Source organism: Streptomyces sp. NPDC127106 (assembly GCF_042677605.1).
Lineage (GTDB): Bacteria > Actinomycetota > Actinomycetes > Streptomycetales > Streptomycetaceae > Streptomyces.
In genome coordinates this window covers 1-55,807 of sequence record NZ_JBHXTC010000023.1, presented here as the reverse complement: position 1 = coordinate 55,807, position 55,807 = coordinate 1, and the positions used below count along the sequence as shown (strand labels likewise).

Sequence of the window (55,807 nt, the reverse complement as noted above, 5' to 3'; positions counted from 1 at the left end):
AGCAGCAGCCGGGTGAGCTCGGCGGGCGCGACCAGGTTCACGTTCAGCTGCTGGTGCCAGGTCTTGGTGCTCAGCTCCCCCACCGGCCCGAGGTCGACGATCCCGGCGACGTGCAGCAGGGAGTCGATCCGGTCGGGGACGGCCTGGTGGGAGAAGGCCCAGGACAGCCGGTCGGGGTCGGCGAGGTCCCCGACGAGCGTGCGGGCGCCGGGGTAGCGCTCGACGAGCTGCCGGGCGCGGGCGGCGTCGCGGGCGAGCAGGATCAGGTCGTCGCCGCGGGCGTGCAGCCGGTTCGCGACCGCGGCGCCGATGCCGGCACCGGCCCCGGTGATCAGATGAGTAGCCATACCGCCCATGCTCGCACTCCGGCGGGCCGCCCCCGCTCCCCGGGCCGCCCCGCCGGGGCCGGGTCGGCCCGTGTGCCGGCCGACGCGCCCGGGGGCGGCAGCAGTGTCACAGGCCTGCTTGTTCGCGGAGCCTCGCGGCGGTGCGGGCGGCGTCGTAGGCGGGCGGGACGCCGTCGGCGAGGAAGACGTCGGCCTGGATGTGGCGGGTGCGCAGGGGGAGGATCTCCTGGTAGGCGTCGGAGGCGTACCAGGCGCGGCGCGTTCCATGTCCGGGAAGGCGATGATCACGAGGTCGCTGGTGAAGGAGCCCTCCAGCACCTCGACCGGGCCGCCGCCATGGACGAGGAAGCGACCTCCGAAGGGGGCCGTCGTGGCCTGGATGGTCTCGATGTAGCGCAGGACGTCCTCGTCCATCGTCTCCGGGCGGCGGATGTGGCCGATGGCGTAGGCGGTCATGTGGTCCCCCAGTTTCCGTCGGTCGCACGGGCTGTTGGGTTCATCGTGGCAAGGGTGGGCGGGCGGGTCGATGACGTCTCGGGTCATGCCGCCGCGGCCGGCCGGGCGTCCGGGCTGAAGGTGCGGCGGTAGGCGATCGGTGAGATACCGAGCGAGCTGCGCATGTGCTGGCGCAGGGAGTTGGCCGAACCGAAGCCGGAGCGGTGCGCTACGAGGTCCACGGGCAGGTCGCTGGATTCCAGCAAGTGGCGTGCGAGATCGAGGCGTTGGGCGGTCAGCCACTGTACGGGCGTCATGCCGACCTCGTCGCGGAAGCGCCGGGTGAAGGTGCGCAGGCTCATCCGGGCCCGGGCGGCCAGTTGACCCAGGGTGAGCGGTTCGTCGAGGTGTTCCAGGGCCCAGGCGCGGGCTTCGGTGGTGGTGGCGACGGTGGGCTCGGGCACGGGCCGGTCGATGTACTGGGCCTGCCCGCCGTCGCGCCACGGCGGTACGACGCAGAGCCGGGCGGCGCGGTTGGCGACGGCGGTGCCGTGGTCGGCGCGCACCAGGTAGAGGCAGAGGTCGATGCCGGCGGCGACGCCGGCGGAGGTCAGGATGTCGCCGTCGTCGACGAAGAGGACGTCCTCGTCGACCTTGATACGCGGGAAGGCCCGCCGGAATTCCGGTGCGTGTACCCAGTGCGTGGTGGCGGTGCGCCCGTCGAGCAGCCCGGCGGCGGCGAGGACCTCGGAGCCGGTGCAGATGGAGACGGTGCGGGTGCCGGGGCGGATCCCGGCGAGGGCCTCGGCGAGCGGCTGCGGCAGGGGCTCGCCGCGCAGCAGGCCGGGCATGCCGTGGGTGGGCGGGACGATCACCGTGTCGGCGGCGGCGAGCGCCTCGGGGCCGGCGGTGACGCCGATGGTGAAGCCCGCGTCACTGACCACGGGCCGGCCGTCCGCGGTGCAGACGGTGACCTCGTACAGGGGGCTGCCGTCCTCGGCGAGGGCGTTCCCGAAGACCCGCGACGGCATGCCGAGCTCGAAGGGGGCGACGCCCTCGACGGCGAGTACGGCTACTCGGTGCATGGCCAGATTCTGTCACATGGTGGCCATCTGGCCACCACCGTGCGGGGCCGCGGGGGTCCAAGCTGGTGACACAGCCGGGAGAACCGGCACAGATCATCAGCAAGGAGACATTCATGCGTGCCGTCGTCGTCAGCCAGTGGGGTGGTCCCGAGGTCCTCACCGAGGTCGAGGCGGTCCGGCCGGAGCCGGGCCTGAACGAGATCCTGGTACGGGTGCACGCGGCCGGCGTGAACCCGGTGGACTGGAAGACCCGGGCCAGCGGCGCCCTGATCGGCTGGGGCGAGGTCCCGATGGTCGGCTGGGACGTCTCGGGCACCGTCGAGGCGGTCGGCCCGGGCGTGACCCTGTACCGTCCGGGCGACGAGGTGTACGGCATGCCGCACTTCCCGCGGCAGGCGGGCGGGTACGCCGAGTACGTGGCCGCCCCGGCCCGGCACTTCGCCCGCAAGCCGGCCTCGCTGGACCACGTGCAGGCGGCCGCGCTGCCGCTGGCGGCGCTGACCGCCTGGCAGGCCCTGGTGGACGGCGCGGACGTGCGACCGGGCGAGCGCGTGCTGGTGCACGCGGCGGCCGGCGGCGTCGGGCACCTGGCCGTGCAGATCGCCAAGGCGCGCGGCGCGTACGTGATCGGCACCGCCAGCGCGGCCAAGCACGGACTGCTGCGCGAGCTCGGCGCCGACGAGGTCGTCGACTACCGGACGCAGGACTTCACCGAGGTCGTCGCGGGCGTGGACGTGGTGCTGGACGCCCTGGGCGGCGAGGTCGCGCGACGGTCGTTGGAGGTGCTGAAGCCGGGCGGACGCCTGGTGTCGCTGCCCGGGCCGGACGACGTCCCGGCCGAGGCCGCGGAGCGCGGGGTGCACGCGGCCTGGACGCTGGTCGAGCCGGACCGCAAGGGGCTGGAGGAGATCGCCGCCCTGGCCGACCGGGGGCTGCTCAAGCCGCTGGTCGAGACGGTGCTGCCGCTGGAGCAGGCGGCGAAGGCCCACGAGATCGGCGAGCAGGGCCGCACCACCGGCAAGATCGTCCTGACGGTGGCCTGATGGCAGGAGCTCCTCCCCCGGGCCCGGGGCTCGGGGGTTGGGGGTTGGGGGTCGGGGCCCGGTCCTCACCGGGCCCCGGCCGGGGTCAGACGGACGCGGCGGTGGCGCGGGTGGTCGTGGCGATCGTGGCGGAGCCGACGACGCGGGTGCCGTCGTACAGCACGATCGCCTGGCCGGGGGCCACGCCGCGGACCGGTTCGGTGAAGCGCACCCGCAGCTCGCCGTCCACGACCTCGGCGAAGACCTCCGTCTCGCCGCCGTGGGCGCGCAGCTGCGCCGTGTACGTGCCCGGTGCGGCGGGCGTGGATCCGCACCAGCGGGGGCGGATCGCGGTGAGGGCGCTGACGTCGAGGGCCTCGGCGGGGCCGACGGTCACCGTGTTGTTCACCGGGGAGATGTCGAGGACGTAGCGCGGCTTGCCGTCGGGCGCGGGATGGCCGATGCGCAGGCCCTTGCGCTGGCCGATGGTGAAGCCGTAGGCGCCGTCGTGGCTGCCGACCTTGGTGCCGGACTCGTCGACGATGTCGCCCTCGGCCTTGCCGAGGCGCTTCGCGAGGAAGCCCTGGGTGTCACCGTCGGCGATGAAGCAGATGTCGTGGCTGTCGGGCTTCTTGGCGACGGCGAGGCCGCGACGCTCCGCCTCGGCGCGGATCTCCTCCTTGGTGGTGATCGTGTCGCCGAGCGGGAAGAGCGCGTGGGCGAGCTGCTTCTCGTCGAGGACTCCGAGGACGTACGACTGGTCCTTGGCCATGTCGGAGGCGCGGTGCAGCTCGCGGGTGCCGTCCTCGTTGACCACGACCGTCGCGTAGTGGCCGGTGCAGACGGCGTCGAAGCCGAGGGCGAGGGCCTTGTCCAGCAGCGCCGCGAACTTGATCTTCTCGTTGCAGCGCAGGCAGGGGTTCGGGGTGCGCCCGGCCTCGTACTCGGAGATGAAGTCCTCGACGACGTCCTCGCGGAATCGCTCGGCGAGGTCCCAGCAGTAGAAGGGGATGCCGATGACGTCGGCGGCGCGGCGGGCGTCGCGGGAGTCCTCGATGGTGCAGCAGCCGCGCGCGCCGGTCCGGAAGGACTGGGGGTTCGCGGAGAGCGCCAGGTGGACCCCGGTCACATCGTGCCCGGCTTCGACCGCGCGGGCTGCTGCGACGGCGGAGTCCACGCCACCGGACATGGCGGCCAGGACGCGGAGGGGACGGGCGGTGCGCTGCGGGTTCTCAGTCATAGCGCCTTCCAGAGTACGGGGGAACCGTCCGGGGTCACAGCGCGTTGTCGGGTACGGGGGGTGGATCACATGGCGGACAAGGGCACGTCGACGGGAGAGACGGCCGGGGCGGGCAAGGGCAGGACGCGCCGGGCGGTGCTGTTCGGGGGCCTCGGGGTCCTCGCGGTGGCGGGGGTGGCCGGGGCGGACGAGGCGCGGCGGCTGTGGTGGCTGCTGCCCGGGGTGTCCAAGCCGCGCAAGGAGGGCGAGCTGGACTACGCGGGCGCGGGCTGGACGGCGGCCTCGCCGGCGAACTGGCGGCTGGCGGACCGGCCGGACGACTACCGGGTGGACCGCATCGTGGTGCACGTGACCCAGGGCGGCTTCGCGTCCTCGGTGGACGCCTTCAGGAACCCGTGGCACAGGGCGTCCGCGCACTACATAGTCCGCCAGGACGGCCACGTCGAGCAGATGGTGCGGGAGCTGGACGTCGCCTTCCACTCCGGGAACCGCTCGATGAACGAGCGGAGCATCGGCATCGAGCACGTCGGCTTCGTGGAACGGCCGCGGGACTTCACGGACGCGATGTACGCGTCCTCGGCCCGGCTGGCCGCCGACATCTGCCGGAGGTACGACATACCCGTGGACCGGAAGCACTTCCTGGCGCACTCCGAGGTGCCGGGCACCGACCACACGGACCCGGGACCGCACTGGGACTGGGACCGGTACCTGCGCCTGGTGCGGGCCGAGCTGGAGGGGCCCCGCACCGGCTGAGGCACGCCGGCCCGGGCGCCGGGCCGGGGCTGCGGGGCCCGCCCGCCCGGCCTACGCTGATCTTGCGGCCTGCCCCGCGTCGGAGGTGAGGCGATGTCCAGGCTCGCAGTGGCCGTGGCGGCGGCCGGCACCCTGCTGGTGGGCACGGCGGCGCCGGGCGGGAACGGCATCGAGGAGGAGCCCGCCCACGTGATCGCGGAGAAGGGGTGGCAGTCGCTGCTCGCTGCCCGGTCCCTGCGCTGGGAGGGGCAGGCCAAGGACGCGACGGGGACCTACGTCGTGGACATCCACCTCGACAAGGAAGGCAACTGTGCCGGCGCCATGGCGATCGCCCCGGGCAAGGGCCGCCTGGAGATCGTCAAGCGCGGGCGGGACGTCTGGATGAAACCGGATGCGGCGTTCTTGAGGATGCGGGCCCCGGGGCAGGTCGGCGAGGCGATGGCCGAGCGGTTGAACGGGCGGTGGATGCACGGCCGGGCCGACGACGCCGCGCTCCACGAGCTGTCCGCGGCCTGTGACGTGTCCTACCTCCAGCGCGCGTACCTGCTGGAGCCGTTCACCAAGGACGACGACGTGGAGAAGGGCGCGAAGGCCCTCGTCAAGGGCATGCCCGCGATCACGGTCACCGGGCGTTCCGGGGCCGACTGGGCCACGCTCTACGTCGCCACCGAGGGCAAGCCCCACCTGCTCCGGATCCAGGGGCGGATCGGCGGCACGCAGGGGGAGGCCGACTTCTCCGCGTACGACCGGCCCGTCCCGACGAAGACGCCGCCGCCGGCCGACAGCGTCGACGTGTCCGACCTGCGGAAGCCGGAAGGGTCTGCCTAGTGCTGTGGCCGGAAGGGTCTGCGCGAGGCGGTGAGCCCTTCCGGCCGCAGCACTAGCTCAGGCCGGCCGTGCGTGCGCGCTCCACCGCCGGGCCGATGGCCGCGGCCAGGGCGGCGACGTCCTCCGGGCCGGAGGTGTGGCCGAGGGAGAAGCGCAGGGTGCCGCGGGCGAGCTGCGGGTCGGTGCCGGTGGCCAGCAGGACGTGGCTGGGCTGGGCGACGCCCGCGGTGCAGGCGGAGCCGGTCGAGCACTCGATGCCCTGGGCGTCCAGCAGGAGCAGCAGCGAGTCGCCCTCACAGCCGGGGAAGCTGAAGTGGGCGTTGGCCGGGAGCCGGTTGTCGGGATCCCCGCCGAGGACGGCGTCCGGCACGGCCGCGAGCACGGCGCGGATCAGCTCGTCCCGCAGGTGCCCGATCTCGGCGGCGAACCGCTCGCGCCGTTCGGCGGCGAGGACGGCAGCCACCGCGAAGGCGGCGATCGCCGGTACGTCGAGGGTGCCGGAGCGCACGTGGCGCTCCTGGCCGCCGCCGTGCAGGACGGGTACGGGGGTCTGGTCGCGGCCGAGGAGCAGCGCACCGATGCCGTACGGGCCGCCGATCTTGTGGCCGCTGACGGTCATCGCGGCGAGGCCGCTGTCGCCGAAGCGGACGTCGAGCTGACCCACCGCCTGGACCGCGTCGGAGTGCAGCGGTACGCCGAACTCGCGTGCTACGGCGGCCAGTTCGTGGACCGGCATGACGGTGCCGATCTCGTTGTTGGCCCACATCACGGTGGCCAGGGCGACGTCGTCGGGGTTGCGGGCGATGGCCTCGCGCAGGTCCTCGGGGCTGACCCGGCCGTAGCGGTCGACGGGCAGGTACTCGACCTGGGCGCCCTCCTGTTCGGCGAGCCAGTGGACGGCGTCGAGGACGGCGTGGTGCTCGACGGGGCTGGCGAGCACCCGGGTGCGGGCGGGGTCCTGGCCGCGGCGGGCCCAGTACAGGCCCTTGACGGCGAGGTTGTCGGCCTCGGTGCCGCCGGCGGTGAAGACCACCTCGCTGGGGCGGGCGCCGAGTGCCTCGGCGAGTGCCTCGCGGGCCTCCTCGACGGTGCGGCGGGCGCGGCGGCCGGCGGCGTGCAGGGAGGACGCGTTACCCGTGACGGCGAACTGCGCGGTCATCGCCGCAGCGGCCTCCGGGAGCATCGGGGTGGTGGCGGCGTGGTCGAGGTAGGCCATGATCCCCTGATTCTACGAGCCCCCGCCGGGCACAGCCCACGGCTCCCCTGCCCCGCGCCCACCACCCCCCGAGAACGCCCCGACCCCACACCGCGGGAACGGCCCGACCCCACACCCCGGGAACAGCCGCCCCGGCCGCGCGGGCGGCGGGGAGGCTGCGCGGGCGACGGGGCCGGGGAGTCGCGCGGGCGACGGGGCCGGGGAGTCGCGCGGGTGGGGCTGCCGGACTCCGCGTGCCGTGGCGTCGGGTCAGGAGCGCGGGGCGCGGGCCAGTTGGCGGGACTGCGCCACCAGGCGGTCCTCGCAGTCCCAGACCTCGGCGTCCTCCTCCAGGAAGCCGCCGGCCAGGTTCCGCGTGGTGATCGCGATCCGCAGCGGGCCGGGCGCCGGGCGGCAGCGGATGTGCGTGGTCAGCTCCACCGTCGGGCTCCAGCCCATCAGGCCCAGGTCGAAGCAGGTCGGCGGGAGCGCGTCGACCGCGAGCAGCAGGGAGAGCGGGTCCGCGTCCCGGCCGTCGGCGAGTTCGAACCAGGCCCGCATCTCGCCCTTGCCGGAGGGCGCGCCGAGCGCCCAGCCCGCCGTCGCCGGGTCCAGGCGCAGCCGGAGCCGGTCGACGATCGCGGTGCTGCCGGGGATGGGGGCGGGGCCGGCCTCCGGGCCGAGGCAGGCCTCGTACGGCGGGATCGCCGGCGGGAGGGCCGTGGTGCGGACGTCGTCCGGCAGGGAGGCGAGGTCACCGTAGGAGGCGACGACCCGGATCCGCTCGACCTCGGCACCGTTCTCGTCGAACTGGAACAGGGAGGCCTGGCCGGTGGACAGGGTCCGGCCGACCCGGACGACCTCGGTGCGGATCACCGCGGGGCCGGGCTCGGAGGAAGTGAGGTAGTGGGCGGAGACGGTGAAGGGGTCCGGGTGCGGCAGGGCCGCCGACAGGGCCCGGCCGACCAGGGCCAGCAGATAGCCGCCGTTGACGGCGGTGATGATCGTCCATCCGGCGGAGAGCTCCGCGTCGTACACCCCGGGCTCGCCCGCACGCTCGGTGATGGTGGTGTCGCGGTCGAACTCGCTGTCGCCGATGGAGGCCTGGGCCGCTGCGTATGCCATGGAATCGAGCCTACAACGCAAGGCTACTAAGCGGTAGCTTTTCAGGTGACGTGCAGATCACGGCTCTTCGGAGACCGCGGACCGGCGGTTCCAGGCCAGCGGCGCCCGCCAGTGGAACCGCATCGCGAGCAGCCGCAGCACGAAGGTGGTGACGATCGCGATGGCCGTCGTCAGCGCGTTGAGGGCGCCGAGGCCGATGGCGACGGCCACCATCGCGGCGCCGACCGTGGCGGGCACGGCGTACATCTCGCGGTCACGCAGCAGTGAGGGCACCTCGTTGGCGAGGACGTCGCGCAGGACGCCGCCGCCGACGGCCGTGGCCAGGCCCAGCGCGGCGGAGGCGGTCAGACCGAGACCGTACTCGTACGCCTTCGTCGTGCCGGTGACGCAGAAGAGGGCGAGGCCGGCGGCGTCGAAGACGTTGATGGCGCGGTTGATCCGCTGCACCTCGGGGTGCAGGAAGAAGACGAGGGCCGCGGCGATCAGCGGGGTGACGAAGAAGCTGAGCTCGCCGAAGGCGGCCGGCGGCACGGCGCCGATGACCAGGTCGCGGAAGAGGCCGCCGCCCAGGGCGGTGACCTCGGCGAGGACGGCGATGCCGAAGACGTCGAAGTTCTTTCGTACGGCGAGCAGGGCGCCCGCGGTGGCGAAGACGAAGATGCCCGCGAGGTCCAGGGCGTGCTGGACGTCGGGCGGGAAGAGATCGTGGAGCACCGCCCCATTGTCACTGGGAATGACCGGTGGCCCGGTCACCGACCGCTACACGGGGTCCCGACCACCGGACCGATCGTGCCCGGGCGGGCCCGGGCCTATTCCGAGACCTTGGCCAGCGCCTCGGCGGCACCCGGCAGGGCGGGGTCGCCCGGCACCTGGTCGGGCGCGTTCTCCGGGTGGTGGCAGGCCACCTGGTGGCCGGTCGCCAGTGTGGCCATCGGCGGCTCCTGCACGGCGCAGACCTGCGTGGCCTTCCAGCAGCGCGTGTGGAAGCGGCAGCCGCTCGGCGGGGAGATCGGCGAGGGCACGTCGCCCTTGAGCAGGATGCGGCCGCTCGCCGCGCCGCGCCGGCGCGGGTCCGGCACCGGAACGGCCGACAACAGCGCCCTGGTGTACGGGTGCATGGGGTTCTCGTAGAGCGAGGTCCGGTCCGCCAGCTCCACGACCTTGCCGAGGTACATCACCGCGATGCGGTCCGAGACGTGCCGGATGACCGACAGGTCGTGGGCGATGATCACGTACGTGAGGCCGAGCTCCTCCTGGAGGTCGTCCAGCAGGTTGACCACCTGGGCCTGGATCGACACGTCCAGCGCCGAGACCGGCTCGTCGGCGACGACCAGCTTGGGCTTCAGGGCCAGGGCCCGGGCGATGCCGATGCGCTGGCGCTGGCCGCCGGAGAACTCGTGCGGGTAGCGGTTGTAGTGCTCGGGGTTGAGGCCCACCAGCGACAGCAGCCGCTGCACCTCCGCCTTGAGCCCGCCCTCCGGCTCCACACCCTGGAGCTTGAAGGGGGCGCTGACGATCGTGCCGACCGTGTGCCGCGGGTTCAGGGAGCCGTACGGGTCCTGGAAGATCATCTGCACGTCGCGGCGCAGCGGGCGCATCCCGGCGACCCCGAGGTGCGTGATGTCCCGCCCCTCGAACTCGACCGTGCCGCCCGTCGGCTCCAGCAGCCGGGTGATCAGCCGGCCCATCGTCGACTTGCCGCAGCCCGACTCGCCGACCACGCCGAGCGTCTCACCGCGCCGGACCTCGAAGTCGATCCCGTCGACGGCCTTGACCGCCCCGACCTGGCGGCGCAGCAACCCCTTGTTGATGGGGAAGTGCTTGACCAGGCCGGTCACCTTCAGCAGCGGCTCGCCGGCCGGCGCCTGCGCGTCCGCGGCGGGCTCGTCGGCCTTCTTCTTCATGTCGGTCACAGCTTCGGCGCAATCTCTTCGGTCCAGATCCGGGTCCGCTCCTCCTGCGGCATGTGGCAGGCCGACCAGTGCCCGCTGCCGTCCTCGGTCAGCTCGGGCCGCCGGGAGCGGGTGATGCCGCCCTTGGGGACGTCGGCGTACGGGCAGCGCGGGTTGAAGGCACAGCCGCTCGGGATGTTGATGAGGCTGGGCGGCGAGCCCTTGACCGGGATGAGGCGCTCGGTCTGCTCGCGGTCGATGCGCGGCATGGAGCCGAGCAGTCCCCAGGTGTAGGGGTGGCGCGGCTCGTAGAAGACCCTCTCGGCGGTGCCGCGCTCGACGCACCGGCCGCCGTACATCACGAGGATGTCGTCGGCCATCTCGGCGACCACGCCCAGGTCGTGCGTGATCATGATGACCGCGGAGCCGAACTCCTTCTGCAGGTCGCGGATCAGGTCGAGGATCTGCGCCTGGACGGTGACGTCCAGGGCGGTGGTCGGCTCGTCCGCGATGAGCAGCTCGGGGTTGTTGACCAACGCCATCGCGATCATGGCGCGCTGGCGCATGCCGCCGGAGAACTCGTGCGGATAGGCGTCCACGCGCCGGTGGGGCTCGGGGATGCCGACCCGGTCGAGCATCTCGACGGCGCGCTGCCGGGCGGCCTTCTTGTCCACGTCGTGGTGGGTGCGGTACGCCTCGACGATCTGCTTGCCGACCGTGTAGTAGGGGTGCATCGCGGACAGCGGGTCCTGGAAGACCATCGCCATCTTGTGCCCGCGCAGCTTGCGCACGTGGTCGGCGTCGGCCTTGACGAGGTCCTCGCCGTCGAGGACGACCTCGCCGGAGATGTGCGGGCGGCTGCGCGCGTTGCCGGTGCGGTGCAGGCCCATGATGGCCAGCGAGGTCACCGACTTGCCGGAGCCGGACTCGCCGACGATGCCGAGCGTCTTGCCCCGCTCCAGGTCGAAGGAGAGCCCGTCGACGGACTTCACCAGGCCGTCGTCGGTCGGAAAGTGGACCTTGAGGTCGCGTACGGACAGGAAGGCGCCGCCGCTGCGGGGCCCGGCCTGCTCGGGGACGAACACGGGCCCGTCGGCGCGCGTCTCGCCCGCGCCGGAGCCGGCCGCGGAGCCGGAAGTGGGGTGGTTCTCGGTCACGTCAGCCTCACGCGCGGGTCGATGACGGCGTACAGCAGGTCCACGATCAGGTTGGCCATCACCACGAAGAGCGCGGCGAGCAGGGTGACCCCCATGATCACGGGAAGGTCGCCCTGGCCGATGGCGGCGACGGCCGCCGTCCCCAGACCCTGGAAGTTGAAGGTCGTCTCGGTGAGCACCGCGCCGCCGAGGAGTCCGCCGAGGTCGAGGCCGAACATCGTGACGATCGGGGTGAGGGTGGAGCGCAGGGCGTGCTTGCGGATGACCACGCCCTCCTTGAGGCCCTTGGCCCGGGCGGTGCGGATGTAGTCCTCGCCGAGGACCTCCAGCATCGTGGCGCGCGTGATGCGGGCGTAGGTGGCGGCGAAAAGGAAGGCCAGGGTGATCCACGGGAGGATCAGGGCGTTGAGCCAGGCCCCGGGATCCTCCGTGAGGGGCTTGTAGTTGGACACGTCCAGCCAGCCGAGGCTGTAGACGAAGATCGCGGGGGCCACCATGCCGGTGAAGAAGATGGGGAGGGAGACGCCGGCGAGGGCGCCGACCATGACGGTGCGGTCGATGGCGGTGCGGCGTTTGAGCGCTGAGACCACGCCGGTGGCCACACCGGCGAGCACCCAGATGACCGCCGCGCCGAGGGCGAGCGAGAGGGTGACCGGCATGCGGTCGACCATGGTGTCCCAGACGGGCGCCTCGGTCTTGAACGAGTAGCCGAAGCACGGCGCCTCGCAGTGGGTGACCTCGGTGCCGCCGTCGTAGTCGCGGCCGACGAAGATGCCCTTGACGAAGGTCAGGTACTGCTCGGAGATGGGCTTGTCGAAGCCCATCTTCACGCGGATGCCCGCCAGAGCGGTCTCGTTGGTCTCGCGGCCGGCGTACATGAGGGCCGGATCGCTGCCCGTGATCTTCGGGACCGCGAAGAAGATGCCGAAGGTGACCACGGAGACCACCAGCAGCGTGGCGACGACGTTGAACAGTCGCCGTATGAGGTAGACGAGCACTGCAGTCGGCCGCCCGGGGCGGGCGGCTGCCGTCCCTCGTGGGGACGGCAGCCGCCGCCTGCGGCCTTCACCTGCCCTTCGGACTAGCGCATGTGCGGTGAAGGCACTTGCCTGTTGTTACGTGACGACTCGACTACGGGGTCACTTGCCGACGCCGATGACGGCGAGGTCGATCTTGCCCAGGGAGTCGTTGAAGTAGACGTTCGTCAGCCGCGGGTTGTGGTAGACGAGTGCCTTGTCGAAGTTGATGGGAAGGTAGAGGGCCTTCTCCATGACCTTCTTGTTGATCTCCGTGTAGAACGGCGCGGCGGCTTCCGGCGTGGCGGCGGCAGCGGCCTTGTCGAACAGCCCGTTGATCTCGGGGTCGTTGAGCTCGGTGTAGTTGTTGTTGGCGTTCGGCTGGATGAACGATCCGTCGACCAGCGGCTGGAGGAAGCCCGAGCCGGAGTTGTAGTCGGCGCCCCAGCCCATGACGATGATGCCGTAGCCCTTCTTCTTCACGTTCTCGGGCGAACCGATCGTGGAGGAGGAGAGCTTGCCGTCGTACTGGTCGATCGTGGCCTTGATGCCGATCTTGGCGAGCGAGGCCTGCAGGGACTCGGCCGTCTTCACCTCGGGGGCGCGGTTGTTGCGGACCGCGATGACGGTCTCGAAGCCGTCCGGCTTGCCGCAGGCCTTGAGGGCCTCCTTGGCCTTGTCCTCCTGCGGCTGGCCCTTCGTCAGGCCGAACGGGTCGTAGGACTTGTCGGAGCCGGGGATGCCGGGCGGCAGCATGTTGGCGCCGAGGTCACCGCTGGTCGGGCCGCCGCGGGCGGTCTGGAGGGACTTCGGGTCGGCCGCGTAGATGACGGCCTTGCGGCACTCGATGTTGTCGAACGGCGCGACGGTCTGCGGGAAGGCGAAGTAGCGGATGTAGCCCGTGAACGGGTTGTCCGCGTTCTTCTTGAGGTTCTCGTCCTTGAGGATCTTGTTCTTCGCGGCCTGCTGCACACCGGTGCCGTCGACGGCGAGGTCGATGTCGCCGGACAGCAGGCGGGCGTCCATGTCGTCCGGGTTGGTCGTCACCGTGAAGGTGACCTTGTCCGGCAGGCCCGTGCGGATCGTGTCCGTCTTCGGGTCCCAGTGCTCGTTGCGGACGAAGGTCGCGCCCTTGCTGGCGGTGAAGCTCTCCACCTTGTACGGGCCGGTGGAGATCGGCTTGTTGGTGTACGTGGCGCCGGTGTCCTTGGCGGCCGGGACCGGCGAGGAGGACGGCATGGCCAGCAGGTAGCTGAAGTCGGAGTTGGCGCTCGCCAGGTTGAAGACGATCGTCTTGTCGTCCGGCGTCTCGACGGACTTCAGGCCCATCTTGTTGGGGTCGGTGTCCTTGTACGGGCCGGGGTACTTCTGGCCCTGGTCGAGCAGGTCGATCAGGTAGGTGGGGCCACCGGACAGCACGTCCTGCGCGAAGACGCGCTCGATGCCGTACTTGATGTCCTTCGAGGTGATCGGCGTGCCGTCCTCGAACTTCACGCCGTCCTTCAGCTTGAGGGTGTACGTCTTGCCCTCGTTGCTGAGCACGGGCAGGGCCTCGGCGAGGTCCGGGACGAGCTTGGTGCCCGCCTCTCCCGGCTTGCTGTCGTACGCCAGCAGCTGACGGACGTAGAGGCGCTGCATGTTCCACACGAAGCCGTAGTAGGCACGCGCCGGGTCGAGGTAGTCGACGTCCTGCGGCGTCCAGAGCTTGAGCTCGCCGCCCTTCTCGGTCGACGGGTTCACCACGCCGGTGGTGGCGGCGTTGAAGGCCGCGTTGCCGCCGCCCTTGCCCTCGGTCTTCTTCTCCCCGTCCTTGCCGCCGCACGCGGCGGTCAGCGACAGGGCGGCGATCACGGCGGTGATCGCGAGTGCCTGCTTTCTGCGGATCACGTTGGTCCAACCTCCAGAGGTGGGTGAATCGGTGGAGCGGTTCAGCTGCCCTTGGGGTCGAGTGCGTCACGCAGCCCGTCCCCGAAGAGGTTGAACGCCAGGACGGTGATGAAGATCGTCATACCCGGGACCACCATGTACATGGGGTCGTCCTGGTAGATGGGGACGGCGTCGGAGAGCATCTTTCCCCAGGACGCGGTCGGCGGCTTGACGCCGGCGCCGAGGAAGCTGAGAGCCGCCTCCGTCAGGATGTTGGTCGGAATGATCAGCGTCGCGTAGACCAGGATCGGCGCGACCAGGTTGGGCAGCAGCTCCTTGATCAGGATGTAGCCGCGGCCGGCGCCGAGGCTGCGCGCCGCCTCCACGTACTCGCGCTCGCGCAGGGAGATCGTCTGGCCGCGGACGATGCGGCCGATGTACGGCCATCCGAAGAAGCCGATCACGACGATCAGCACGCCCATCCGGACACCCGAACCCTCGAACCCCCACAGGGAGTTGGGGACGACGGACACCAGCGCGATGGTGAACAGCAGCTGCGGGAAGGCCAGCAGCAGGTCCATCAGGCGGCTGATGAGGCCGTCGACCCAGCCGCCGAGGAACCCGGCGAGCGCGCCGAGCAGGCTGCCGATGACGACCGAGACGAAGGCGGCCAGGAAGGCGACGACCAGGGAGATGCGGGCGCCGTAGACGATCCGGCTGAACACGTCGCGCCCGTTGGTGGGTTCGACGCCCAGCAGGAAGTCGGAGCTGATGCCGCCCCAGGAGCCGATCGGCGTGCCGAGGTCCGGGTCGATCAGGTCCTCGTGGAACTCGTTGGGCGGGTGGCCCAGCAGGCTCACGATCTGCGGCGCGAAGACCGCCACGAGGATCAGGAGGATCACGACCACGCCGCCGGTCAGCGCGACCTTGTCGCGCTTGAGCCGCATCCAGGCGATACGGCCGGGCGAGCGGCCTTCGATGGCCTTCGCAGGGACGTCGGCTACGGCCACGGGTGCGGCGGGTTCCGCGCTCGTGTCATGCAGTGGTGCCGTCATCGTGGTGGGGACCCCTCTCGGCCGACGGGTTGCCGGCCCATGCCCGCCGCTGTGGCGGCGTTGGTGCGGAGTGGCGCTCTGGTGCGTGGTGACACGCAGGACTGTGCCGAGGTGCGGGAGGTGCGGGAGGTGCAGTGGCGCTCGGTGCGCTTTCGGGCGTGCCCGGGCACGCCCGGTGCGGTGCTGGTGCGGTGCTGCTGCGGTGCTGGTGAGGTGCAGGTGCCGTGCGGAAAGCCGTGCGAAGTACGCGAAAAGCGGTGCGGAACGACAAGCGACGTGCAGGGAGCCGAACCGTTTCCGCGGGAACCCGGCGGCTCTTGGGTCGGGAGTCTTCAACGGCGCCGCGATCAGCCGCCAGACCCGCAGATGAATGGATGCGCAACCGTGATGTGAGGGTCGGGTTCCCGTTATCCGGACTGCCGTGTCGGCTCAGCGGAGCAACACCGTCCGTTCGGTGCACAATCGGACAACGCGCCCAACTCGCGGTAGGAGTATGCCTTTTGGGCCCGCATCAGCGAAGAAATCCGGACAAGAAGAAGGCCGCGGGGAACGGTCTGTTCCCCGCGGCCGGAGCGTCGCGCGACGCGGTCGTTTCAGGTGCCGGTCAGTAGGCCGGAGCCTGCCCCTCGCGGTCGTAGAACGGTCGCGTCTGCGACCGGAGCCACATCGCGACGGGGTCGTGCTCGTCGGCCAGCGCCACCGTGCACACCGGCACGCCCTCGGGCACCGCACCCACGGACTGGCGCATCATCTCCCGTACGGACTCCAGCGCGGGCGCGGAGGCGTCGTACAGGTCGAGCCCCACGGCGAGGTACGGCGACCCCAGCGCGGGCTGCACCCAGGCGCGCCGCAGCGAGCGCACGGCCGGTGTGCGGTGCGCGTGCTGGGTCAGCAGCCCGTAGAACTGCGGGAGCTCCAGGGCGGGCTCGGAGAGCCGTAGCGGGCCCGCCGGCATCCGGTCGAGGCCGGTGGCGATGCGGCGCAGATCGGCCCAGGGGATGCCGAGGCCGCCGCCCTGGGCGTGCGGATTGAGCCACAGCCCCCAGCGGTCGGGATAGAGGGCGCGCGCGATGTCCCGGCCGGTGACCACCTCGTAGCCGCGGTTCCAGCCGCTGGCGGCCAGCTCCTGCGGGGAGGTCACGCAGGGCGCGTACCCGAGGCCCTCCAGCTCCATGCCGCCGTACTGGGCGTCCGGTGAGCCAGGGTTACCCTGCCAGAGCAGCATCCACAGCCGGCCCTCGGCGAGGGCGCGCAGAAGTGACTCGTAGCTCTCGTAGCGCCCGGGAGTCACTTGGCGCATGATGTGCTCGACCTGCCCGGCCGCGGCAGTGCCTGACGCACTCACCGTACCCCTCCTCGTCCGCACGCGTGTCCAGGCCACCCGTGCGGCCAGGAGATGTCACCAGCTTAAGCGTCGCTAGGGCACGTAGAAGGGGCGTACGCGCGTAACGATGAAGTCGACCACCGGGTCCTCCGCCTCGTCGAGCAGGACCAGCTGCACCGGCCAGGGTGCCGGAACCCTTGCCAGAGCCCGGGCGAGGGCCTCGCGCGGGGCGTTCTGCGCGGCGGCGTCCCGTCTCGACAGGCGGACACCGATGCAGAGTTCCGGGTCGCCGCCCTCGACGCTGGCGAGGCAGCGGTGGGCGGCCACGACCAGGCCGGTGGTGCGGAACTCCTCGGCCGCGGCGGCCAGGAAGTCCACCGGGTCGTCCTGCCAGTCGGGCTCGAAGAGCCGGACGCGGCCGCCCGTGGCGGGCCCGTCGAGCTCCGTCCGGCCGATCCGGCACAGCTGGGCGACTGCGGGCGGGGGCAGCGGCACGCCCACGGTGCCCTCCGGGTTCACGGCGATGCCCAGCTGCGGGGGCAGGCCGCGGGCGAACTCGACGGCGGGGGCCACCGCGAAGTCCATGCCGGGACCGACGCAGGCTCGGAACTGGGCCTCGGAACTGTAGACGGGGACGTACGCCGCCCCGCCGATGTCCATGGTGGGCAGGGTCAGGGAGGGGCTGTCCGGGCCGCCGCCGCCGGGCAGCGGGACCCACACCCGGCTCCGGCCCAGCACCTCGACGATCCTCGGGCCGGCGTCGGGCACGCCCAGGGCCGCCCCGAGCACCTGCTCCAGCTCGTTCTCCGGCCAACCGCCGCCGTGCATCTCCGCCTCCGCTTGTCGCGCCGTGTACCGGCAGAGGGTAGCCGCCCGCGCGCTTCCCCCGCCCCCCCCCGCCGTCCGCCCCCGCCGTCCTCGCCGTCCGGTCCTCGCCGGCCGGTCGCCGTCCCGCTCCCCGCCCTTCGGTCCCCGCCGGCCGGTCGCCGTCCGGTCCTTGCCGCTCAGGCCCCGCCCGGCTCCGCGGGCCGGAAGGCTATCCGGGTCAGCCGCCCGGCCGAGGCCCGGTCCAGCAGCACCACCGAGGCGCAGCCCGGCGGCAGCGGCCCCGACTCCGCGGCCCGCACCAGCCGGCGCACCGCGGCCCGGTGCCGGGCGAAGGCGTACGCCGACACGCCGCGGCCCCGCGCCGCCTGACCGGAAAGGGCCTCCTGCGGGGTGGCGTCCAGGATCAGCAGGTGCAGGGCCCGGCCGCGGCGGCGCGCCGTCGCCGCCAGCAGCCCCCGCACCCAGCGCTGCGTACCGCAGTCGTGGACGACGACCGATGCGCCGGAGCGCAACGTCCGCCACAGCCCCCAGTAGTGGGCGATCCGCACCAGCGGGCGGTAGACGGCGTACGGGAGCGCCGCGGGCATGCGTTGCTCCCATCGCTCGCGCACGTCCTGGGAGTCGATTCCGCCGCCCTCGGCGGCCCGCTTGATCAGCGTGCTCTTGCCGCCGCCGGGCAGGCCGGAGACCACCACGATGTCGCCCTCGGCGAAGCCGAGCCGGCGCGGCGCGCGGTCCCCCCGACCGCGCAGGTCGCGTACCGGCCCGTGGTGCTCGCGCGCCCGGTGGGCGGGCACTCCGTCCACGGTCCCGGCGGTCGCCAGCACTCCGAATCTCCGCACAAGATCGCCTCCCCCGTATCGGGCCTCGAGGACCCCATGCCCACTGAGTGTAAAGAGACGGTAATCCGATACCGCCGGTTCCGGCCGGGCCGTCCGGCCACCGGACACGGACCGGGACGTACCTAGCGAATGGCACAGTCTTTCGCTCCCACCCCTCCGCTCCGCGGCCCGGCGTGCAATGATGTGCGCCATCTGGACCAACTGCATACCGGCCGCTTGAATCCGCGCGGGAGAGTCCCGACGGGCCGCGAGGCCGCGTCCGGGCGCCGAAGGAGCAAGTACCTCCCTTGAATCTCTCAGGCCCCGTACCGCGTGGATGAGGCAGATCTGAAAAGCGAGCCGCGCCCCTCCCGTCCCCCGCGACGGACCGGGGTGTGCTCCACCCAAGGTGCAAGTCGGTGTTCCCGTTCCCGCGGGACTCTCGGCGAACCTCTCAGGTTCCGATGACAGATGGGGAGGAACGTCCTCGTCATGTCATGCCCTGGGACCCGGGAGCCACACCATGAGCACTGCCCCCCGCCTGACCGCCCTCGATGCGCTGCACCGCTCGCTCGGTGCGACCATGACCGACTTCGCGGGCTGGGACATGCCGCTGCGGTACGGCAGCGAGCGCGACGAACACAACGCCGTGCGCACCAAGGCCGGCCTCTTCGACCTCTCCCACATGGGCGAGATCACGGTCACCGGTCCGGAGGCCGTGAACCTCCTGGACTACGCCCTGGTGGGCAACATCTCCACCGTCGGCGTCGGCCGCGCCCGCTACACCCACATCTGCCAGGAGGACGGCGGGATCCTCGACGACCTGATCGTCTACCGCCTGGCCGAGACCGAGTACATGGTCGTCGCCAACGCCTCCAACGCCCAGGTCGTCCTGGACGCCCTCACCGGGCGCGCCGCCGGCTTCGAAGCCGAGGTCCGCGACGACCGCGACGCGTACGCGCTGATCGCCGTCCAGGGCCCGGAGTCCCCCGGCATCCTGGCCTCCCTCACCGACGCCGACCTGGACAACCTGAAGTACTACGCCGGCCTGCCGGGCACCGTCGCCGGCGTGCCCGCGCTGATCGCGCGTACGGGCTACACCGGCGAGGACGGCTTCGAGCTGTTCGTCGCCCCCGAGCACGCCGTGGAGCTGTGGCAGGCGCTGACCAAGGCCGGCGAGGGCGCCGGTCTGGTGCCGTGCGGCCTGTCCTGCCGCGACACGCTGCGCCTGGAGGCGGGCATGCCGCTGTACGGGCACGAGCTGACCACCTCCCTCACCCCGTTCGACGCGGGTCTGGGCCGGGTCGTGAAGTTCGAGAAGGAGGGCGACTTCGTGGGCCGCGCCGCCCTGGAGGCCGCCGCCGAGCGCGCCGCCACCAACCCGCCGCGCAAGCTGGTCGGCCTGGTCGCCGAGGGCCGCCGCGTCCCGCGCGCCGGGTTCCCGGTCGTGGCCGGCGGCGAGGTGATCGGCGAGGTCACCTCCGGCGCGCCGTCCCCGACCCTGGGCAAGCCGATCGCCATGGCGTACGTGGACGCCGCGCACGCCGCGCCCGGCACCTCCGGCGTCGGCGTGGACATTCGCGGTACGCATGAGCCGTACGAGGTCGTCGCCCTGCCCTTCTACAAGCGGCAGAAGTAGCGCCCGCGCGGCGGCGGCCGCCGGCCGCCGGCCGCGGCGTCTCACCACGCAAGACCACTGTTCGTTCGCACTCCCCCGCATCCAGGAGAATCAGGTCATGAGCAACCCCCAGCAGCTGCGTTTCAGCAAGGAGCACGAGTGGCTGTCGGCCGCCGAGGACGGCGTCGCCACGGTCGGCATCACGGAGTTCGCGGCCACCGCGCTCGGTGACGTCGTGTACGCCCAGCTCCCCGCGGTCGGCGACACGGTGACCGCGGGCGAGACCTGCGGCGAGCTGGAGTCGACCAAGTCGGTCAGCGACCTGTACTCCCCCGTCACCGGCGAGGTCGTCGAGGCGAACCAGGACGTCGTGGACGACCCGAGCCTCGTGAACAGCGCTCCGTTCGAGGGCGGCTGGCTGTTCAAGGTCCGCGTCGCGGAGGAGCCGGCCGACCTGCTCTCCGCCGACGAGTACGACCAGCTCACCGCCGGTAAGTAACTGACCACAGGGGATCCTGATGTCCGTTCTGAACACCCCTCTCCACGAGCTCGACCCGGACGTCGCCGCCGCCGTCGACGCCGAACTCGTGCGCCAGCAGTCCACCCTGGAGATGATCGCGTCGGAGAACTTCGCTCCGGTCGCCGTCATGGAGGCCCAGGGCTCGGTCCTGACCAACAAGTACGCCGAGGGCTACCCGGGCCGCCGCTACTACGGCGGCTGCGAGCACGTCGACGTCGTCGAGCAGATCGCGATCGACCGGATCAAGGCGCTCTTCGGCGCCGAGGCCGCGAACGTCCAGCCGCACTCCGGTGCGCAGGCCAACGCCGCCGCGATGTTCGCGCTGCTGAAGCCGGGCGACACGATCATGGGCCTGAACCTGGCCCACGGCGGTCACCTGACCCACGGCATGAAGATCAACTTCTCCGGCAAGCTCTACAACGTGGTCCCCTACCACGTCGGCGAGGACGGCCAGGTCGACATGGCCGAGGTCGAGCGCCTCGCCAAGGAGTCCAAGCCGCAGCTGATCGTCGCCGGCTGGTCGGCGTACCCGCGCCAGCTGGACTTCGCCGCCTTCCGCCGCATCGCGGACGAGGTCGGCGCGTACCTGATGGTCGACATGGCCCACTTCGCGGGCCTGGTCGCCGCGGGCCTCCACCCGAACCCGGTGCCGCACGCCCACGTCGTGACCACCACCACGCACAAGACCCTGGGCGGTCCGCGCGGCGGCGTGATCCTGTCCACCCAGGAACTGGCCAAGAAGATCAACTCCGCGGTCTTCCCCGGCCAGCAGGGCGGCCCGCTGGAGCACGTGATCGCCGCCAAGGCGGTCTCCTTCAAGGTCGCGGCCTCGCCCGAGTTCAAGGAGCGCCAGGAGCGCACCCTGGCCGGCGCGAAGATCATCGCCGAGCGCCTGGTCCAGGACGACGTCAAGGCCGTGGGCGTGGACGTGCTCACCGGCGGCACCGACGTGCACCTGGTCCTGGTGGACCTGCGCAACTCGGAGCTGGACGGCCAGCAGGCCGAGGACCGCCTCCACGAGATCGGCATCACGGTCAACCGCAACGCCATCCCGAACGACCCGCGGCCGCCGATGGTCACCTCGGGTCTGCGGATCGGCACGCCGGCCCTGGCCACCCGCGGTTTCGGCGCCGAGGACTTCACCGAGGTCGCCGACATCATCGCGGAGGCCCTGAAGCCGGAGTACGACGGCGAGGCCCTCACGGCGCGCGTCTCGGCGCTCGCCGCGAAGTTCCCGCTGTACCCGTCGCTGTAGGCCACGGCTCGGGGGGCCCGGCCTTGTGTCACACAGGGCCGGGCCCTTTCTCATGGCCCGGGGCCGCGGTCCGGTACGTCGGGACCGCGACAGACCCCGTACAGGCCGGCGTAACCGGCACCCCCACGAACTGACGTACGCTGATTAACCGGGCATGGGCGCCCACGAGGTGATCTTTGCCCGCAATCCCTGCAAGATCCGCCCCCTCCGCCGGCCGCCTCGTAACGCTCCGAGACCGGTCCGACGGTCCGCTCCCCGCCACCGCGGGGGTGAATAACTCCCGGGAGTCCGCCACCGTGGCCATTTCGGTTTTCGATCTCTTCTCGATCGGCATCGGTCCGTCCAGCTCGCACACCGTGGGTCCGATGCGTGCCGCCCGCATGTTCGTGATGCGGCTGAAGAAGGACGGTGTGCTCGCGCAGACCGCCTCCGTCCGGGCGGAGCTGTACGGCTCGCTCGGCGCGACCGGCCACGGCCACGGCACCCCGAAGGCGGTGCTGCTCGGCCTGGAGGGGCACTCGCCGCGCACCGTGGACGTGGAGACGGCCGACGACGAGGTGGAGCGCATCCGGCAGACCGGCCGGCTGCGCCTGCTCGGCACGGAGATAGGAAGCGCGCACGAGATCGCGTTCGACGAGCCGAGCCAGCTGATCCTGCACCGCCGCCGGTCCCTGCCGTACCACGCGAACGGCATGACGCTCTTCGCGTACGACGCCTCGGGCGCCCCGCTGCTGGAGAAGACGTACTACTCGGTCGGCGGCGGCTTCGTGGTGGACGAGGACGCGGTCGGCGAGGACCGGATCAAGCTCGACGACACCGTGCTGAAGTACCCCTTCCGCTCCGGTGACGAGATGCTGCGCCTGGCCAAGGAGACGGGCCTGTCGATCTCCTCGCTGATGCTGGAGAACGAGAAGGCCTGGCGCACGGAGGAGGAGATCCGCGGGGGCCTGCTGGAGATCTGGCGGGTCATGCAGGCCTGCGTCGCCCGCGGCATGTCCCGCGAGGGCATCCTGCCGGGCGGCCTGCGGGTCAAGCGCCGCGCGGCGTCCACGGCGCGCCAGCTGCGCACCGAGGGCGACCCGATGCTGCACCGCAGCGAGTGGACGACGATCTACGCGATGGCGGTGAACGAGGAGAACGCGGCGGGCGGGCGCGTCGTCACGGCCCCGACGAACGGCGCGGCGGGCGTCCTCCCGGCCGTCCTGCACTACTACGTGAACTTCGTGCCCGGCGCGGACGAGGACGGCGTGGTCCGCTTCCTCCTCGCCGCGGGCGCGATCGGCATGCTGTTCAAGGAGAACGCCTCGATCTCCGGCGCCGAGGTCGGCTGCCAGGGCGAGGTCGGCTCCGCCTGCTCGATGGCGGCGGGCGCGCTGGCCGAGGTCCTCGGCGGCACCCCGGAGCAGGTCGAGAACGCGGCCGAGATCGGCATGGAGCACAACCTGGGCCTGACCTGCGACCCGGTCGGCGGCCTGGTCCAGATCCCGTGCATCGAGCGCAACGGCATGGCGGCGGTCAAGGCGGTCACGGCCGCGAAGATGGCCATGCGCGGCGACGGCAGCCACAAGGTCTCCCTGGACAAGGTCATCAAGACCATGAAGGAGACCGGCGCCGACATGAAGATCAAGTACAAGGAGACGGCCCGCGGCGGTCTCGCCGTCAACGTCATCGAATGCTGACCTGAACCGGTCTCCGTACACGCAGGACCCCGGGCGCCGCGGCGCCCGGGGTCCTGCGCATCTCCCCCCGGCCACTCACCCGACCTGCGGCAACCGTCCCGATTTTCCCGGGCGTTGAGGTTTGACGTGGATTGATCACGCTTCAGGGCGAACCGTGGGGGTCGGGGCTGGTACGGGAGGATCCCCGTGCGCAAGGGTGATCACGTGACGTCGCGGCCACACCCCCGGCGGCCGGCCAACCGCCGTGGACCGCAGCCCCTTCTCGTCGTACGGAGGACTTCACCATGGCAAGCACCCGCAGCGCCCGCGTGATCGCCGCTCTCGCCGCGCTCCCCCTCGCCGCCCTGCTCTGCTCGGGCACCGCCCAGGCCGACAGCGGCGCCGGTGCGGGGATCTCGTCGAACGCGGCCGCCGCCGAGATCATCGGCAGCGGCGTCTTCGGCGCCAACGCCGGCAACTCTTCCACCACCCAGCAGGTCTCCACCGGCTCCGGGGCGACGAACCAGAGCAACGGCGTCCAGCTGAACGGCACCGGCTCCGCCTCCGTCGGACAGTCCAACGGGAACGTGCCGGTCTTCGTCGAGCCGGCTCCCGTCGAGCCCGCTCCGTAGCCGCCCGGTGACCCTGCGGGTCCGCCCTCCGGCCGGGGGGCGGGCCCGCTCCCGTCAAGAGAGGGGCGCCGGCCGTGGCAGTCATCGAGCACCGCGTCCTCCCCGTCCGACTGGAGGCCGCGCCCGAGCCCGTGGCGCTGCAGGCGGCCTTCACGTACCGCTCCGACCGGCCCTACGAGCTGACCCTCGACTTTCAGGGGGCGGGCCGGCACCTGGCGCGCTGGGTGTTCTCCCGGGACCTCCTGCTCGACGGGGAGGCGCGGGCCACCGGCGCGGGCGACATCCGGGTCTGGCCCCGCCGGCACCGCAGCGAGCCCCGCGTGTACCTCGCCTTCAGCAACGGCGAGCGCGGCTGTGTGGTCTCCGCCCGGGCCAAGGACGTCCGGGTGCTGTGCCGGCGACTGGTCGGGCTGGTGCCCCGGGGCGAGGAGCAGCGGCACTACGATCTCGACTCCGAGCTGGAGGGTCTTTTGACCCGATGACTCACTGGATCAGCCATTTCAGCTGATTGAGAAATTTGAGTGGTTTTGCTGCAACCATGGGCGCGCAGGCGGTGTCTCCGGGAGTGACACCACCAGTCCCCGTCTCTCGAGAAATGGGGGACGTCATGAACCACCTCCGCCGCCGGCAGACCGTGGCCCTGGCCACCGGAGCTCTGCTCACCGCCGGAATCGCCCTCGCCGCGCCCGCCTCCACCGCCCCGGCGCCGGCCGCCGCGGCCGCCGGGCGCACCGCCGTCCCGCACGTCGTGAACGCCCGCTGGGCCGGGCACTGCGCGTACGACCGGATCGTCATCGACCTGCGGGGCCGCGTCCCCGACGTCGAGGTCACCCGCGTCCCGCGGCTGTACCGGGACGGCTCCGGCGCGCCCGTCCCGCTCGCCGGGAAGTACTTCCTGCAGATCCGCCTGCACCCCGCCGACGCGCACCTGCGATCCGGTGAGAGCACCTACCGCGGGCCGAAGCTCGCCAGGATCGACCTGCCCGCGCTGAAGGGCTTCGCCATGACGGGCGACTTCGAGGGGTACGTCACCTTCGGCGCCGCCTTCGACAAGAAGCCGTCCTACACGTCGTTCACCCTGCGCTCGCCCGACCGGTTCGTGCTGGACGTCGCGCACCGGAACGTGTGCTGCGGCTGAACCGCGGCACGGACGGGCGCCCGTGGCACGGCTCCCCCGCCCGGGCGCCGGAGCGCCCGGCGGGGGCGGTCAGCGGTGCTCGGGGTTGGGGAAGTCGAAGCGGCAGCCGGCGTCCCACTCGGAGCGCTGGTTGCCGTGGGCGGGAACCCCGCCGGAGCGCTTGAGCAGGGCGGCCAGGTGCATCAGGTTCCAGGACATGAACGTCGTGTTCCGGTTGGTGAAGTCGTTCTCCGGCCCGCCCGAGCCCGGGTCGAGGTACGAGGGCCCGGGCCCCGCCTCGCCGATCCAGCCGGCGTCGGCCTGCGGCGGGACGGTGTACCCGAGGTGCTGGAGGCTGTACAGGACGTTCATGGCGCAGTGCTTCACGCCGTCCTCGTTGCCCGTGATCAGCGCCCCGCCGACCCGCCCGTAGTAGGCGTACTGGCCCCGCTCGTTCAGGATCGACGAGCAGGCGTAGAGGCGCTCGATGACCTGCTTCATCACGGAGCTGTTGTCGCCGAGCCAGATCGGTCCGCACAGCACGAGGATGTCGGCGGCCATGATCTGGCTGTACAGGACGGGCCACTGGTCGGTTTCCCAGCCGTGCTCGGTCATGTCCGGCCAGACCCCGGTGGCGATGTCGTGGTCGACGGCGCGGATCAGCGAGGTCCGGGTGCCGGCCGCCTCCATCACGGCGCGGCTCCGCGTGATCAGGCCCTCCGTGTTGCTGGTCTCGGGCGAGCGCTTGAGCGTGCAGTTGACGTAGACGGCGGTCAGGTCGGAGTAGTCGAACGCCCCGGCGTTCGCCCCCGGCTGCGGTGTCGCGGTGTCGTGTTCTGCGGCCACCCTCCCAGCCTGCGGGCGCGCCGTACGCTCCGGCGACCGGAAGGCACCCGTCTGGGGGCCCGACCGCGGCAGCCGCGCCCGCCGCGCACCGCGCACGCCCGGGCGCCGCCGGTTGAAGCGCGGGAGCGGAAGAGCGCCGCAGCGCGCGCCGGTCCGCCGTGGCAGCGGCCCGGCGCCGGAACTTCCTTGGCCCCGCCGCGGTTTCGCCGACCCACCCGGAGCGCGCCGGCCCGCCACCGGCCCGAAGCGGAATCCCCCGGCCCAACCAGCCTCCCAGGTCCGGGTTGTTACGCGTCCACGGGCGGATTAGGGTCATCAGGCCTTGGTGTACGGGAAACCGGTGGAAGACCGGTGCGGCCCTCGCCACTGTGAACGGGAAGTCCGGCTCCACTCCTGCGGGAAAGCCACTGGGCGGCGCGGGGAGGGACCCGCACCGCCCGGGAAGGCGGAGCCAGGGCATCAGTACCCGTGAGCCAGGAGACCGGCCAAGGCGCGTTGTCCATCCACGAGGTGCTGGAGAGGTCTCCCACTCATGCATATAGCCGAGGGGTTTCTGCCCCCTTTGCACGCGGCCGCCTGGGGCGCCGCGTCCGCTCCCTTCGTCGTCCACGGGGTACGGGCCCTCACCCGCGAGGTGAAGGCCAACCCGGAGAGCACCCTCCTGCTCGGCGCGTCCGGAGCGTTCACCTTCGTCCTGTCCGCACTGAAGATCCCTTCGGTGACGGGCAGCTGCTCCCACCCCACCGGAACCGGGCTCGGCGCGATCCTGTTCCGGCCGCCCATCATGGCGGTGCTCGGCACGATCACCCTCCTCTTCCAGGCCCTGCTGCTCGCGCACGGCGGGCTGACCACCCTCGGTGCCAACGTCTTCTCCATGGCCATCGCCGGGCCGTGGTCGGGGTACTGCATCTACCTGCTGCTGCGGCGCTCCCACGTCCCGCTGATGGTGTCCGTGTTCTTCGGCGCCTTCTTCGCCGACCTCGTCACCTACTGCGTGACCTCCGTGCAGCTGGCGCTGGCCTTCCCGGACCCGGGCACGGGCTTCTCGGGCGCGCTCGCGAAGTTCGGCGGCATCTTCGCGGTCACCCAGATCCCGCTCGCCGTGAGCGAGGGCCTGCTCACGGTCCTGGTGATGCGGCTGCTGATGCAGTCCAGCAAGTCCGACCTGGTACGGCTGGGCGTCGCCAAGCTCGCCGGCCGCCCCGAGCAGAAGACGGCGGTGTGACGCGCATGAACCTGAGCCGGAACGCGAAGATCAACGGTCTGCTGCTGCTCCTGGTGGCGGCGCTGGCCGTGCTGCCCCTGGCCCTGGGCCTCGGCGAGGGCAAGGAGGAGCCGTTCACGGGCGCCGACGCGCAGGCGGAGGCGGCCATCAGCGAGCTGAAGCCGGATTACGAGCCCTGGTTCTCCCCGCTGTACGAGCCCCCGTCCGGGGAGGTCGAGTCCGCTCTGTTCGCCCTCCAGGCGGCGCTGGGCGCGGGCGTGCTCGCGTACTACTTCGGCGTCCGCAGGGGCCGCCGCCAGGGCGCGGCCGCCGCGGCGGCGGGGACGTCCCCCGCCGACTCCGCGCCGGTACCCGCCACGGAGTCGTAGCCGGTGCTGCCCATCGACGTGGCCGCGCACAGCAGCCGCTGGCGGGGCCGCCATCCGCTGGAGAAGGCGCTGCTCGGGCTGGGCCTGACGGTCAGCGCGCTGTGCCTGCCGGCGTGGCCCGGCGGACCGCTCGTGGCCGCCGCGACCCTCGCCGTGCTCCTCGGGCCGGCCGGGGTCGCCGGGCGGCAGCTGTGGCGGGCCTTCCGGATCCCGCTGGGGTTCTGCTTCACCGGGGCGCTGCCGCTGCTGGTGGCGGTCGGCGGCCCGGCCGGTCCGGTGTCGATGGCCCCGGGCGGACCGCGGCTCGCCGCCGAGCTGCTGCTGCGGACGTCGGCGGCCTCGCTCGGGGTGCTGCTGTTCGCGTTCACCACGCCGGTGTCGGACGTCCTGCCCCGGCTGGTCCGGGCCGGGGTGCCGGCGCCGGTGGTGGACGTGGCGCTGGTCATGTACCGGATCGGCTTCCTGCTGCTCGACTCCCTCGCCCAGGTGCGGCGCGCGCAGGCGGCCCGCCTGGGGCAGGCGGGCCGGGCGGCGGCATGGCGCTCGGTGGCCGGGCTCGCCGCCACCTCGTTCGTACGGGCCTTCGACCGCGCGGCGCGCCTCCAGTCGGGCCTGGCCGGGCGCGGCTACGACGGCGCACTGCGGGTGCTCGTCCCCGAGGCGACCCTGTCGTGGCGCTTCCTCGCGGCCTCGGCGGTCCTGCTCACGGCCGTGGCCGTGCTGACACTCACCCTGAAGGGGCTCTACCTTTGAACCCGTTGGTGGAACTGGCCGGCGCCGGTTATGCGTACGAGGACGGCCCGGCGGTGCTGACCGGCGTGGACTTCGCCATCGCCGAGGGCCGGGCGCTGGTCCTGCTCGGCCGCAACGGCAGCGGCAAGACCACGCTGATGCGGCTGCTCAGCGGCGGCCTGCGGCCCGGCTCGGGCGAACTGCGGCTGGACGGGACGCCGGTCGGGTACGACCGGGCGGGCCTGACCCGGCTGCGGACGGCGGTCCAGCTGGTGGTCCAGGACCCGGACGACCAGCTCTTCGCCGCCTCGGTGGAGCAGGACGTGTCCTTCGGCCCCATGAACCTCGGCCTGTCCGCCGAGGAGGTGCGGGCCCGGGTGGACTCCGCCCTGGCCGCGCTCGACATCACCGGGCTGCGGGACCGCCCGACGCACCTGCTCTCGTACGGGCAGCGCAAGCGCGCGGCGATCGCGGGCGCGGTGGCGATGGCCCCGCGCGTGCTGATCCTCGACGAGCCGACGGCCGGACTCGACCCGGACGGGCAGGAGCGGCTGCTGGACACCCTGGCGGGGCTGCGCTCGCGCGGCACCACGGTGGTGATGGCCACGCACGACGTCGACCTGGCGGTGCGCTGGGCCGACGACGCGGCGGTCCTCACCCCGTCCGGGATCCGCTTCGGCCCGGCCGCGCGGCTGCTGGCCGACCCGGGCCTGCTCGCCTCGGCCGGCCTGCGCCAGGCCTGGTCGCCGGCCGTGGCGTCCCTGCTGCGGGCGCGGAACCTGCTGGGCCCGGACGCCCCGGGGCCGGGCACCCCCGAGGCCCTGGCCGCCTGGCACTAGTCGGCGACGGCGTGCGGCGAACCTAGGATGACGGCATGTCGCTGCCGCACGCCATCCTCACCGCCCTGCTCGAAAAGCCCTCGTCCGGGCTGGAGCTGACCCGGCGGTTCGACAAGTCGATCGGGTACTTCTGGTCCGCGACGCACCAGCAGATCTACCGCGAGCTGGGCCGGCTGGAGGAGGCCGGGCTGATCCGGGCCCTGCCGAGCGAGGCGCCCGTGCGGGGGCAGAAGAAGGAGTACGAGGTCCTGCCCGCCGGCGGCGCGGAGCTCGCGCGGTGGATCGGCGAGAGCCAGGACCCGAAGGCGATCCGGGACCCGCTGCTGCTGCGGATCCGGGCCGCGGGCGTGGTCGGCGTGCAGGGGCTGGCCGGGGAGCTGCGGCGCCACCTGGAGCTGCACCGGCGGCAGTTGGCGCTGTACGAGGCCATCGAGGAGAAGGACTTCCCCCCGGAGCGGCAGTCCGACGAGGACCGGCTGCGCCGGCTCGTGCTGCACGGCGGCATCGGCCTGGAGACGTTCTGGCTGCGCTGGCTCGAGGAGGCGCTGGGCGAGGTCGAGGACATGACGCGCCCGGGCGGCGCCGCGGGTGCCGCCCCGGAGGCCCCGACCGGCCCCGGCGGCGCGGCGTAGGCCCCGGTCGGCCGGCGGCGCGGCCGTCGGGCGCGGTTCCCCTGCGGGCTGTCCTCCGCGGGCCGCGTGGGCCGTGCGCGGGGCCGTGCGCGCGGGGCCGTGCGCGGGGCGGGCAGGCCGCAGCCCCCGGGCCGCCCGGCAGGGGCGGTACGGGGGCTGCGGCGCGGTGCCCTACTTGCCCAGGGAGGCCCAGAACTCGTCGAAGGTCAGCAGGCCGTCGCCGTTCGCGTCCTTGGCCGCGATCACGGAGTCCGCCACCGGGCCCGTGACGAACGGGTCGCCCATCTCCGCCATGGCCCGACGGAACTCGTCGGCCGTGACGAAGCCGTCACCGTCCGCGTCGAACCTGCCGAACGTCGCCCGCGCGCTCTCGATGTCCGCCACTGGGATCCACCCCTTCTTGGTGCTCGTTGACCGGCTCAGGGTAGCGGCAGCCGGGAACGGCCGCCGCTACCGGGTCCCGTTCGGACGGCAGAAAGAAATTCAATTACCGTTCCGTAGCGCGGAAGTGATGATTCCGGCCAAGAAATCCACCCCGGGCTTGTCACGTTCCGGGGTCACCGCATAACGTACCGGCATTGCCGCCACACCAGGAGCGCAGGGCTCCCAGGGACATGCGGCAACAAGGGCGATCACACAGGTGACGATCACAGCAGACGCATCATTCGAAGTTCTGCCCTTCACCCGCGCGTGCCGCCATATCTGGGATGAGGGCGACCATGTGCTCATCGGAGTGAGTCCTGGGAACAGCTACTTCAGCTCCGAGCGCATCAACAGCCTCGCCCGGTGGGCGGTACCCCGCTTCGCGCAGGTCGACTTCGTGTACGCGGACCTCCATGTGGACCGCATGTTCGCAGCTTTCGGCTACAGCCGGGAGCATGCGCAGAAGCGAGCCGCGAAGGAGATCAAGGCGGTCCGCCGACGGATCGTCAAGGGCGTCGAGGAATCGGGGCACCCGCATGCGGGGGTCCGCGTGCGGGCACTTTCGGAGTTCCAGCCCCACCCCGTTTACCAACTTCTGCACCGGCGCGTGCTCCATTTCCTGGAAACCGACGATGAATTCCGCAAGGGCTGCGAGGAGATGGCCCTCCATTTCGTCGGTTCGAAGTTGCCGGAAGGTGAATCCATCACGGACGACCAGTTGCAGGTCTGTTTCGACTACCTGGCGGCGGAGCTGCCGTTCTTCGTGGACACCCCGAGCATTCTCGGCGTGCCGTCGTCCGTGGCGGCGTACCACGTCCGGATGCCGCTGACGGACGTCCTCTTCGCGCGCGGCGGGGGCCTGCGCGCGACGCGCAACCAGGCCTACGCCGTCGTACGGCCGGAGGCTGCCGGGGCGGCCCGCCCGGCACCCGTGCCCGGTGGCGCGGCCGCGAACCACGTACCGACCGAAGGGAACGCCGATGAGCGTCGAGCAGCGTGATGCCGGGGCGGACCGGCACGGCGGGGACGCGCCCCTCCTCGACTTCCCGCTGTCGCGGCGCGGCGACGTGCTGCCGGAGGAGTGCGCCTGGCTGCGGGAGAAGGCCCCCGTCGCCCGGGTCCGCACCCTCACCGGGGACCGCGCCTGGCTGGTCAGCAGCTACGCGCTGGCCAAGCAGGTGCTGGAGGACGAGCGGTTCAGCCTGAAGGACACCGCCGACCCCGGGGTGCCCCGCCAGTACGCGCTGACGATCCCGCCCGAGGTCGTCAACAACATGGGCAACATCAACAGTGCCGGCCTGCGCACCGCGGTGATGAAGTCCCTGAGCCCGCGGCAGCAGGGCCTGCAGGACTGGCTGCGCGCCACGGCGGGGGTGCTCGTCGACGGGCTCGTCGCCGAGGGCGGGCCCGTGGACCTGCGGGCGGGGTTCGCCGACCCCTTCTCGGCCGCTCTGCACTGCCGGGTGCTGGGGGTGCCGTTCGAGGACTGGCGGCGCCTGATGTCGGGGCTGGACGTCGCGTTCATGACCGCACGCGCACCGTTCGCCGACTCGGCGCTCAACTGGTACAAGGACGTCGGCTACTTCGCCGGCCGGCTGGGCGCACAGCTCGCGCTGCCGGCCGAGCAGCGTACGGGGCTGCTCGGCCGGTTCGCGGAGCTCAAGGAGGCCGACCCGGACTCGGCGCACCTGACCGACGAGATGTTCGCTACGGTCGCGGTCTCCCTGTTCGGGGCCGGTGCCGTGTCCACCTCGGCCTTCCTGGTCCTGGCCGTCCTCGCGCTGCTCCAGCGGCGCGAGCTCATCGACCACCTGCGCCGCCACCCGGAGCGCATGGGGAAGGCGGTCGACGAACTGCTGCGCTGGAACCTGTCCGTGGGCGACGGACTGCCGCGCATCGCGCTGGCGGACGTGCGGGTCGGGGACGTGCTGGTCAGGGAGGGCGAGCTGGTCCTCGTCCTGCTGGAGGGGGCCAACTTCGACCCGGAGGCCTTCGAGCACCCGGACGAGCTGGACCTGGAGCGCGAGAGCGCCAACACCCACCTGGCGTTCGGGGCCGGCCGGCACTTCTGCCCGGCCTCGGCCCTGGGCCGGGCCCACGCCGAGATCGCGCTGGAGGTGCTCGTGGAGCGGCTGCCCGGGCTGCGGCTCGCGGTGCCCGCCGAGAACCTGGTGTGGCGTACGGGCTTCATCAAGCGACTGCCGGAACGGCTTCCGGTCGCCTGGTGAGGGCGCGGCGGCGGCCCGGGAGACTGTGCGGGCTCCCGGGACGCCGCGCGGCGCGGCGGGTCCTAGCGGAAGACGCCGGTGTGGCCGAGGGAGTAGCGGCCTGGCTGCGGGTAGACGGCCAGGCCGTGCGGGCCGCCGCCCACCGGGATGCGGGCGAGCTGCTTGCCGCTGGCCGTGTCGATCGCGTAGACCTCGCCGTGGTAGCGGCCCGACAGCCACAGCACCTTGCCGTCGGCGGAGACGCCGCCCATGTCGGGGCTGCCGCCGTCCGGCAGCTGCCACTTCTTCGTGAGCTTGTTCTGCTGGAAGTCGAAGACCGAGATGCTGCCCTCGCCTCTGTTGGAGACGTACATCTCGCGGGAGTCGCGGCTGATGTACAGGCCGTGGCAGCCCTTGCCGGTGGGCAGCAGCTTGGGGACGTCGAACTTCTCCCCGCTGAGCACCCACACGCCGTGCGCCATCATGTCGGCGACGTAGAAGGTCTTGCCGTCCGGGGAGATCTTGACGTCCTGCGGCATGGCGCCCTCGAAGGGCAGCTTCTGCTGGGCGACGACCTCCATCTTCTCGGTGTCGACCTTGAGGAGCTCGCCGGAGAACTCGCAGCTGACGATGAAGTAGCGGCCGTCCGCGGAGAAGTCCGCGTGGTTGACGCCGAAGCAGGTCACCGGGACGGTCTTGACCCGGTTCATGGTGTGCGGGTCGCGGAAGACCAGCTCCTTGTCCATCGAGGCCATGACCACCGCGTACTTGCCGTTCGGCGTGAAGTACAGGTTGTACGGGTCGTGCACCTCGACGGGCTCGCCGGCCTCGCCGGTCGCGGGGTTGACCGGGGTGAGGGTGTGGCCGCGGTTGTTGTTGACCCACAGGGTCTTCAGGTCCCAGGACGGGACCACGTGCTGGGGCTGGACGCCCACCGGGATGGTGTCGATGACCTTGTACGTCGCGGGGTCGATGACGGACACCGTGTTGGAGGCGGTGTTCGGTACGTAGACCCGGGACGGGAAGTCCTTGACCACCGGGGAGAGCTGGTTCGGCCGGTCGGCCGCGTACACGTCGTTCGGGTCGAGGAGCGGCGGCATCCCGGGGAGGCCGGCCGGGGCCGCCGGGACGGCCTTGACGGGCGGCTGGGCCGCGGCTTCCGAGCCGAGTGCCTCGGCGGGGCCCTTGCCGCCGGCCGACCCGCAGCCGGCCAGGGCGGCGAGGACCAGACCGGCCAGGAGCACGGTGGCCTTCCGGGGAAGGCGGGTGGTCGTCATGGGATCAGCAGCTCCGTGGTGGTCACCGCGCGCAGTTCGCGGCGCGCGAGTTCTTCGAGGAGGGGCGGCATCGCGTCGACCGTGTCCGCGTAGCCGAAGTGCAGGCTCACCACCGATCCGCTGCGGATCGTCCCGGTGACGGTGCGGATGACGGCCGCCGCGCCGGGCGAGGTGAAGTCGAGGGAGTCCACGTCGTACGACAGGACGTGCGGGTAGCCCGCCCGCCGGGCCAGCTTCCGGACGAGCGGCGTGGCGTACTGCGCCTGGGAGGGGCGGAACCAGGTGCCGATGGAGCCGGTGAGGCGCTTCAGCCGCTGGGCGCAGCCGGTGATCTCGGCGTAGGCCTCGCCCTCGGCCATGCCGTTGATCGCGAGGTGGCGCTGGGTGTGGTTGCCGAGCTCGTGGCCGCCGTCCAGGACCCGGCGGGCCATGTCCGGGTAGGTGTCGAGCCAGGCGCCGATCGCCAGGACGGTGACCCGGGCGCCCGCGCGTTCGGCCTCGGCGAGCACGGCCCGGGCGGTGGTGGGCTCTCCGTTGCCGTGGAAGGTGAGGGCGACCCGGGGGCGGTCGCGGGGGCCGTGCCCGATCTCCTCGGGGTGTCCGGGGAAACGGCGCGGGGCGGGGGCCGGGGCGGCGCCCGGCGGCCGGACGGGGACGGCCGGTGCGGGCTCGGCCTTCGGCGTCCGCGGGGCGGGGGCCGGACCGCCCGGCGCGGCTCCGCACGCGGCGGCGAGGCCGGCGGTGGCGGCCGCCGCACCGGCACGGAGGGCGGATCGGCGGTCCGGGTAGCAGGGCACCCGCCCATTTAAGAGGGAAATTTCCCCAAAGGTAACGATTGACCCAATTCGGGACTCCGGTCGAAGTGAACCCGTACGGCCGCCCTCGCTGCATGCGATCAAGGAATCACACGGAGGAACGGATACCTATTCACTAATTACGAGGCAGGTGGCTGACCCCACCTAGGATTTAAATAGAAACTCTTAGGATTTGCACACTTATGTCCAAGTTGGGACTTTTGGCATTCTGCCCCCCGTCTGCCATAGTCGGAGGCACGGCTTCCCCATTGACCCGAGCGAAGTCGCCCCGCCGAGGATCACACCCCCTTCGATCCTCGGCGCACCCATGAAGCCCCCATGCGCCGCACTACGGCGGACGGGGGCTTCAGGCGTTCACGGGGCCGGTTCAGCGGTCGGCCACCCGCATCTCGAACCAGGTGATCTTGCCGCGGGGCAGCAGGTCGGCGCCCCAGCGGTCGGAGAGCTTGTCGACGAGGAAGAGGCCCCGGCCGGTGGTGTCCAGCTCGTGGACGGGCATCAGGCAGGGCAGCCCGCGCGAGGGGTCGCGCACCTCGACCCGGATCCAGCCGCGTCGCCGGTGCATCCGTAATCCGAAGGAGCGGGCCCCGGTGTGCCGGACCGCGTTCCCGACGAGCTCGGAGACGAGCAGGACGGTGTGCTCGGCCACCTGCGGGGAGAAGCCCCAGAAGCGGATCACCACGTACTGGGTGAGCCTGCGGGCCGTACCGGCCGACTCCGGCATGGACGGCAGCGTCACCTCCGCCTCGGCCGGATTCCCGTGCAACTCCAACGCGCGGAGACCCTGTTCGTCCTCCAGAGCCGCCGTCGGCCGCGCGGCGGAAGCGCTGCTGCGCTGCCGCGGCTGTTCCACACCCTCCAGGCCCGCCATGAACCCATCATGGACGGCCGGTAGACCCGTCCGGGCCGTTCCGCAGGAAAACACCCCTCGCGGCGGTGGCCCCCAAAGCACTGCTCTGGCATATGCGTTGGGCAATCGGACGCCGGCACAACCACGCTGATCTGCGGTGACACACTGCGCGGCGACGATCACCCGGAGTAGATCGCCGGTCCCCCTTAACCCTGCTTTAAGGCAGGGCTAATCCACTCCCACGGAGGACCGGCGAGAACCGGTCACGTCTCAGAGGAACTTGGCCTTGCCCGGGCCCTCCTCGACGAAGCTGCGCATGCCGCGCTCGCGGTCCTCGGTGGCGAACAGGCCCGCGAACCAGTTGCGTTCGATGGTCAGGCCCGTGTCGATGTCCGCCTCCAGGCCCGCGTCGACGCATTCCTTGGCGGCGCGCAGCGCAATGGCCGGGCCCTGGGCGAGCTTAGCGGCCCAGGCGTGCGCCTGCTCGTACACCTCGGCGGCGGGCACGACGCGGTCCACCAGGCCGAGGGCGAGCGCCTCTTCGGCCTTGACCATCCGGCCGGTGAAGATGAGGTCCTTGGCCTTGGAGGGGCCGATGAGCCGGGACAGCCGCTGGGTGCCGCCGGCACCCGGGATCAGGCCGAGCAGGATCTCGGGCTGGCCGAGCTTCGCGTTGTCGGCGGCGATGCGGTAGTCGGCGCACAGGGCCAGCTCGCAGCCGCCACCCAGGGCGTAGCCGGTGACGGCCGCGACGACCGGCTTGGGGATCCGGGCCACGGCGGTGAAGGCGTCCTGCAGCGCACGGGACCGGGCGACCATCGCCGCGTGGTCCATCGTCTGCATCTCCTTGATGTCCGCGCCGGCGGCGAACACCTTCTCCCCGCCGTAGATGATGACGGCGCGGACGTCGGACCGGTCGGTGGCCTCCGCCGCCAGCTCGCGCAGCCGGTCCTGGGTGGCGATGTCCAGGGCGTTCATGGGCGGCCGGTCCAGGCGGATGGTGCCGACGCCTTCGGAGACTTCGAGAGAGAGGGTCATACGGGGAAGGTTAGCCCCGGTTAACAGAAGTGGCCCGGTGCTGTGGGTCACAGCACCGGGCCGCTTCGGGACCGGTCCGACTACGCGGCGACGGGGACTACTTGATCCACTCCGCCCAGTCCATGTTCCAGCCGTTGAGGCCGTTGTCGGGAGCGATCTGCTTGTCCTTCGAGTTCTTCACGACGATCACGTCGCCGATCAGCGACTCGTTGAAGAACCAGGCGGCGGGCTGGTTGCCGTCGTTGCCGCCGCGGCTGTCCTTCAGCCCCACGCAGCCGTGGCTGACGTTGCTCGAACCGAAGGTGCTCGCCGGGGCCCAGTAGTTGCCGTGGACGAAGGTGCCCGAGTTCGACAGGCGCATGGCGTGCGGGACGTCCGGGATGTCGTACTCGCCGCCGAAGCCGACGGTCGCGCCGTTCATCCGGGTCACCTTGTACTTCTCGCTGATGACCATCTGACCGTTGTACGTGGTCGTCGACGGGGCACCCGCGGTGATCGGGACGTTCTTGATGACCTGGCCGTCGCGGACGACCTGCATGGTGTGCTCGGCCGCGTCGACCGTGGATACCTGCGAACGGCCGATGGTGAAGGTGACCGTACGGGTCTGCTTGCCGTACACGCCGGGCCGGCCCTCGACACCGTCGAGCGCGATCTTCACGGTGACCTTGGTGCCCGCGGCCCAGTACTTTTCCGGGCGGAAGTCGAGGCGGTCGTTGCCGAACCAGTGGCCCTCGATCGGGACCGACGGCTCGGCCGTGACCGTGATGGCCTTCTCGACGGCCTCGGTGTTGGTGATGCCGCGGGTGAAGTTGAACGACACCGGCATACCCACGCCGACGGTCTGGCCGTCCTCCGGCAGGTAGTGGCCGACGAAGGTGTTCTTCGGGGTGAGGGTGGTGAACGTGGTGTCCTTGGCGGACTCCCGGCCCGCCTCGTCCTTGGCGACGGCGTGCACCTTGTACTCGGTGGCCGCCGCCAGGTGGCGCAAGGGCTCCCAGCTCGTCCCGTCGGCGGCGAGCTTGCCCTCCACCGCATTGCCCTTGGTGTCGGCGACCGTCACCGTCGCGAGCTTGCCGCCCGTGCTCGTGATCTTCAGGACGCCGCTGGTCTCGACTTCCTTGGAGCCGTCGTCCGGCTTCACGCTGACGACGGCCTTCGACGCCTCGTTGCCGGCCTTGCTCCCCCCGGCGGCGCCGCCGTTGCCGGCCCCCGAACCGCCGCCCGAACCGCCGCCGCTGCACGCGCTGGTGAACAGCAGTGCCGCTCCCAGCAGGAGGGCCGGCAGACCGGTGCGGCGGGCGCGGCCGCGTATCGGCTGCAGGTTCACTCTTCTCTTCTCCCCATGTCCCCCGCGCGCGGACGCTCGCGCGCATGTCGACAGGAAATCACACGGAGGTATCACGAAGAGAAACGGTCATGTCACCGTTCCGTCCCAAGACGTACGGAGCGGCGGGGCGGGTCGTCAGCGGGGCCACTCCAGCCCCGGGAGGTCCAGGCCGGGCAGCTCGCCCCCGTCCTCGCCCTCGCCCTCGTCCTCGTCCTTGTCGCCCGGGTGGTCCTGGTCCTGGTTCTGGTCCTGGTCCTGGTTCTGGTTCTGGTCCCTGTCCCTGTCCTGGTCCTGGTCCCTGCCCGGGTGCTCCTTCTCCTCGTCCTTCCCCTCGTCCGTGTCCTTGTCCTTGTGCTTGCCCTTCTCCTTCTCCTTCTCCTTCTCCTTGTCGTTCTCGCCGTCCTCGTCCTTGCCCTGGTGGTCGCGGTCGTTGTGCAGCGTCACGTCGAGCGTCCCGCCCGGGGTGTTCGCGTCGAGCCGCAGCGGCCCGGTGACACGGTTCGCCGGGAGGGCGTAGTCCTCGGGCACGGCCGTCTCCCGCAGGTAGTACCAGCCCTCCTCCAGCCGCTCGAAGCCGCAGGTGCCCTCCGCGTCCGTGGCGCAGCCCGAGTGGACGAGGAGGTCCGCGCTACCCCCCTTGGTCTGCAGGCCCGCCGTGCCGTTCGTCTCCTTCCAGAGCTCGAACACGGCACCCCGCAGCGGCTGCCCCGTCTTGCGGTCCTTCTTCAGGAGCCGGATCCCGCCCCCGGTCTCCTCCCGGGTGTTGGGGACGGTCACCGTGACCCCGGCGGCCGCGTTGCCCTCGTTCAGGACGACGGTGACCACCGGCTGTTCGGGCAGCTCGTACCCGGTGGGGGCGGCGGTCTCGCGCCAGTGGTACGTGCCGACCGGGACCACCGCCTGGCAGCGGCCGTCCGCGCCGGTCACGCACGAGGCCCGGACGAGTTCGTCGCGGCCCGTGCCGTCCACCTGGAGGCCTTCGATGCCGTTCGTCTCCCGCCACAGCTGGAACGTCGCCCCCGCGAGGGAGGTGCGCTCGGCGTCGACCTTGCGGACGGCGACCGTGCCGGTGACCGGACCCGGCTCGCGGCAGTCGGGCAGGTGCCCGTTGAAGGGGTACGCGTGGAACTCCTGGCCGCCGCCCCCGGACCGGGAGCTGGTGTGCGTGACGGAGCCGGTGGTGAAGAAGCGGCCGTTGATGCCGGGGAGGGTGACGGTGGTCCGGGACGACTGCTCGCCCATCAGGAAACTGCCCTGGAACTGGCCCGTGCCGGTCAGGTTCACCGCGGTGGCGTCCGGGAAGTTCCACAGCAGCCGCTCGCGGTACGCGTTGAGCGGGTCGGTGTCGGCGATGCCGCCGCTGTAGGTGTTGAGGGTGCGGGTGGTGCCGAGGACGTTGACGAGGACGGTGGCACCGGCCGGGATCCCGGTGAAGCGGACGCCCTGCTGGTCGCCGGTGCGGCCCACCAGGTCGGCGTCGACGTTGAAGACCTGGAGGGGCGCCCTGTCGTCGCCGGTGAAGAGGGTCTCGTAGCCGTTGTTGGCGACGGTCCCGGTGGCGGGCCGCAGGTTCCGGCCGTCCGGGCGGGCGTAGCAGCGGCTGGCGGCGGTGAGCCGGTCGCGCAGGCCGGCGTACGGGGTGACGGCGGCGGCGTCCCGGACGGGGGTGCCGCTGACGGCACCGGTGAGCGTGCCTGCGTGCCGGACGACGCCGGTGTCGGCGAGCAGCCGCTCGCCCTCGGCCACGGTGACGTTGCCGCCGGTGGTGAGGAAAGCGGCGCCGGCGGGGGGCGGAACGAGCGATCCGGCGCCGACGACGCCCACGTTGTAGCGGCTGTCGGAGCCGGCTGCCTTGTCCTGGTCGAAGCTACCGAGGACGACGATCCGGCCCTCGGCCTCGGAAGCGCGTCCGCGGACCTGGAAGTCGCCGCCGACGAAGATGTTGACGCCGTTGTCACGGCCCTTGGGAATGCCGTCGCTGCCGATCGGCGGGTACGGGTCGGGGCAGGCGTTGCCGAGACAGGGGCCGAGGCCATCGGGCAGCGGTGCCCTGAGGGCGGCCGCGGCCGGGGCGGCGGTGCCGGGGGCGGACGCGCGGGCGTCAGCGGGCACCGCCGCGGCCAGGACGGCTCCGATCGCGAGCCCGAGGGCCCAGTTCCTTGCTGCCATGACGCTCCGTCTCCGTCGCCTGCGCCGAGGTGCGCTGAGGTGCCCTGACAGGCTGGAGGCAGGAGCTGGGCGGGGCGCGTGGGGACACTCCCCCGCTACGGCATTCCGATCACACGGATCACCCGTGCGGGCAGGGTCGGGCCGGTGCGCGGGGGTCGGCGGATCCGTACGCGGGGAAGCGGTTCCGGGTCAGGCGATGGCGGAGCCGGCCACCCAGTCGGCCCAGGACATGTTCCAGCCGCCGAGTCCGTTGTTCGGGGCCACCGTCTTGTCGGTCGAGTTGACGACCTCCACCACGTCCCCGACCAGGGTCCGGTCGAAGAACCAGCCGGCGGGGGTGTCCGAGCCGCCGCCCTTGTCGTCGCGGAGCCCGATGCAGCCGTGGCTGACGTTGGTGGTGCCGAAGGTGTCGGGGCTGGCCCAGTAGTTGCCGTGCAGGAAGGTCCCGGAGGTGGTCAGCCGCATGGCGTGCGGGACGTCGGGGATGTCGTACTCGCCGCCGAAGCCGACGGTCTGGCCGTTCATGCGGGTGACGTCGAACATCTCCGTCACCACCATCTTGCCGTTGTAGGTGGTGTTCTCGGGTGCGCCGGCGGTGATCGGGACGGTGGAGAGGAGCTGCCCGTCGCGGCGGACCTCCATGGTGTGCGCGGCCGCGTCCACGGTGGAGACCTGGGAGCGGCCGACGGTGAACCGGACGGTCTTGTCCTGGACGCCGTACGCGCCGGGGGCGCCCTGGACGTCGCGCAGCCGCATCCTGACGGAGACCTCGGTGCCGGGCTTCCAGTACTCCTTGGGCCGGAAGTCGAGGCGGTTGCGGCCGAACCAGTGGCCGGCGATCTCGACGGCCGGGTCGGCGGTGACGGTGATGGCCCGCTCCACCTCGGCCCGGTTCTCGATGGGCCGGCTGAAGTTGAACGAGACGATCATGCCGACGCCGACGGTGGAGCGGTTCTCGGGCTTGAAGTAGCCGATGAACCGCTCTCCGGGCACGTAGGTGGTGAACGTGGTGTGCCGGGCCTGGCGGCGGTCGTGGCCGTCGCGGGCCACCGCGTCGACGGTGTACTTGGCGGCGAGGGCGAGCTTGCCGGCCGCCGGGTCGGGGCTCCAGCTCAGGCCGTCGGGGGCGATGTGGCCGGGGACGCGCTCCTCCTGGGCGTCCTCCACCTTGGTGACCACGACCCGCTCCAGGCGCCCCTCGGGCACCCGGACGGTCAGCGGGCCGTCGGCCGGGACCCCCTTGGCGTTGTCCTCGGGAGTGATCCGGATGGCCTCCTGGGGCGACCGGGGTTTGCCGGGCAGCTGGATCTCGACCGGTGAGCGGCCGTCCTCGGTGCACCCGGCCAGGCCGCCCAGCAGGCACGCCCATGCCGTCACGGCGGCCCAGCCGGCCCCTGCCCGCCTCGTCACAAGTCTCACGCCCCCTCCAACGACCGGGCCCCCCGGGGGAAACGTGGCCGCGGGCCACGTTCCGGGGGGAACTGTCCGGGCAGAACAGTGAGAAGGACCAGACGGGGGCGGGACCGGGCCGGGACGCCCGGGCCGCACAGCCCTGCCCCCGCCGGTACCCAGGAGCCGTGGAGGCGGGCAGTGTCGAGCGCAGCCGAGAAAGAGGCGGTGGATGCCGCCGCCGTGGGGCCGGTCGAGGCCCCGGGCGTTGTCGCGCAGGGCCGGGAGCCGGTGCGGCGGGCCGCGCCGCCCGCAGGGCCCCCGGTGTGGCCGGGATCCTCGCACCCGCTGGGGGCGCGGTTCCGCGCCGGGCCGGACGGGACGGCGGGCACCAACTTCGCGCTGTGGGCGCAGGGCGCGGAGGCCGTGGAGGTCTGCCTGTTCGACGCGGACGGCGCCGAGACCCGGTGCGCGCTGACCGAGCTGACGCACGAGATCTGGCACGGATTCCTGCCGGGTGTGGGGCCCGGGCAGCGGTACGGGTTCCGGGTGCACGGCCGCTGGGACCCGTGGACGGGCGCCCGGTTCAATCCGGCGAAGCTGCTGCTGGACCCGTACGCGCGGGCCGTCGACGGCGACTTCGTACTGCCGCCGGAGGTGTACGGGCACGTCCGGGACTGGCCGCAGCAGTACATCGCGGACACGGTGCGCGACGACCGGGACTCGGCGCCGTCCGTGCCCAAGGGGGTGGTGGTCCACGATGACGACGACTGGGCGGACGACGTCCGGCCGAAGACCCCGTGGGCCGACTCGGTCATCTACGAGCTGCACGTGCGCGGGTTCACGATGCGCCATCCGGGGATCCCGCCCGAGCTGCGCGGGACGTACGCGGGCCTGGCCCACCCGGCGGCGGTCGAGCACCTGACCCGGCTCGGGGTGACCGCGGTCGAGTTGCTGCCGGTGCACCAGTTCGCGCACGAGGACCATCTGTTGCGCCGGGGGCTGCGGAACTACTGGGGCTACAACTCGATCGGCTACTTCGCCCCGCACGCCGGGTACTCCGCGTCCGGTACGGCCGGGCAGCAGGTCGGCGAGTTCAAGCGGATGGTGAAGGCGCTGCACGCGGCGGGGATCGAGGTCATCCTCGACGTGGTCTACAACCACACGGCGGAGGCGGGCGAGCTGGGCCCGACCCTGTCGCTGCGCGGCGTCGACAACCGCGGCTACTACCGGCTCCAGTCCGACCAGCGCCGCTACGCCGACTACACCGGCTGCGGGAACACCCTGCACGCGGGCCGCCCCCACGTCCTGCGCCTGATCACGGACTCGCTGCGCTACTGGGTGACGGAGATGGGGGTGGACGGCTTCCGCTTCGACCTGGCGGCGGCGCTGGCCCGGTCGATGCACGACGTGGACATGCTCTCGCCGTTCCTCGCGGTGATCGCCCAGGACCCGGTGCTCCGGCGGGTCAAGCTGATCGCCGAGCCGTGGGACGTCGGCTCGGGCGGCTACCAGGTGGGGGCCTTCCCGCCGCTGTGGACGGAGTGGAACGACCGCTACCGGGATGCGGTGCGGGACTTCTGGCGGGGCGCGCTGCCGGACGTACGGGACCTGGGGTACCGGCTGTCGGGGTCGAGCGACCTGTACGCGTGGGGCGGGCGGCGGCCCTACGCCTCGGTGAACTTCGTGACCGCCCACGACGGCTTCACCCTGCGCGACCTGGTGTCGTACGAGCGCAAGCACAACGAGGCCAACGGCGAGGCGGGCCGGGACGGGACGAACGACAACCGCTCGTGGAACTGCGGTGCGGAGGGCGAGACGGACGACGCCCGGATCCGCCGGCTGCGGCGGCGGCAGCTGCGCAACCTGCTGACCACGCTGCTGCTGTCCACGGGGGTGCCGATGCTGGTGGCGGGCGACGAGTTCGGGCGGACCCAGGACGGCAACAACAACGCGTACTGCCAGGACAACGAGACGGGCTGGGTGGACTGGTCGCTGCTGGACGATCCGGCCTGGCGGGAGCTGTGCACGCTGACCGCGCGGCTGGTGGCGCTGCGCCGGCAGCACCCGGTGCTGCGCCGGCGGGCGTTCTTCTCGGGCCGGGCGCAGGGCGCGGACGGCCTGCGGGACCTGGCCTGGTTCACCCCGGCGGGCGCCGAGATGACGGAGCGGGACTGGTACGCGCCGACCGCCGCTCTCGGCATGTACCTGTCGGGGCGGGACATCCCGGGGCGGGACGCGCAGGGGCGGCAGGTGGGCGACGACAGCTTCCTCGCGCTGCTGCACGCCGGGGACCGGCCGCTGTCGTGGGTGCTGCCGGGGCCACCGTGGGCGCGGGAGTACGAGTTGCTGTTGGACACCGCGCGGGAGGAGCAGGCCGCCCCGCCGGGCACCCGGCACCGCGGCGGGCAGACGCTCACGGTGCCGGCCCGGTCGGTGCTGCTGCTGCGGGTGGCGGACTGAGGCGCGGGTTCAGGCGGCGGTGACGAGCGGCTCGGCGGGGACCCGGAGGCGGGCCACCCGCAGCCAGCCCGCCGCGGCCTTGAGGGCGGAGCCCGCCGCCAGTCCCCAGGCCGCCCCGGTGACGCCGAAGGCCGCGTAGCCGCCGAGCAGGAACGCCACGGAGAGCAGGGAGAACACCACCTGGAGGGAGAGCGTGGCCTTCGGGGCGAGCACCCGCAGGGTGAGCAGGGCGCAGGTGCCCAGGCCCATGACCGCGTACTGCGCGCCGGTCGCCGGCAGCAGCGCGGCGGCCGCTCCCCAGGTGTCCCCGAGCAGCTGCCGGCCCATCGCGTCGGGCAGCGCGTACAGCACGGCCGCCCAGCCGGCGCCGAGGACCGCGAGCGAGGCGCCCGTCAGCAGGGTCAGCCGGACCACGCCCCGCTTGCCGGAGGCCCGGCCCACGACCGGCGGCCCAAACGCGTTCGCCGAGTTGAACAGCACGTTCAGCGGCCCGAACAGGGTGGTGGCGCCGCGCAGCGCACCCACCGCGAGCGGGGTCGCGAACACGCCGAGGCCCAGCACCGCGAGCTGGCTGGAGCCGTTGCCGACGGCGAACTCCACCACGAACCGCTGCCCGAGGTGGCCGCGCCGCAGGTAGGGGCGCAGGTCCGCCCGCGCCCCGCGGACGTACGGGCGGAGCAGCAGCAGGCCGAGCCCCAGCGCGGGGAGCGCGGACAGCCCCCACACCAGCACCAGTCGGCCCGGCGAGGCCCCTTCGGGCTGGGCGAGCAGGGCGCCGACGACGCACACGAGCCGCAGCGCGTCCGCGGCGAGGGCCCGCTCGGGCGTGCGCAGCGCGGAGAAGCAGTAGCGCAGGGCGTCCTGGACGAGGACGAGCGGCAGGACCAGGCCCAGGGCGAGGAAGGCCCACCCGACGGCGCCGGGCAGGGCCAGGCCGGCGGCGGCGAGGACCGCGCCGGCGGCGGCCGCGGCGGCTGCGGTGAACCCGACCGCCGAGCGGCACACGGCACCGAGCCGGTCACCGTCCTTCTCCAGGACCACGGTCTGGCCGACGTACGCCGTGTTCAGCCCGAGGAGCACGCTGAAGGCCACGTACACCATGGAGAAGTCGGCGAAGCCGGCCGCCGAGGACAGCCGGGCCGCCAGCACCAGCACGAGGATGTTGGTGGCGCTGGAGGCGGCCTGGTCCAGGACGGAGGAGACGGCGGCGAGGGCCCGCCGGCTCACCTGTTGCCCATGCGGACGGTGCGCAGGGCGACGGTGTCGGTGCCGTCGCCCGGGATGTGCTGGTCGTTCCCGGCCGGCTGCCGGGTGAGCGGCTGGGGCTGGGGCTGCTGCCGCCGGGGCGCGGGGGCGGGGGCCGGGGCCGGGGCCGGGGACCCGCCCTTGGACTTGACGCCGCGGCCGCGCTTCTCGACCGGCAGCGGGGCGTGCACGACGGCGCCGAGCACGGTGCCGCCGGCGCCGGTGATCAGCTCGCGGATCCGGGTCAGGTCGCTGCGGTGCACGGCGCGCGGGTCGCAGACGACGAGGACGCCGTCCACGCGGTCGACGAGGGCGAGGGCGTCGGCGTACGACAGGACGGGCGGGGCGAGCACCACGACGGTGGAGTTGGGCGAGTCGGCCTCGGAGATCAGCCGGGTGGCGCGCGGGGAGGTCAGCGCGCGGGCCACGTTGCGGACCCGGTCGCCGGGGATCAGGTCGAAGGCGCCGGACTCGCCGGCGTCCACGACGAGCTGGCGTCCGTCGGGCCAGTCGGAATCGCCCTGCGCGGGGGCGTCCGGCTGGCTCCAGCGCAGCCGGCCGCCGGCGTCGGTGGGCAGCTGGCTGGCCAGGACCGGGGTGCGCAGGTCGGCTTCGATGAGCAGGACGTCCTTGCCGGTCTCGGCGAAAGAGGCGGCCAGGTTCACGGCCACGGCGGCGGCGATCTCGCTGCTGCCGCGCGGGGCGACGACGAGGAGGCGGCGCCGGTCGGCGAAGCGGGAGTCGTAGGCGAGTCGGAAGGCGACCTGGCGGAACTCCTCCGCGAGGCGGGGGTCCTCCTCGCCGGCCGCGAGCAGCGGCCCGCCGGCGCTCTTGTCCCGCGGCAGGGAGCCCAGGACGGGGGCGCGCAGGGCCCGCGCGACGTCGCCCTCCGAGCGGGGTGCCGGGTCGAAGACGAGCCGGACCCAGGCGGCGAGGAGGCCGAGCGCGAGGCCCACGGCCGCGCCGAGGGCGAGGGACATGGGGATGCCGGGGCCGTCGCCGTCGCTGGGCGGGGTGGCGGCGCTGGTGATTCGGCCGGGGGTCATGTCCAGGGCCTGGAGCTTGGCGATGTTGCTGTTGAGCGTGTTGAGCTTGCTCTGCAGGTCGGTCTTGGAGGAGTAGGCGGTGTCGCGGGCCGGGCCGGCCGGCATGCCGTTGATCTGCTTGACGAGCTCGTCGAGCTGCTTGGCGACGGGGTCGCGCTGCTCCTGGTAGCCCTTGACCATCGTGTCGCGGGTGACGTCGAGCGATTCCTGCCGCTTGAGCAGGTAGGCGTTGGTCATCGCGTTGGCGCGCTTCGCGGCCTCCTTCGGGGAGGAGGCGGTGTAGGTGAAGCGCAGCACCATGGTCTGCGGCGGGTTGGTGACTTGGAGGCCGGCGCGCAGCTCGGCGAAGTCCTTCGAGGACACGCCGAGCTTCTTGGCGGCCTCGTTGGCGATGGAGCTGGAGAGCGCGACCTGGCGCTCCGAGCCGATGTTGATCGCCTTGTCGGGGGCGAGGCTCGGGTTGAACGGGTCGTCGGTGGGCGCGCGCAGCACCACGTCCGTGGTCGCGACGTAGGTGTCGGCGGTGGAGATGCCGAGGTAGACGCCGCCCAGCAGTCCGATGCCCAGGCCCGCGCCGATGAGCCGTCGGTAGCGCAGGAGCTGGCGGAACTGGTCCCGGAGGAGGTCGGGTTCGTCCTCGGCCGGGACCGCTGCGGGGCGGTGCGTCTCGATCACGGCTGCGGACCCCCAAGTGCTTCGTCTATCAGTGCGTCGATGCGGGCCAGGCCCGCGTCACGGCTCAGGTGGGCCGCCACGTGGCGGGGCCCGGCCGACCCCAGTGCGTCCGCGCCCTCGGGGTCCTCGGCGAGGACCCGTACGGCCTTCAACAGGGCCTCGGGGTCCTCCGGCGGTACGAGCACCCCGGCACCCGAACGTTCCACTTCCTGGGCGGTGCCGCCCTCCGCCGCCACGGAGGCGACGACGGGACGGCCGGCCTGGAAATAGGAGGTCAGTTTGGACGGCACGCTCATGTCGAGCACGGCCGCATGCTGTGTTACGGCGAGTACGTCCGCCGCCGCGAGGATATCCGGGAACTCTCCGTCGGCGGCAGGGGGGATGATGTCCAGGTTCGGGACGTCGGCCGACAGGGCTTCGAGGGCGGGGCGTTGACTGCCGTCGCCCATGAGGACGAAGCGGACGCTCGGGTCCAGGCGGGCCGCGCCGACGAGGACCTCCAGACCCTGCTTGAGGCCCATGTTGCCGGAGTGCAGCACGACGGTCTGGCCGGGTGCCCAGCCGAGGTGGTGGCGGGTCTCGCCGCGCGGCTTGGTCGGCTGGGGCACGTGGGACCAGTTGGGCACCAGGCGGATCTTCTTCGGGTCCACGCCCATGCCGACGACGCGGTCGACGAAGGTCTCGTGGATGACGCCGACGAGGGTGGCCCGCTTCAGGGCGTAGGCCTCCGCGCGGCCGGCGAGGGCGGCCGCCTTGTCGCCGCCGCTGATGCCGCTCTGTGCGGCGGCGGCGCCCATCAGGTCCTGGACGACCGGAACGAAGGGGACCTTCCACTTCGCGGCGAGGCGGGCGGCGAGCACGCCGCCGGCCAGGCTGGGCATCTGGGCCATGACCGCGTGCGGGCGGGGCATCCGGGGCGGGGCCGCGGCACCGTGAAGGAGAATCGATCCTTCGAACAGGGCGCGCTTCACGGCGGTCTGGACGGCGGGCACGGTGTGCGCGCGCCGGTGCACGGTGACTCCCGCGCGCCGCTCCGTGCGCCGCAGTGCGCCCTTGTACTCCGGTTCGAGCGCCCACGACGGGTAGTGCGGCATGCCGGCGAGGACGTGCGTCTCGTGGCCGATATCCGCCCAGTGCTCCGCGATCTGGGTGGCGTACGGACCGATTCCCGCGTGCTCGGGAGCGTAATTGGTGGAAACCAGCAGCAAGCGCCGGTGACCGGATGTGGACACGTGAGGTCCCCTTCTCCCCAGGATGATGCGCACGTCACCCTATTCGTTCACCGGCACGCCGCGGAACGTGCACGCTATTGTCTGCTAATCCACCACACCGGGGGGTGTGGTTGCTGGGGGGTAACTCATGACGGAGCAGGACATGTCCGCACTTGGCGCCGGCGCGCGCAGACCGTATCGAGTCGGCTACGCGCCGGGCGCGTACGATCTCTTCCACATCGGACATCTCAACATCCTTCGGCACGCCCGGAGTCAGTGCGACTACCTGGTGGCCGGCGTGGTCTCCGACGAGATGGCCGAGCGGGCGAAGGGGCGCCGCCCGATGATTCCGCTGGTGGAGCGTCTGGAGATCGTCCGCAGTGTGAAGTACGTGGACGCCGCGTTCGTCGAGACGGTCCCGGACAAGGTGGAGACCTGGAAGCAGGTCCGCTTCGACGTGCTCTTCAAGGGCGACGACTGGCGGGGCACCCCCAAGGGCGACAAGCTGGAGCGGGACTTCGCGGCCGTCGGCGTCGACGTCGTGTACTTCCCCTACACGGTGCACACGTCGAGCACCCAGCTGCGCCGGGCCCTGGACGCGCTCGCCGAACCGCCCGCGGAATCCGTCACCGCGGAACGGCGCTGAGCTCCCGGAACCACTTCGCGAGGAACGCCAGCAGGAACAGCGCCGCGACGGCGCCCAGACCGGCGTAGGCCCAGCGGAACAGCCCCCCGCCGCCGAGCAGCAGGAAGACCAGGCAGAACACCCCGTAGTCGACGGGCAGCAACGCCACCGCGCGCAGGGTCGACGGTGCGGCGGCGGGGCTGCCGGGGGCCGGCTTGGGCTTGAGCTTCTCGGTCAGCAGCCCGCCGAAGAAGGTGACGACCGCGGCGAACTGGAAGCCCAGCGGCACCAGCAGCCAGCCCGCGCCGCCCGTTCCGTACGCCTCGGGGAAACGGTAGAAGGCGATCAGCACGCAGGTGTGCAGCGCGGTCAGCTTGGCGCAGTCCACGACGTGGTCGAGCCACTCGCCGGCCGCGCTGCCCCCGCCCCGCAGCCGGGCGAGCTGCCCGTCGGCGGAGTCGAAGGCGAAGCCGACGGCCAGGGCCGCCCACACGGCGATCCCCAACCCCCAGGAGGGCGCGGCCAGGGCCACGGCGGCCACGGCGGCGAAGCTGAAGACGGCGCTGACGAGGGTCACCTGGTTCGGGGTCAGTCCGAGGACGTAGGAGGAGGCGGCCAGGTACCGTCCCGCGGGCCGGTTGACGAACCGCGAGTAGAGCGAAACCCCCTTCGCCGACTTCTGCGCCCCGCGCAACTCCCGCAGCGCGGCTCCGAAACGTGACATGCGTACCCCTGATCCCGGCGTCGGCACACGCGCACGGGCGAGGCACGTGTGTACGAGGGCCACATCATCGCAGGGCCAGGGCGGCCTCCCGTTCCCCCGGCCGCCGGCGGATGTCCGGAAGCAGCAGTACCCCGAGGTTGGCGACGGCAGTCAGCACGGCGGCGGCCAGCAGCGGCGCCGCCGTCCCCGTGACGCCCGCCAGCGGGGCGGCCACCGCCAGGCCCAGCGGGCGGGCCGCGAACGAGATGAGGGTGTCGAGGGAGCCGACCCGGCCCAGCGCCTCCAGCGGGATGCGGCGCTGCAACTCGGTCTCCCACAGGGGACTGAGCACCCCCAGCCCGAACATCGCCGTGCAGTACGCGGCCGCCGTCACCGCCACCGGCAGCCGCAGCGCGAGGGCGGCGAGCGGCAGGGCCTGCGCGGCGGCCCCGACGGCCACTGCGTGCAGCGGGCTGCGGATCGGGAGCCGGCCGGCCGCCCAGACCCCGGCGAGCATCCCTGCCGTGCCCGCCTGGGCGATGACGACCCAGGAGCCGGCCCCGCCCAGGCTCTCCACGGCGATCAGCGGCCCGAGGGTGAGCAGCAGTCCGGCCGCGAGGTGCCAGACCCCGTGGGCGAGGACATTGGCCAGGAACCAGGGGTGGCGCCGGGCCTCGACCCAGCCGCCCCGCAGTTCGGCGGCGAAGCCGGCCCGGGCCGCGGGGCCGGCGGCCGGGGCGGCGGCGGGCCGCAGTCCGCCGAGGGTGAGCGCGGAGGCGGCGAACAGGGCGGCGGTGAGGAGGGAGGACCAGCCGGCGCCGAGGGCCAGCATCATGCCGCCGGCCGCGGCGGGTCCGGCGATCTGGGCGAGCCCGCCGGCCACCGCCAGCCGGGAGTTGACGCGCAGCCGGTCCGGGGCCGGGACCACGGCGGCGACGAGGGCGCGGGCGGAGGGGGTGCCGAAGGCGACGCCGGCGCCGGTGACGGCGGCGAGCGCGGCGAGCCAGCCGATCCGCACGGGGCCGGCCATCAGCAGCAGTCCGGTGGCCGCCTGGGCGGCGGCGCGGACCAGGTCGGCGGCGAGCACGACCCGCCGGGCGGGGTGGCGGTCGGCGACGACACCGGCGACGGGCAGGAGGAGGAGCATCGGCAGCAGCTCGCTCGCGAGCACGATACCGAGGTCCGCGGCCGAACCGGTGCGCACGACGGCCAGGGTGAGGGTGGTGGGGATGAGGGCGGTGGCGAGGGCCGCGGCGGTACGGCCGGCGAGGAGCCGTCTGAGGGGCGAGGTCACGACGGAGAGGGTATTTCGCCAGCGAATCCTTCGTCAACGAAATATACGCTCGGGGGTGCGATACTGCCGGCATGGACGCAGTGGACCCCGAGGACTCAGTCGACCGCCACATCGCCCGCTGGAGCGGCAAGGTGCCCTTCGACGTGCCCACCGAGGGGGTCATCACCCGGATCCAACTGCTCGCCAAGCACGTCAAGTACGGCAAGGAGCGGGCCCTGGCCGAGACCGGTCTGCAGGAGTTCGAGTTCGAGACCATGCACCGGCTCGCCTCCCGCGGCGCGCCCTGGCGGGCGCCCTCCGGCGAGCTCGCCGCCGAACTGTTGCTCTCCCCCGCAGGGATGACCGGCCGCCTCGACAGCCTGGAAAGGGCCGGGCTGATCCGCCGGGTGCGCGCCGCGGGCGACCGCCGCCGGGTCGACGTCGAGCTGACCGACACCGGCCACGAGCGGTGGAGCGAGGCCATGCACTGGCGGGGCGTCGCCGAAGCGGAGATGGTCGAGCCCCTCGACGACGCGGAGCGCGCCGCGCTCTCGGCCCTCCTCAAGCGGATGCTGCTGCACGTCGAGTCGAAGTGACCGGCCCACCCGACCCGGTGACCCCGCGGTGACCGGCCCGGCGGCCGGCCCGGTGACCGGCCCGGCGGCCGGCCCGGTGACCGGCCCGGCGGCCGGACCACCCGCCGCTCAGCGCAGGGTGGTGGACTTGTCCGTCCGGTACGTCGCCACGAGCGCCAGGCACAGCGCCGCGATCGCCACCCGGCCCGAGGCCTGGAGCAGCGGCCCGCGCAGCAGGATGAACGAGTACCCGGCCACCAGCGGGACGACCACCGAGATCAGGCTCCCCGAAGGCGCCCGGCGGGTGGCCCGCTTGGCGTAGCGACGGTCCACGCGCGCGGCCGCGTACCCCATGCCCAGCAGCCCCGCGCCCATGCCGAGGGGCCCGAAGTCGATCCACAGCTCCGCCCAGATCGGGGAGGAGAGGTTGGTGTTGACCGTGCCCATCCACTGGCCGACCATCACACCGGTGTCCCTCGGCTTCCCCGGCCAGACCGACCGCGGCACCGCGAAGAACACCGATCCCGCGAGCTGCTGACCGTAGAAGTGACCGGGCCCGGACTCGGAGAAGGTGATCGTGTTCGCGAACATGCCGATCTGGTCGTAGTCCTTGAGGGCCAGCGGCTCCAGGAACGAGGTCGTCTCGACCGGCTTGTAGTTCTTCTCGTCGTACCGGAAGCGGTCCGCGAAGGGGAAGAGCAGCAGGGCCACCACCACCGCCATCGACAGGGCGACCCGGTACATCGCGGCGCTCACCGGGAAGACGGTGAAGAGCAGCGCGAACATGACCGTCAGGAACCAGTAGCGCGGGTTCGAGACGGGGTTGTTGACGATCAGGTTCAGCACGCACAGCGCCCCCCAGGCCACGATGACCGAGACCTTGCGGCGGGCGTACTTCGAAGTGATCAGCCAGCGCGTGTACAGCAGCAGGGCGAGCAGCGCCGGCACGGTGCCGAAGCCGCGCAGGAACGCCTGGCCGGCCTGGCCGTCACCGTTGGAGACGCCCGCCTCCTCGATGCCCGCGATGATCTCCTGACGGCTGGAGAAGAACACCGCCGGGCCGCCGAGCTTGAGGATGAACACGCCGCTGCACAGGAAGGCCAGCACGGTCAGCAGTTGCAGCCGGCGCCGGTGCGCCATGGCCGGGCGGCGCTCCTTGCGGGAGCCGCCCGCCCGTCCCGCGGGCCGGTGGCGGGCCAGCAGCACGCCGACGTCGAAGGCGGTGCAGCCGAGCAGGACCAGACCGATGGCCAGGGTGAGGTCGGAGCGGGGGCCGACGACCGGGGTCGGCACCCGGCCCAGGACCGCCTGGGCGAGCGGGGCCACCCCCATCGCCATGTACACGAAGAGCCAGAAGGAGCCCTGGAGCAGCTTGCGGCGGCTGGTCAGCACCATCGCCGAGAGCCGGGCGCCCGCGTACATGGTGAGCAGGAGCTGGAGCCAGAAGGCCGCGTCGCGCTGGCCGTCGCCGGACTGGCTGGCGACGAACAGCGGCAGGAAGACGGTGAAGCCGAGGATGAGCGGGACCGACAGCGCACGGGAGAGCAGCGTGCGGGGGCTGGTGACCCGGCCCCAGCGGTTCGCGTCCGCCTCCTCGAAGGGGTTGCGGGCCTCCGGCCGGAACGCCGCCAGGAGGGGGTTGCGCATCTCCGTTGCCACTGCTGCCCCCACCCCATGTGCCTGGTCCGCGCGCAGTCTAGTCTGAGCGGGCCGCGCCGGGGCGGCGCGGCCGGGGCGGAACGACGAGGGGCAACCGTTGCGTGATCTACCTGCCTTCACGCTGGCCGGGTACGACAAGGGGCGCGGGCTGCTGACCCAGGCGCTCTGGTTCGCCGTGATGAACACGGTGTTCATGGCGTGGTTCTGCCCGGCCCGGCTGCGGGTGGCGCTGCTGCGCGCGTTCGGCGCGCGGATCGGCGAGGGCGTCCTCATACGCCACCGGGTGCGGGTGCTGTGGCCGTGGAAGCTCACCGTCGGCGACCACACGTGGATCGGCGAGGGGGCCTGGCTGCTCAACCTGGAGCCGGTCACCATCGGGGCGAACGTGTGCATCTCGCAGGAGGCCATGCTGTGCACGGGCTCCCACGACCACCGCGCCGCGGACTTCCGCTACCGCAACGCGCCCGTCACCGTCGAGGACGGCGCCTGGGTGGCGGTACGGGCGACCGTGCTGGCCGGGGTCACGGTGGGCCGCTGCGCGGTGGCGGGCGCCGGAGCGGTGGTCCACAAGGACCTTCCCGCACTGACCCTGCAGACCCTGGACGGGCAGCGCCGCCCGGTGGAGGAGCCGAAGTGAGAGTCCTGCACGCCGTCACCCTGCACTCCCCCTCGCACGCCTTCGGCGGACCGGTGCGGGTCGCGCTCAACCTCGCCAAGGGGCTGCGGGCGCGCGGCCACGAGGCCGGCCTGGTGGCCCTCGGCGAAGGCTTCGGCGACCCCTGGCCCACCTCGGTCGAGGGCGTCCCCGCACGGCTGTTCCCGGCCCGCCGGCTGCTCCCCCTCGGCTTCAGCGGCATCACCTCGCCGGCCCTGCTGGCCTCGGCCGGGCGCCTCGTACGGGACGCCGACGTGGTCCACGTCCACCTGGCCCGGGACCTGGTCACGCTGCCCGTGGCCCTGGCGGCGCTGCGCGCCGGGCGGCCCCTCGTGCTCCAGACCCACGGCATGGTGGACCCGAGCGGCAAACTGCTCGCCAAGGTCCTCGACGCGCTGGCCGTACGGCGGCTGCTGCGCGGTGCGGACGCGGTCCTCCACCTCACCCCGTACGAGCGCGACGGGCTCGACGCCGTCGTCGGCGGGCCGCTGCCCGGCGCGGTCCGGCTCGTCAACGGCACCCCGGCACAGGACGCCCGCCCGGCCCCGAGCGGCCCGCCGCGCATCCTGTACTCGGCCCGCCTGCAGGCCCGCAAGCGGCCGGTGGACTTCGTCGACGCCGCCCCGGCCGTCCTGACCGTGCACCCGGACGCCGAGTTCGTGGTCGCGGGACCCGACGAGGGCGAGCGGGCCGCCGTCCTCGCCCGCATCGCGGAGCTCGGCCTGGCGGACCGGTTCACCGTTCCGGGCGCGCTGTCCGGCGCCGAAGTACAGGCCGAACTGCGGCGGGCCCACGTGTACGTGCTGCCGTCGGTGGACGAGCCGTTCCCGATGTCGGTGCTGGAGGCCCTCGCCGTCGGCGTCCCGACGGTGGTGACCCGTTCCAACGGGCTGGCCAAGGACGTCGCCGCGGCCGGAGCCGGCCACGCGGTCGAGCCGGGGCCCTCGGGCGTGGCCGCGGCGGTGCTCTCCCTGCTGGAGCCGGCGGCGAACGCGGCCGCCTCCCGGGCGGCGCGGAACCTGGCCGCGGAGTCCTTCTCGATGGACGCGGTCCTCGACACCCTGCTGCCCGTCTACGAGACCGCACTGCGCCGCTGAACCGCCGGCCGTTGTCGGTGGCCCGCCCTAGCCTGGGCCCATGGGGATCTACGTGGTGGACGTGGAAGCGGCCGAATGGGCGAACGGGGAGGTCTACGGACCCCTCGGTGCCGCCCTCGACGAGGAGTTGACGCGGCGGGGGCTGGACCCTTTCACCCCCGCCGCCGCAACGGAGCCGGAGCCTGAGCCGGAGCCGGACGCAGGCGGCGGGCTGTTGGGCCGGTTCGGCCGGCGGAACCGGCCGGTGCGGCCGGTGCGGCCGGAGGTCCCGCCCGACCGGTTCGAGGAGAAGGTGAACCGGTCGTACGGCGGCCTGGAGTCCCTGTGCCGGGCGCAGCCGGCCGCCTGGCGGTGCGAGGAGGCCCTGCTGGACTGGGACGTGCTGATACCGGTCGACTTCCACGGCGTCATCGAACTGCCGGTCTCGGCGGAGCTCGGCGGCGACGGGGCCCGGGTCCGCAGTGCGCACCGCACCGCCGAGGCGGGCCGGCGACTGGCCGGGGTGCTGGGGCTACCGGACCGGGTGCCGCGGGACGGCGGGAACCTCGCGCTGACGGGCTGGTTCGCCGACCTGGACGCGCAGCAGGCCGCCGCCCACGGTGCCGGCCCCTGGCTCGAAGACCTGGACGCGGCCTACTTCACCGCGCTGTACCTGGGGGCCGCGGAGCACGCGCTGCGGCGCGGCTGCGCCATCGCCTACTGCTGACGAGCCGGGTTCCCGCGCCCCAGAACGATCGGAGCCGCCCGCTGGTCCGCCCCGGCCGGTACCCCTTCCGGCCGGGGGCTGCCCGTCGCGTACGAGGTGCGCGAGCGGTACCTGCCCAGCAGATGAAACCCGCACGCGGCAGCGCCCCCGCGGTTCCGGTGGGCCGGGTTCGCGGGGGCGCTGGGCGGGGTGCGGGTTACGCCGGGATCCAGGCGTAGCAGCCGGTGGAGGTGAACTCCGCCGCGCCGGCCGGGATCGCGGCCGTGATCTTGTCGCCCGGCTTCGGGGCGGTCTCCGGGCCGGAGGCCAGCACCGCGCCGTCCTTGCCCTTGACCTGCCAGGTGCAGCCCGTGCTCTGGGTCAGCGCCCGGTAGCTGCCCTGCGCGGGCGCCGGGCGGGTGCCGTCCGGGAAGCCCTTCTCGGCGGCGGCCAGGATCGGCTTCTGCTCCGGGCACAGGTGGTTGATCGCGTTCGTCGCGTCGGGGATCTCGCCGGCGATGACGGCCCCGGTCGCCGCGTCCTTGTCGCGCTTGGCCGTGCGCTCCACCCGCTGGCAGGACTCCTGCCCGGTCTGCAGGAAGGCCGCCGGGTCCATCTTCTCGGGCACCCGGCCGCTGAGGTACTTCTTCTCCTTGTCCGTGAAACTGCCCGTCTTCGGGGTGAGCTTCGCGTCCGGGAGGACGGGGCCCGTCGGCTTCGCGCCCGGCGAGGGGGGCGTCCCGGTGGCGTCCGCCGGGTCCGGAACCGACGAGGCGGCCGGCGGCTTGGGCTTGGCGGCCTCGTCGGACCTGCCGTCGCCGCCGGAGCTGCAGGCGGTCAGGGTCAGGGCTGCGGCCAGCAGAACAGCAGCCGCGGCGGAGCGTCGGTACATCAGGAGGGCTCCTGTACTTGCCGGTTGTTCGGGGGAGGCGGAGCGGGCGCGGGGCCCGGCCGTGAGAGGCCGGGCCC

General features: G+C 72.6%; 53 protein-coding genes, 1 pseudogene and 2 riboswitches (1 of these 56 cut by a window edge). Of the genes and pseudogenes, 23 read left to right on the top strand and 31 right to left on the bottom strand.

The features are described from left to right. The 3 genes and pseudogenes from ACFVGY_RS20385 to ACFVGY_RS20375 form a co-directional block, all read right to left on the bottom strand. Nucleotides 1-347, bottom strand: partial view of an SDR family oxidoreductase gene (locus ACFVGY_RS20385; RefSeq protein ID WP_385679361.1) — the 5' portion only. The gene continues 343 nt to the left of window position 1, outside the view; 347 of the gene's 690 nt are visible here — the first part of the coding sequence; its start codon is at nt 345-347; its stop codon lies off the left edge, out of view. A 315-nt stretch (nt 348-662) separates the two neighbouring features. Then, a pseudogene (locus tag ACFVGY_RS20380) lies at nt 663-761 on the bottom strand (DUF1330 domain-containing protein); the annotation flags it as partial. A gap of 125 nt (nt 762-886) precedes the next feature. Further along, a complete protein-coding gene (locus ACFVGY_RS20375; protein ID WP_385679212.1) occupies nt 887-1,867 on the bottom strand; it encodes a GlxA family transcriptional regulator in 981 nt (326 codons plus the stop codon). 113 nt (nt 1,868-1,980) lie between these two features. On the opposite strand from ACFVGY_RS20375, the gene ACFVGY_RS20370 reads away from it, so the two are divergent. Further along, entirely contained in the window at nt 1,981-2,910 is a 930-nt protein-coding gene (locus ACFVGY_RS20370; RefSeq protein WP_385679209.1) for an NADP-dependent oxidoreductase, read from the top strand. Nucleotides 2,911-2,995: 85 nt separating this feature from the next. Here the strand turns inward: ACFVGY_RS20370 and mnmA are convergent, their stop codons facing one another. After that, nucleotides 2,996-4,129 (bottom strand): tRNA 2-thiouridine(34) synthase MnmA, encoded by a 1,134-nt coding sequence (mnmA, locus tag ACFVGY_RS20365; RefSeq protein WP_385679206.1) that lies wholly within the window; start codon nt 4,127-4,129, stop codon nt 2,996-2,998. Nucleotides 4,130-4,198: 69 nt separating this feature from the next. On the opposite strand from mnmA, the gene ACFVGY_RS20360 reads away from it, so the two are divergent. Further along, nucleotides 4,199-4,882: an N-acetylmuramoyl-L-alanine amidase gene (locus ACFVGY_RS20360; protein WP_385679203.1), complete on the top strand. Its 684-nt coding sequence runs from the start codon at nt 4,199-4,201 to the stop codon at nt 4,880-4,882. A 93-nt stretch (nt 4,883-4,975) separates the two neighbouring features. Further along, nucleotides 4,976-5,710 carry a hypothetical protein gene (locus tag ACFVGY_RS20355; protein ID WP_385679200.1) on the top strand — a complete coding sequence of 245 codons (735 nt, stop codon included), beginning with the start codon at nt 4,976-4,978 and terminating at the stop codon, nt 5,708-5,710. 52 nt (nt 5,711-5,762) lie between these two features. Here ACFVGY_RS20355 and ACFVGY_RS20350 read toward each other — a convergent pair whose 3' ends face one another. From ACFVGY_RS20350 to ACFVGY_RS20300, 11 genes are all read right to left on the bottom strand, one after another. Further along, nucleotides 5,763-6,926 carry a cysteine desulfurase family protein gene (locus ACFVGY_RS20350; protein WP_385679197.1) on the bottom strand — a complete coding sequence of 388 codons (1,164 nt, stop codon included), beginning with the start codon at nt 6,924-6,926 and terminating at the stop codon, nt 5,763-5,765. Between the two features lie 249 nt (nt 6,927-7,175). Continuing rightward, the gene (locus ACFVGY_RS20345; protein ID WP_385679194.1) at nt 7,176-8,030 is read right to left on the bottom strand and encodes a thioesterase family protein; all 855 of its coding nucleotides are present in this window, start codon (nt 8,028-8,030) and stop codon (nt 7,176-7,178) included. A gap of 57 nt (nt 8,031-8,087) precedes the next feature. Further along, entirely contained in the window at nt 8,088-8,744 is a 657-nt protein-coding gene (locus ACFVGY_RS20340; RefSeq protein WP_385679191.1) for a trimeric intracellular cation channel family protein, read from the bottom strand. A gap of 95 nt (nt 8,745-8,839) precedes the next feature. Further along, a complete protein-coding gene (locus ACFVGY_RS20335) occupies nt 8,840-9,934 on the bottom strand; it encodes an ABC transporter ATP-binding protein (RefSeq protein WP_385679358.1) in 1,095 nt (364 codons plus the stop codon). Nucleotides 9,935-9,939: 5 nt separating this feature from the next. Further along, entirely contained in the window at nt 9,940-11,007 is a 1,068-nt protein-coding gene (locus tag ACFVGY_RS20330) for an ABC transporter ATP-binding protein (RefSeq protein ID WP_385679355.1), read from the bottom strand. 68 nt (nt 11,008-11,075) lie between these two features. Continuing rightward, the gene (locus ACFVGY_RS20325; protein WP_385679188.1) at nt 11,076-12,077 is read right to left on the bottom strand and encodes an ABC transporter permease; all 1,002 of its coding nucleotides are present in this window, start codon (nt 12,075-12,077) and stop codon (nt 11,076-11,078) included. Nucleotides 12,078-12,218: 141 nt separating this feature from the next. Further along, nucleotides 12,219-13,982: an ABC transporter substrate-binding protein gene (locus ACFVGY_RS20320; protein ID WP_385679185.1), complete on the bottom strand. Its 1,764-nt coding sequence runs from the start codon at nt 13,980-13,982 to the stop codon at nt 12,219-12,221. A 41-nt stretch (nt 13,983-14,023) separates the two neighbouring features. After that, nucleotides 14,024-15,016, bottom strand: coding sequence for an ABC transporter permease (locus ACFVGY_RS20315; RefSeq protein ID WP_385679182.1), 993 nt, complete (start codon nt 15,014-15,016; stop codon nt 14,024-14,026). 604 nt (nt 15,017-15,620) lie between these two features. Continuing rightward, nucleotides 15,621-16,361 (bottom strand): enhanced serine sensitivity protein SseB C-terminal domain-containing protein, encoded by a 741-nt coding sequence (locus tag ACFVGY_RS20310; protein ID WP_385679180.1) that lies wholly within the window; start codon nt 16,359-16,361, stop codon nt 15,621-15,623. Between the two features lie 72 nt (nt 16,362-16,433). Then, nucleotides 16,434-17,168: an enhanced serine sensitivity protein SseB gene (locus tag ACFVGY_RS20305; RefSeq protein WP_385679177.1), complete on the bottom strand. Its 735-nt coding sequence runs from the start codon at nt 17,166-17,168 to the stop codon at nt 16,434-16,436. Between the two features lie 176 nt (nt 17,169-17,344). Then, nucleotides 17,345-18,010, bottom strand: a complete 666-nt coding sequence (locus ACFVGY_RS20300; protein ID WP_385679174.1) for an AAA family ATPase — start codon at nt 18,008-18,010, stop codon at nt 17,345-17,347. Between the two features lie 217 nt (nt 18,011-18,227). Then, nucleotides 18,228-18,331: riboswitch (glycine riboswitch) on the top strand. A gap of 181 nt (nt 18,332-18,512) precedes the next feature. On the opposite strand from ACFVGY_RS20300, the gene gcvT reads away from it, so the two are divergent. From gcvT to ACFVGY_RS20265, 7 genes are all read left to right on the top strand, one after another. Then, entirely contained in the window at nt 18,513-19,628 is a 1,116-nt protein-coding gene (gcvT, locus tag ACFVGY_RS20295) for a glycine cleavage system aminomethyltransferase GcvT (protein WP_385679171.1), read from the top strand. A gap of 97 nt (nt 19,629-19,725) precedes the next feature. Beyond that, complete coding sequence (gene gcvH, locus ACFVGY_RS20290) at nt 19,726-20,106, top strand: glycine cleavage system protein GcvH (protein ID WP_385679168.1); 381 nt, start codon at nt 19,726-19,728, stop codon at nt 20,104-20,106. Nucleotides 20,107-20,125: 19 nt separating this feature from the next. Next, complete coding sequence (glyA, locus tag ACFVGY_RS20285; RefSeq protein WP_385679165.1) at nt 20,126-21,382, top strand: serine hydroxymethyltransferase; 1,257 nt, start codon at nt 20,126-20,128, stop codon at nt 21,380-21,382. Between the two features lie 296 nt (nt 21,383-21,678). Continuing rightward, nucleotides 21,679-23,061 carry an L-serine ammonia-lyase gene (locus ACFVGY_RS20280; protein WP_385679162.1) on the top strand — a complete coding sequence of 461 codons (1,383 nt, stop codon included), beginning with the start codon at nt 21,679-21,681 and terminating at the stop codon, nt 23,059-23,061. A 284-nt stretch (nt 23,062-23,345) separates the two neighbouring features. Then, nucleotides 23,346-23,672: a hypothetical protein gene (locus ACFVGY_RS20275; protein ID WP_385679160.1), complete on the top strand. Its 327-nt coding sequence runs from the start codon at nt 23,346-23,348 to the stop codon at nt 23,670-23,672. A 74-nt stretch (nt 23,673-23,746) separates the two neighbouring features. Further along, nucleotides 23,747-24,154 carry an SsgA family sporulation/cell division regulator gene (locus tag ACFVGY_RS20270; protein ID WP_385679158.1) on the top strand — a complete coding sequence of 136 codons (408 nt, stop codon included), beginning with the start codon at nt 23,747-23,749 and terminating at the stop codon, nt 24,152-24,154. 125 nt (nt 24,155-24,279) lie between these two features. Next, on the top strand, nt 24,280-24,810 hold the full coding sequence (locus tag ACFVGY_RS20265) for a hypothetical protein (RefSeq protein ID WP_385679155.1): 531 nt from the start codon (nt 24,280-24,282) through the stop codon (nt 24,808-24,810). Between the two features lie 69 nt (nt 24,811-24,879). Here ACFVGY_RS20265 and ACFVGY_RS20260 read toward each other — a convergent pair whose 3' ends face one another. Beyond that, nucleotides 24,880-25,635 (bottom strand): flavodoxin family protein, encoded by a 756-nt coding sequence (locus tag ACFVGY_RS20260; RefSeq protein WP_385679152.1) that lies wholly within the window; start codon nt 25,633-25,635, stop codon nt 24,880-24,882. 306 nt (nt 25,636-25,941) lie between these two features. Beyond that, a riboswitch (cobalamin riboswitch) is annotated at nt 25,942-26,140 on the top strand. A gap of 27 nt (nt 26,141-26,167) precedes the next feature. On the opposite strand from ACFVGY_RS20260, the gene ACFVGY_RS20255 reads away from it, so the two are divergent. Genes ACFVGY_RS20255 through ACFVGY_RS20235 form a run of 5 tightly spaced genes read left to right on the top strand, consistent with a single transcriptional unit; the run spans nt 26,168 to nt 29,431 of the window. Then, a complete protein-coding gene (locus ACFVGY_RS20255; RefSeq protein ID WP_385679150.1) occupies nt 26,168-26,860 on the top strand; it encodes an energy-coupling factor ABC transporter permease in 693 nt (230 codons plus the stop codon). A gap of 5 nt (nt 26,861-26,865) precedes the next feature. Next, nucleotides 26,866-27,228 carry an energy-coupling factor ABC transporter substrate-binding protein gene (locus ACFVGY_RS20250; protein WP_385679352.1) on the top strand — a complete coding sequence of 121 codons (363 nt, stop codon included), beginning with the start codon at nt 26,866-26,868 and terminating at the stop codon, nt 27,226-27,228. Nucleotides 27,229-27,231: 3 nt separating this feature from the next. Then, complete coding sequence (gene cbiQ / locus ACFVGY_RS20245; RefSeq protein WP_385679147.1) at nt 27,232-27,981, top strand: cobalt ECF transporter T component CbiQ; 750 nt, start codon at nt 27,232-27,234, stop codon at nt 27,979-27,981. Beyond that, complete coding sequence (locus tag ACFVGY_RS20240) at nt 27,978-28,799, top strand: energy-coupling factor ABC transporter ATP-binding protein (RefSeq protein ID WP_385679144.1); 822 nt, start codon at nt 27,978-27,980, stop codon at nt 28,797-28,799. Before cbiQ ends, ACFVGY_RS20240 begins: the two co-directional genes overlap by 4 nt. Nucleotides 28,800-28,834: 35 nt before the next feature. Further along, complete coding sequence (locus ACFVGY_RS20235) at nt 28,835-29,431, top strand: PadR family transcriptional regulator (RefSeq protein ID WP_385679142.1); 597 nt, start codon at nt 28,835-28,837, stop codon at nt 29,429-29,431. 171 nt (nt 29,432-29,602) lie between these two features. Here the strand turns inward: ACFVGY_RS20235 and ACFVGY_RS20230 are convergent, their stop codons facing one another. After that, on the bottom strand, nt 29,603-29,815 hold the full coding sequence (locus tag ACFVGY_RS20230; RefSeq protein ID WP_385679139.1) for an EF-hand domain-containing protein: 213 nt from the start codon (nt 29,813-29,815) through the stop codon (nt 29,603-29,605). A gap of 256 nt (nt 29,816-30,071) precedes the next feature. Between ACFVGY_RS20230 and ACFVGY_RS20225 the strand changes: the two genes are divergently transcribed. Then, nucleotides 30,072-30,854: a tRNA-dependent cyclodipeptide synthase gene (locus ACFVGY_RS20225; RefSeq protein ID WP_385679136.1), complete on the top strand. Its 783-nt coding sequence runs from the start codon at nt 30,072-30,074 to the stop codon at nt 30,852-30,854. After that, nucleotides 30,835-32,082 carry a cytochrome P450 gene (locus ACFVGY_RS20220; protein WP_385679133.1) on the top strand — a complete coding sequence of 416 codons (1,248 nt, stop codon included), beginning with the start codon at nt 30,835-30,837 and terminating at the stop codon, nt 32,080-32,082. Before ACFVGY_RS20225 ends, ACFVGY_RS20220 begins: the two co-directional genes overlap by 20 nt. A 62-nt stretch (nt 32,083-32,144) precedes the next feature. Here ACFVGY_RS20220 and ACFVGY_RS20215 read toward each other — a convergent pair whose 3' ends face one another. The 7 genes from ACFVGY_RS20215 to ACFVGY_RS20185 form a co-directional block, all read right to left on the bottom strand. Beyond that, complete coding sequence (locus ACFVGY_RS20215; RefSeq protein WP_385679130.1) at nt 32,145-33,338, bottom strand: YncE family protein; 1,194 nt, start codon at nt 33,336-33,338, stop codon at nt 32,145-32,147. Further along, complete coding sequence (locus ACFVGY_RS20210; RefSeq protein ID WP_385679127.1) at nt 33,335-34,135, bottom strand: polysaccharide deacetylase family protein; 801 nt, start codon at nt 34,133-34,135, stop codon at nt 33,335-33,337. The genes ACFVGY_RS20215 and ACFVGY_RS20210 overlap by 4 nt, the downstream gene beginning before the upstream one ends. A gap of 385 nt (nt 34,136-34,520) precedes the next feature. Next, the gene (locus ACFVGY_RS20205) at nt 34,521-35,024 is read right to left on the bottom strand and encodes an ATP-binding protein (RefSeq protein WP_385679124.1); all 504 of its coding nucleotides are present in this window, start codon (nt 35,022-35,024) and stop codon (nt 34,521-34,523) included. 249 nt (nt 35,025-35,273) lie between these two features. Further along, nucleotides 35,274-36,041, bottom strand: a complete 768-nt coding sequence (locus tag ACFVGY_RS20200) for an enoyl-CoA hydratase/isomerase family protein (protein WP_385679121.1) — start codon at nt 36,039-36,041, stop codon at nt 35,274-35,276. 97 nt (nt 36,042-36,138) lie between these two features. Next, the gene (locus tag ACFVGY_RS20195) at nt 36,139-37,362 is read right to left on the bottom strand and encodes an Ig-like domain-containing protein (RefSeq protein WP_385679349.1); all 1,224 of its coding nucleotides are present in this window, start codon (nt 37,360-37,362) and stop codon (nt 36,139-36,141) included. A gap of 141 nt (nt 37,363-37,503) precedes the next feature. Further along, nucleotides 37,504-39,537, bottom strand: a complete 2,034-nt coding sequence (locus tag ACFVGY_RS20190; protein WP_385679118.1) for a choice-of-anchor A family protein — start codon at nt 39,535-39,537, stop codon at nt 37,504-37,506. Between the two features lie 189 nt (nt 39,538-39,726). Beyond that, entirely contained in the window at nt 39,727-40,947 is a 1,221-nt protein-coding gene (locus ACFVGY_RS20185; RefSeq protein WP_385679347.1) for an Ig-like domain-containing protein, read from the bottom strand. A 180-nt stretch (nt 40,948-41,127) separates the two neighbouring features. Here ACFVGY_RS20185 and glgX point away from each other — a divergent pair, with 180 nt between their 5' ends. Further along, nucleotides 41,128-43,389, top strand: coding sequence for a glycogen debranching protein GlgX (gene glgX / locus ACFVGY_RS20180; RefSeq protein ID WP_385679116.1), 2,262 nt, complete (start codon nt 41,128-41,130; stop codon nt 43,387-43,389). 9 nt (nt 43,390-43,398) lie between these two features. Here glgX and ACFVGY_RS20175 read toward each other — a convergent pair whose 3' ends face one another. The 3 genes from ACFVGY_RS20175 to ACFVGY_RS20165 are packed head-to-tail and all read right to left on the bottom strand — an operon-like array spanning nt 43,399 to nt 47,557. After that, the gene (locus ACFVGY_RS20175; RefSeq protein WP_385679113.1) at nt 43,399-44,616 is read right to left on the bottom strand and encodes a hypothetical protein; all 1,218 of its coding nucleotides are present in this window, start codon (nt 44,614-44,616) and stop codon (nt 43,399-43,401) included. Then, nucleotides 44,613-46,355, bottom strand: coding sequence for a lipopolysaccharide biosynthesis protein (locus ACFVGY_RS20170; RefSeq protein ID WP_385679110.1), 1,743 nt, complete (start codon nt 46,353-46,355; stop codon nt 44,613-44,615). The genes ACFVGY_RS20175 and ACFVGY_RS20170 overlap by 4 nt, the downstream gene beginning before the upstream one ends. Next, nucleotides 46,352-47,557 (bottom strand): glycosyltransferase, encoded by a 1,206-nt coding sequence (locus tag ACFVGY_RS20165; protein ID WP_385679344.1) that lies wholly within the window; start codon nt 47,555-47,557, stop codon nt 46,352-46,354. Before ACFVGY_RS20165 ends, ACFVGY_RS20170 begins: the two co-directional genes overlap by 4 nt. 172 nt (nt 47,558-47,729) lie before the next feature. Between ACFVGY_RS20165 and ACFVGY_RS20160 the strand changes: the two genes are divergently transcribed. Continuing rightward, nucleotides 47,730-48,212, top strand: coding sequence for an adenylyltransferase/cytidyltransferase family protein (locus ACFVGY_RS20160; RefSeq protein ID WP_385679107.1), 483 nt, complete (start codon nt 47,730-47,732; stop codon nt 48,210-48,212). On the opposite strand, the gene ACFVGY_RS20155 is transcribed toward ACFVGY_RS20160, so the two are convergent. Continuing rightward, nucleotides 48,193-48,915, bottom strand: a complete 723-nt coding sequence (locus tag ACFVGY_RS20155; protein ID WP_385679104.1) for a CDP-alcohol phosphatidyltransferase family protein — start codon at nt 48,913-48,915, stop codon at nt 48,193-48,195. The genes ACFVGY_RS20160 and ACFVGY_RS20155 overlap by 20 nt on opposite strands. Nucleotides 48,916-48,979: 64 nt before the next feature. Further along, nucleotides 48,980-50,188 carry an MFS transporter gene (locus tag ACFVGY_RS20150; RefSeq protein ID WP_385679101.1) on the bottom strand — a complete coding sequence of 403 codons (1,209 nt, stop codon included), beginning with the start codon at nt 50,186-50,188 and terminating at the stop codon, nt 48,980-48,982. Nucleotides 50,189-50,259: 71 nt separating this feature from the next. Here ACFVGY_RS20150 and ACFVGY_RS20145 point away from each other — a divergent pair, with 71 nt between their 5' ends. Next, on the top strand, nt 50,260-50,763 hold the full coding sequence (locus ACFVGY_RS20145; protein WP_385679098.1) for a MarR family winged helix-turn-helix transcriptional regulator: 504 nt from the start codon (nt 50,260-50,262) through the stop codon (nt 50,761-50,763). Nucleotides 50,764-50,871: 108 nt separating this feature from the next. Here the strand turns inward: ACFVGY_RS20145 and ACFVGY_RS20140 are convergent, their stop codons facing one another. Then, nucleotides 50,872-52,389: a hypothetical protein gene (locus ACFVGY_RS20140; RefSeq protein WP_385679095.1), complete on the bottom strand. Its 1,518-nt coding sequence runs from the start codon at nt 52,387-52,389 to the stop codon at nt 50,872-50,874. A 109-nt stretch (nt 52,390-52,498) separates the two neighbouring features. On the opposite strand from ACFVGY_RS20140, the gene ACFVGY_RS20135 reads away from it, so the two are divergent. Genes ACFVGY_RS20135 through ACFVGY_RS20125 form a run of 3 tightly spaced genes read left to right on the top strand, consistent with a single transcriptional unit; the run spans nt 52,499 to nt 54,859 of the window. Continuing rightward, nucleotides 52,499-53,038 carry a WcaF family extracellular polysaccharide biosynthesis acetyltransferase gene (locus ACFVGY_RS20135; RefSeq protein ID WP_385679092.1) on the top strand — a complete coding sequence of 180 codons (540 nt, stop codon included), beginning with the start codon at nt 52,499-52,501 and terminating at the stop codon, nt 53,036-53,038. Beyond that, entirely contained in the window at nt 53,035-54,153 is a 1,119-nt protein-coding gene (locus ACFVGY_RS20130; protein WP_385679089.1) for a glycosyltransferase, read from the top strand. The genes ACFVGY_RS20135 and ACFVGY_RS20130 overlap by 4 nt, the downstream gene beginning before the upstream one ends. Before the next feature lie 40 nt (nt 54,154-54,193). Then, nucleotides 54,194-54,859: a hypothetical protein gene (locus tag ACFVGY_RS20125; RefSeq protein WP_385679086.1), complete on the top strand. Its 666-nt coding sequence runs from the start codon at nt 54,194-54,196 to the stop codon at nt 54,857-54,859. A gap of 196 nt (nt 54,860-55,055) precedes the next feature. Here the strand turns inward: ACFVGY_RS20125 and ACFVGY_RS20120 are convergent, their stop codons facing one another. Beyond that, entirely contained in the window at nt 55,056-55,730 is a 675-nt protein-coding gene (locus tag ACFVGY_RS20120; protein ID WP_385679083.1) for a hypothetical protein, read from the bottom strand. Nucleotides 55,731-55,807 lie beyond the last annotated feature (77 nt).

Excerpts from the sequence above, each read along its gene's own strand:
- ACFVGY_RS20250 (WP_385679352.1), top strand. The coding sequence starts at position 26,866 with ATGAACCTGAGCCGGAACGCGAAGATCAACGGTCTGCTGCTGCTCCTG.
- ACFVGY_RS20335 (WP_385679358.1), bottom strand. The coding sequence starts at position 9,934 with ATGAAGAAGAAGGCCGACGAGCCCGCCGCGGACGCGCAGGCGCCGGCC.
- ACFVGY_RS20275 (WP_385679160.1), top strand. The coding sequence starts at position 23,346 with ATGGCAAGCACCCGCAGCGCCCGCGTGATCGCCGCTCTCGCCGCGCTC.
- ACFVGY_RS20315 (WP_385679182.1), bottom strand. The coding sequence starts at position 15,016 with ATGACGGCACCACTGCATGACACGAGCGCGGAACCCGCCGCACCCGTG.
- ACFVGY_RS20255 (WP_385679150.1), top strand. The coding sequence starts at position 26,168 with ATGCATATAGCCGAGGGGTTTCTGCCCCCTTTGCACGCGGCCGCCTGG.
- glyA (WP_385679165.1), top strand. The coding sequence starts at position 20,126 with ATGTCCGTTCTGAACACCCCTCTCCACGAGCTCGACCCGGACGTCGCC.
- ACFVGY_RS20205 (WP_385679124.1), bottom strand. The coding sequence starts at position 35,024 with ATGGCGGGCCTGGAGGGTGTGGAACAGCCGCGGCAGCGCAGCAGCGCT.
- ACFVGY_RS20140 (WP_385679095.1), bottom strand. The coding sequence starts at position 52,389 with ATGCGCAACCCCCTCCTGGCGGCGTTCCGGCCGGAGGCCCGCAACCCC.
- ACFVGY_RS20305 (WP_385679177.1), bottom strand. The coding sequence starts at position 17,168 with ATGCACGGCGGCGGTTGGCCGGAGAACGAGCTGGAGCAGGTGCTCGGG.
- ACFVGY_RS20125 (WP_385679086.1), top strand. The coding sequence starts at position 54,194 with ATGGGGATCTACGTGGTGGACGTGGAAGCGGCCGAATGGGCGAACGGG.
- ACFVGY_RS20235 (WP_385679142.1), top strand. The coding sequence starts at position 28,835 with ATGTCGCTGCCGCACGCCATCCTCACCGCCCTGCTCGAAAAGCCCTCG.
- ACFVGY_RS20355 (WP_385679200.1), top strand. The coding sequence starts at position 4,976 with ATGTCCAGGCTCGCAGTGGCCGTGGCGGCGGCCGGCACCCTGCTGGTG.
- ACFVGY_RS20215 (WP_385679130.1), bottom strand. The coding sequence starts at position 33,338 with ATGACGACCACCCGCCTTCCCCGGAAGGCCACCGTGCTCCTGGCCGGT.
- ACFVGY_RS20370 (WP_385679209.1), top strand. The coding sequence starts at position 1,981 with ATGCGTGCCGTCGTCGTCAGCCAGTGGGGTGGTCCCGAGGTCCTCACC.
- ACFVGY_RS20120 (WP_385679083.1), bottom strand. The coding sequence starts at position 55,730 with ATGTACCGACGCTCCGCCGCGGCTGCTGTTCTGCTGGCCGCAGCCCTG.
- ACFVGY_RS20220 (WP_385679133.1), top strand. The coding sequence starts at position 30,835 with ATGAGCGTCGAGCAGCGTGATGCCGGGGCGGACCGGCACGGCGGGGAC.
- ACFVGY_RS20190 (WP_385679118.1), bottom strand. The coding sequence starts at position 39,537 with ATGGCAGCAAGGAACTGGGCCCTCGGGCTCGCGATCGGAGCCGTCCTG.
- ACFVGY_RS20145 (WP_385679098.1), top strand. The coding sequence starts at position 50,260 with ATGGACGCAGTGGACCCCGAGGACTCAGTCGACCGCCACATCGCCCGC.
- gcvT (WP_385679171.1), top strand. The coding sequence starts at position 18,513 with ATGAGCACTGCCCCCCGCCTGACCGCCCTCGATGCGCTGCACCGCTCG.
- ACFVGY_RS20345 (WP_385679194.1), bottom strand. The coding sequence starts at position 8,030 with ATGGCATACGCAGCGGCCCAGGCCTCCATCGGCGACAGCGAGTTCGAC.
- ACFVGY_RS20375 (WP_385679212.1), bottom strand. The coding sequence starts at position 1,867 with ATGCACCGAGTAGCCGTACTCGCCGTCGAGGGCGTCGCCCCCTTCGAG.
- ACFVGY_RS20155 (WP_385679104.1), bottom strand. The coding sequence starts at position 48,915 with ATGTCACGTTTCGGAGCCGCGCTGCGGGAGTTGCGCGGGGCGCAGAAG.
- ACFVGY_RS20350 (WP_385679197.1), bottom strand. The coding sequence starts at position 6,926 with ATGGCCTACCTCGACCACGCCGCCACCACCCCGATGCTCCCGGAGGCC.
- mnmA (WP_385679206.1), bottom strand. The coding sequence starts at position 4,129 with ATGACTGAGAACCCGCAGCGCACCGCCCGTCCCCTCCGCGTCCTGGCC.
- ACFVGY_RS20360 (WP_385679203.1), top strand. The coding sequence starts at position 4,199 with ATGGCGGACAAGGGCACGTCGACGGGAGAGACGGCCGGGGCGGGCAAG.
- gcvH (WP_385679168.1), top strand. The coding sequence starts at position 19,726 with ATGAGCAACCCCCAGCAGCTGCGTTTCAGCAAGGAGCACGAGTGGCTG.
- ACFVGY_RS20265 (WP_385679155.1), top strand. The coding sequence starts at position 24,280 with ATGAACCACCTCCGCCGCCGGCAGACCGTGGCCCTGGCCACCGGAGCT.
- ACFVGY_RS20160 (WP_385679107.1), top strand. The coding sequence starts at position 47,730 with ATGTCCGCACTTGGCGCCGGCGCGCGCAGACCGTATCGAGTCGGCTAC.
- ACFVGY_RS20200 (WP_385679121.1), bottom strand. The coding sequence starts at position 36,041 with ATGACCCTCTCTCTCGAAGTCTCCGAAGGCGTCGGCACCATCCGCCTG.